Origin of the sequence: Rhodococcus sp. NPDC060084, from assembly GCF_042730335.1 — a bacterium.
GTDB lineage: Bacteria > Actinomycetota > Actinomycetes > Mycobacteriales > Mycobacteriaceae > Rhodococcus.
On sequence record NZ_JBHWWX010000003.1, the window covers coordinates 113,372 to 171,042 of the forward strand.

General features: G+C 67.5%; 50 protein-coding genes (2 of these 50 running past the window's edge). 11 read left to right on the forward strand and 39 right to left on the reverse strand.

Annotation, left to right across the window (positions count from 1 at the left end):
• The 3 genes in view from ACFWBU_RS03030 to treY are tightly spaced (at most 44 nt apart) and all read left to right on the forward strand, a layout consistent with a single transcriptional unit that may run on beyond the window.
• Positions 1 to 70, forward strand: the final stretch of a protein-coding gene (locus tag ACFWBU_RS03030) for an SGNH hydrolase domain-containing protein (protein ID WP_296550270.1). Its footprint begins 2,009 nt before the window's first position; the window shows 70 of its 2,079 coding nt (coding positions 2,010-2,079); its start codon lies beyond the left edge, outside the window; it ends in the stop codon at positions 68 to 70.
• A gap of 44 nt (positions 71 to 114) precedes the next feature.
• Positions 115 to 2,319, forward strand: coding sequence for a glycogen debranching protein GlgX (gene glgX, locus ACFWBU_RS03035; RefSeq protein ID WP_169620124.1), 2,205 nt, complete (start codon positions 115 to 117; stop codon positions 2,317 to 2,319).
• A complete protein-coding gene (treY, locus tag ACFWBU_RS03040) occupies positions 2,316 to 4,679 on the forward strand; it encodes a malto-oligosyltrehalose synthase (protein ID WP_378527432.1) in 2,364 nt (787 codons plus the stop codon). The genes glgX and treY overlap by 4 nt, the downstream gene beginning before the upstream one ends.
• 76 nt (positions 4,680 to 4,755) lie before the next feature.
• On the opposite strand, the gene ACFWBU_RS03045 is transcribed toward treY, so the two are convergent.
• The 5 genes from ACFWBU_RS03045 to ACFWBU_RS03065 form a co-directional block, all read right to left on the reverse strand.
• Positions 4,756 to 5,259, reverse strand: a complete 504-nt coding sequence (locus ACFWBU_RS03045; protein ID WP_169620126.1) for a DUF2029 domain-containing protein — start codon at positions 5,257 to 5,259, stop codon at positions 4,756 to 4,758.
• Positions 5,256 to 5,477: a helix-turn-helix transcriptional regulator gene (locus ACFWBU_RS03050; RefSeq protein ID WP_169620127.1), complete on the reverse strand. Its 222-nt coding sequence runs from the start codon at positions 5,475 to 5,477 to the stop codon at positions 5,256 to 5,258. Before ACFWBU_RS03050 ends, ACFWBU_RS03045 begins: the two co-directional genes overlap by 4 nt.
• Before the next feature lie 87 nt (positions 5,478 to 5,564).
• A complete protein-coding gene (locus tag ACFWBU_RS03055; protein WP_296550277.1) occupies positions 5,565 to 6,386 on the reverse strand; it encodes an SDR family oxidoreductase in 822 nt (273 codons plus the stop codon).
• Positions 6,387 to 6,414: 28 nt separating this feature from the next.
• Positions 6,415 to 7,992: an ABC transporter substrate-binding protein gene (locus ACFWBU_RS03060; protein WP_378527434.1), complete on the reverse strand. Its 1,578-nt coding sequence runs from the start codon at positions 7,990 to 7,992 to the stop codon at positions 6,415 to 6,417.
• A 464-nt stretch (positions 7,993 to 8,456) separates the two neighbouring features.
• On the reverse strand, positions 8,457 to 9,263 hold the full coding sequence (locus ACFWBU_RS03065; RefSeq protein ID WP_378527435.1) for a hypothetical protein: 807 nt from the start codon (positions 9,261 to 9,263) through the stop codon (positions 8,457 to 8,459).
• A gap of 573 nt (positions 9,264 to 9,836) precedes the next feature.
• Between ACFWBU_RS03065 and ACFWBU_RS03070 the strand changes: the two genes are divergently transcribed.
• Positions 9,837 to 11,108, forward strand: a complete 1,272-nt coding sequence (locus tag ACFWBU_RS03070) for an amidohydrolase family protein (RefSeq protein WP_169620131.1) — start codon at positions 9,837 to 9,839, stop codon at positions 11,106 to 11,108.
• A 92-nt stretch (positions 11,109 to 11,200) separates the two neighbouring features.
• Here the strand turns inward: ACFWBU_RS03070 and ACFWBU_RS03075 are convergent, their stop codons facing one another.
• Positions 11,201 to 11,686 (reverse strand): TIGR00725 family protein, encoded by a 486-nt coding sequence (locus tag ACFWBU_RS03075; protein ID WP_169620132.1) that lies wholly within the window; start codon positions 11,684 to 11,686, stop codon positions 11,201 to 11,203.
• A gap of 56 nt (positions 11,687 to 11,742) precedes the next feature.
• Here ACFWBU_RS03075 and ACFWBU_RS03080 point away from each other — a divergent pair, with 56 nt between their 5' ends.
• The gene (locus tag ACFWBU_RS03080; protein WP_169620133.1) at positions 11,743 to 12,156 is read left to right on the forward strand and encodes a YchJ family protein; all 414 of its coding nucleotides are present in this window, start codon (positions 11,743 to 11,745) and stop codon (positions 12,154 to 12,156) included.
• Between the two features lie 6 nt (positions 12,157 to 12,162).
• Here ACFWBU_RS03080 and ACFWBU_RS03085 read toward each other — a convergent pair whose 3' ends face one another.
• Complete coding sequence (locus tag ACFWBU_RS03085) at positions 12,163 to 12,813, reverse strand: TetR/AcrR family transcriptional regulator (protein ID WP_169653081.1); 651 nt, start codon at positions 12,811 to 12,813, stop codon at positions 12,163 to 12,165.
• A gap of 104 nt (positions 12,814 to 12,917) precedes the next feature.
• Here ACFWBU_RS03085 and treZ point away from each other — a divergent pair, with 104 nt between their 5' ends.
• Positions 12,918 to 14,681, forward strand: coding sequence for a malto-oligosyltrehalose trehalohydrolase (treZ, locus tag ACFWBU_RS03090; RefSeq protein WP_378527436.1), 1,764 nt, complete (start codon positions 12,918 to 12,920; stop codon positions 14,679 to 14,681).
• Positions 14,682 to 14,711: 30 nt separating this feature from the next.
• On the opposite strand, the gene ilvA is transcribed toward treZ, so the two are convergent.
• From ilvA to ACFWBU_RS03105, 3 genes are all read right to left on the reverse strand, one after another.
• Positions 14,712 to 16,022, reverse strand: coding sequence for a threonine ammonia-lyase IlvA (ilvA, locus tag ACFWBU_RS03095; protein WP_346765066.1), 1,311 nt, complete (start codon positions 16,020 to 16,022; stop codon positions 14,712 to 14,714).
• 127 nt (positions 16,023 to 16,149) lie between these two features.
• On the reverse strand, positions 16,150 to 17,916 hold the full coding sequence (locus ACFWBU_RS03100; RefSeq protein ID WP_378527438.1) for a pyruvate dehydrogenase: 1,767 nt from the start codon (positions 17,914 to 17,916) through the stop codon (positions 16,150 to 16,152).
• A 4-nt stretch (positions 17,917 to 17,920) separates the two neighbouring features.
• Positions 17,921 to 18,355: a nitroreductase family deazaflavin-dependent oxidoreductase gene (locus ACFWBU_RS03105; RefSeq protein ID WP_169620138.1), complete on the reverse strand. Its 435-nt coding sequence runs from the start codon at positions 18,353 to 18,355 to the stop codon at positions 17,921 to 17,923.
• Between the two features lie 115 nt (positions 18,356 to 18,470).
• On the opposite strand from ACFWBU_RS03105, the gene ACFWBU_RS03110 reads away from it, so the two are divergent.
• Positions 18,471 to 18,695 (forward strand): hypothetical protein, encoded by a 225-nt coding sequence (locus ACFWBU_RS03110; protein ID WP_169620139.1) that lies wholly within the window; start codon positions 18,471 to 18,473, stop codon positions 18,693 to 18,695.
• A 294-nt stretch (positions 18,696 to 18,989) separates the two neighbouring features.
• On the opposite strand, the gene ACFWBU_RS03115 is transcribed toward ACFWBU_RS03110, so the two are convergent.
• On the reverse strand, positions 18,990 to 19,895 hold the full coding sequence (locus ACFWBU_RS03115; RefSeq protein WP_378527439.1) for an alpha/beta fold hydrolase: 906 nt from the start codon (positions 19,893 to 19,895) through the stop codon (positions 18,990 to 18,992).
• 98 nt (positions 19,896 to 19,993) lie between these two features.
• Between ACFWBU_RS03115 and ACFWBU_RS03120 the strand changes: the two genes are divergently transcribed.
• Complete coding sequence (locus tag ACFWBU_RS03120) at positions 19,994 to 20,680, forward strand: TetR family transcriptional regulator (RefSeq protein WP_169620141.1); 687 nt, start codon at positions 19,994 to 19,996, stop codon at positions 20,678 to 20,680.
• Positions 20,681 to 20,778: 98 nt separating this feature from the next.
• On the opposite strand, the gene ACFWBU_RS03125 is transcribed toward ACFWBU_RS03120, so the two are convergent.
• From ACFWBU_RS03125 to ACFWBU_RS03135, 3 genes are all read right to left on the reverse strand, one after another.
• On the reverse strand, positions 20,779 to 22,017 hold the full coding sequence (locus tag ACFWBU_RS03125) for an RNA polymerase sigma factor (protein WP_169653075.1): 1,239 nt from the start codon (positions 22,015 to 22,017) through the stop codon (positions 20,779 to 20,781).
• Positions 22,014 to 22,409 (reverse strand): YciI family protein, encoded by a 396-nt coding sequence (locus tag ACFWBU_RS03130; RefSeq protein ID WP_169620143.1) that lies wholly within the window; start codon positions 22,407 to 22,409, stop codon positions 22,014 to 22,016. The genes ACFWBU_RS03125 and ACFWBU_RS03130 overlap by 4 nt, the downstream gene beginning before the upstream one ends.
• A gap of 636 nt (positions 22,410 to 23,045) precedes the next feature.
• Positions 23,046 to 23,225 (reverse strand): hypothetical protein, encoded by a 180-nt coding sequence (locus ACFWBU_RS03135; RefSeq protein WP_378527440.1) that lies wholly within the window; start codon positions 23,223 to 23,225, stop codon positions 23,046 to 23,048.
• A gap of 400 nt (positions 23,226 to 23,625) precedes the next feature.
• Here ACFWBU_RS03135 and ACFWBU_RS03140 point away from each other — a divergent pair, with 400 nt between their 5' ends.
• Both ACFWBU_RS03140 and ACFWBU_RS03145 read left to right on the forward strand, forming a co-directional pair.
• Complete coding sequence (locus ACFWBU_RS03140) at positions 23,626 to 24,618, forward strand: hypothetical protein (protein WP_378527441.1); 993 nt, start codon at positions 23,626 to 23,628, stop codon at positions 24,616 to 24,618.
• A complete protein-coding gene (locus ACFWBU_RS03145) occupies positions 24,615 to 25,607 on the forward strand; it encodes a hypothetical protein (protein ID WP_378527442.1) in 993 nt (330 codons plus the stop codon). Before ACFWBU_RS03140 ends, ACFWBU_RS03145 begins: the two co-directional genes overlap by 4 nt.
• A 511-nt stretch (positions 25,608 to 26,118) precedes the next feature.
• On the opposite strand, the gene dnaE is transcribed toward ACFWBU_RS03145, so the two are convergent.
• Genes dnaE through lspA form a run of 5 tightly spaced genes read right to left on the reverse strand, consistent with a single transcriptional unit; the run spans position 26,119 to position 32,855 of the window.
• Positions 26,119 to 29,655, reverse strand: coding sequence for a DNA polymerase III subunit alpha (dnaE, locus tag ACFWBU_RS03150; RefSeq protein WP_378527443.1), 3,537 nt, complete (start codon positions 29,653 to 29,655; stop codon positions 26,119 to 26,121).
• A gap of 38 nt (positions 29,656 to 29,693) precedes the next feature.
• On the reverse strand, positions 29,694 to 30,614 hold the full coding sequence (gene rarD / locus ACFWBU_RS03155) for an EamA family transporter RarD (protein ID WP_296549082.1): 921 nt from the start codon (positions 30,612 to 30,614) through the stop codon (positions 29,694 to 29,696).
• Between the two features lie 52 nt (positions 30,615 to 30,666).
• Positions 30,667 to 31,314: a hypothetical protein gene (locus ACFWBU_RS03160; protein WP_169620149.1), complete on the reverse strand. Its 648-nt coding sequence runs from the start codon at positions 31,312 to 31,314 to the stop codon at positions 30,667 to 30,669.
• A gap of 3 nt (positions 31,315 to 31,317) precedes the next feature.
• Positions 31,318 to 32,226 carry an RluA family pseudouridine synthase gene (locus ACFWBU_RS03165; RefSeq protein ID WP_206036640.1) on the reverse strand — a complete coding sequence of 303 codons (909 nt, stop codon included), beginning with the start codon at positions 32,224 to 32,226 and terminating at the stop codon, positions 31,318 to 31,320.
• Positions 32,227 to 32,240: 14 nt separating this feature from the next.
• A complete protein-coding gene (gene lspA / locus ACFWBU_RS03170; RefSeq protein WP_206038928.1) occupies positions 32,241 to 32,855 on the reverse strand; it encodes a signal peptidase II in 615 nt (204 codons plus the stop codon).
• Positions 32,856 to 33,013: 158 nt separating this feature from the next.
• Between lspA and ACFWBU_RS03175 the strand changes: the two genes are divergently transcribed.
• On the forward strand, positions 33,014 to 33,970 hold the full coding sequence (locus tag ACFWBU_RS03175) for a hypothetical protein (protein WP_378527444.1): 957 nt from the start codon (positions 33,014 to 33,016) through the stop codon (positions 33,968 to 33,970).
• A gap of 94 nt (positions 33,971 to 34,064) precedes the next feature.
• Here ACFWBU_RS03175 and ACFWBU_RS03180 read toward each other — a convergent pair whose 3' ends face one another.
• From ACFWBU_RS03180 to ACFWBU_RS03275, 20 genes are all read right to left on the reverse strand, one after another.
• Positions 34,065 to 34,559, reverse strand: coding sequence for a hypothetical protein (locus tag ACFWBU_RS03180; RefSeq protein WP_169620152.1), 495 nt, complete (start codon positions 34,557 to 34,559; stop codon positions 34,065 to 34,067).
• 121 nt (positions 34,560 to 34,680) lie between these two features.
• A complete protein-coding gene (locus ACFWBU_RS03185; protein WP_378527445.1) occupies positions 34,681 to 36,018 on the reverse strand; it encodes a DNA polymerase IV in 1,338 nt (445 codons plus the stop codon).
• 53 nt (positions 36,019 to 36,071) lie between these two features.
• Positions 36,072 to 39,248, reverse strand: a complete 3,177-nt coding sequence (gene ileS, locus ACFWBU_RS03190) for an isoleucine--tRNA ligase (protein WP_169620153.1) — start codon at positions 39,246 to 39,248, stop codon at positions 36,072 to 36,074.
• 284 nt (positions 39,249 to 39,532) lie between these two features.
• Positions 39,533 to 39,778: a hypothetical protein gene (locus tag ACFWBU_RS03195; protein ID WP_169620154.1), complete on the reverse strand. Its 246-nt coding sequence runs from the start codon at positions 39,776 to 39,778 to the stop codon at positions 39,533 to 39,535.
• Positions 39,779 to 39,823: 45 nt separating this feature from the next.
• Positions 39,824 to 40,663 carry a DivIVA domain-containing protein gene (locus ACFWBU_RS03200; protein WP_169620155.1) on the reverse strand — a complete coding sequence of 280 codons (840 nt, stop codon included), beginning with the start codon at positions 40,661 to 40,663 and terminating at the stop codon, positions 39,824 to 39,826.
• Positions 40,664 to 40,814: 151 nt separating this feature from the next.
• A complete protein-coding gene (locus tag ACFWBU_RS03205; RefSeq protein ID WP_169620156.1) occupies positions 40,815 to 41,105 on the reverse strand; it encodes a YggT family protein in 291 nt (96 codons plus the stop codon).
• Between the two features lie 113 nt (positions 41,106 to 41,218).
• The gene (locus ACFWBU_RS03210) at positions 41,219 to 41,878 is read right to left on the reverse strand and encodes a cell division protein SepF (RefSeq protein WP_169620157.1); all 660 of its coding nucleotides are present in this window, start codon (positions 41,876 to 41,878) and stop codon (positions 41,219 to 41,221) included.
• A gap of 31 nt (positions 41,879 to 41,909) precedes the next feature.
• The gene (locus tag ACFWBU_RS03215; protein ID WP_378527447.1) at positions 41,910 to 42,650 is read right to left on the reverse strand and encodes a YggS family pyridoxal phosphate-dependent enzyme; all 741 of its coding nucleotides are present in this window, start codon (positions 42,648 to 42,650) and stop codon (positions 41,910 to 41,912) included.
• The gene (pgeF, locus tag ACFWBU_RS03220; RefSeq protein ID WP_378527480.1) at positions 42,647 to 43,384 is read right to left on the reverse strand and encodes a peptidoglycan editing factor PgeF; all 738 of its coding nucleotides are present in this window, start codon (positions 43,382 to 43,384) and stop codon (positions 42,647 to 42,649) included. The genes ACFWBU_RS03215 and pgeF overlap by 4 nt, the downstream gene beginning before the upstream one ends.
• A 17-nt stretch (positions 43,385 to 43,401) precedes the next feature.
• A complete protein-coding gene (gene ftsZ, locus ACFWBU_RS03225) occupies positions 43,402 to 44,601 on the reverse strand; it encodes a cell division protein FtsZ (protein WP_169620160.1) in 1,200 nt (399 codons plus the stop codon).
• Between the two features lie 187 nt (positions 44,602 to 44,788).
• Positions 44,789 to 45,448 (reverse strand): FtsQ-type POTRA domain-containing protein, encoded by a 660-nt coding sequence (locus tag ACFWBU_RS03230; RefSeq protein ID WP_169620161.1) that lies wholly within the window; start codon positions 45,446 to 45,448, stop codon positions 44,789 to 44,791.
• A gap of 68 nt (positions 45,449 to 45,516) precedes the next feature.
• Entirely contained in the window at positions 45,517 to 47,046 is a 1,530-nt protein-coding gene (murC, locus tag ACFWBU_RS03235) for a UDP-N-acetylmuramate--L-alanine ligase (protein ID WP_169620162.1), read from the reverse strand.
• Positions 47,043 to 48,197, reverse strand: coding sequence for an undecaprenyldiphospho-muramoylpentapeptide beta-N-acetylglucosaminyltransferase (gene murG, locus ACFWBU_RS03240; RefSeq protein WP_169620163.1), 1,155 nt, complete (start codon positions 48,195 to 48,197; stop codon positions 47,043 to 47,045). Before murG ends, murC begins: the two co-directional genes overlap by 4 nt.
• Complete coding sequence (ftsW, locus tag ACFWBU_RS03245; protein ID WP_169620379.1) at positions 48,194 to 49,624, reverse strand: putative lipid II flippase FtsW; 1,431 nt, start codon at positions 49,622 to 49,624, stop codon at positions 48,194 to 48,196. The genes murG and ftsW overlap by 4 nt, the downstream gene beginning before the upstream one ends.
• Positions 49,625 to 49,692: 68 nt before the next feature.
• Positions 49,693 to 51,189, reverse strand: a complete 1,497-nt coding sequence (gene murD / locus ACFWBU_RS03250) for a UDP-N-acetylmuramoyl-L-alanine--D-glutamate ligase (RefSeq protein ID WP_378527448.1) — start codon at positions 51,187 to 51,189, stop codon at positions 49,693 to 49,695.
• Between the two features lie 4 nt (positions 51,190 to 51,193).
• On the reverse strand, positions 51,194 to 52,273 hold the full coding sequence (gene mraY / locus ACFWBU_RS03255; protein ID WP_169620165.1) for a phospho-N-acetylmuramoyl-pentapeptide-transferase: 1,080 nt from the start codon (positions 52,271 to 52,273) through the stop codon (positions 51,194 to 51,196).
• Positions 52,270 to 53,799, reverse strand: coding sequence for a UDP-N-acetylmuramoyl-tripeptide--D-alanyl-D-alanine ligase (murF, locus tag ACFWBU_RS03260; protein ID WP_169653068.1), 1,530 nt, complete (start codon positions 53,797 to 53,799; stop codon positions 52,270 to 52,272). Before murF ends, mraY begins: the two co-directional genes overlap by 4 nt.
• Positions 53,796 to 55,457 (reverse strand): UDP-N-acetylmuramoyl-L-alanyl-D-glutamate--2,6-diaminopimelate ligase, encoded by a 1,662-nt coding sequence (locus ACFWBU_RS03265; RefSeq protein ID WP_378527450.1) that lies wholly within the window; start codon positions 55,455 to 55,457, stop codon positions 53,796 to 53,798. Before ACFWBU_RS03265 ends, murF begins: the two co-directional genes overlap by 4 nt.
• A gap of 119 nt (positions 55,458 to 55,576) precedes the next feature.
• Positions 55,577 to 57,349 (reverse strand): penicillin-binding protein 2, encoded by a 1,773-nt coding sequence (locus tag ACFWBU_RS03270; protein ID WP_296549103.1) that lies wholly within the window; start codon positions 57,347 to 57,349, stop codon positions 55,577 to 55,579.
• 125 nt (positions 57,350 to 57,474) lie between these two features.
• On the reverse strand, positions 57,475 to 57,671 hold the 3' portion of the coding sequence (locus ACFWBU_RS03275) for a hypothetical protein (RefSeq protein WP_240952031.1). 604 nt of this gene lie beyond the right edge of the window; 197 of the gene's 801 nt are visible here — the last part of the coding sequence; its start codon lies off the right edge, out of view — the gene reads right to left on this strand; the stop codon is at positions 57,475 to 57,477.

The following is a 57,671-nucleotide window of genomic DNA, read 5'->3' on the forward strand; positions in this document are numbered from 1 at the left end:
GACGACGTACGTGCGCACGATGACACCCGATCTCGAGGCGCAACTGGGTCCCGCTACCGGCTGGTGGTGAACGCCCGGCGAGTTCATGTGCCCGGGTGCGGCTACTGTGCAGTCATGCAGCCCAGCCCCACGGATACCAGCGAAGAAACACCGGAGCCGATCCCTGTGTGGCCCGGTAGTGCCTACCCCCTCGGTGCGACGTACGACGGCGCCGGAACGAACTTCGCACTGTTCTCCGAAATCGCCGAAAAAGTCGAACTGTGCCTGATCTCGCGTGAGGGCACCGAGACCCGCATTCCGCTCGAAGAGGTCGACGGCTACGTGTGGCACGCATATCTGCCCACGGTCTCGCCGGGCCAGCGGTACGGATACCGGGTCCACGGCCCCTACGACCCCGAGAACGGCCACCGGTGCGATCCGAGCAAGCTGCTGCTCGACCCGTACGGCAAGGCCTTCGACGGTGACTTCGACGGGGACGCGTCGTTGTTCTCGTACGCGCTGCCCTCGGACACGGACGCAGAGTCCGACAGCGACGAGAGCGCGGAATCGGGCGCGCCGGACGCCGACTTCCCCCAGCTCGACTCCCTCGGCCACACCATGACGACGGTGGTGATCAACCCGTTCTTCGACTGGGCGAACGACCGGCATCCCCGGCGCCCCTACAACGAGACGGTGATCTACGAGGCACACGTCAAGGGGATGACGGCCACGCATCCCGACGTCCCCGAATACCTGCGCGGCACCTACGCGGGTCTCGCCCATCCCGCCGTCATCGACCACCTGCTCGACCTCGGGGTCACCGCGATCGAACTGATGCCCGTGCACCAGTTCATGCACGACCAGGTGCTCCTGGACCAGGGTCTGCGCAACTACTGGGGCTACAACACCTTCGGGTTCTTCGCCCCGCACACGGAGTACTCGTCGTCGTCGAAGCCGAGCGAGGCGGTTGCCGAGTTCAAGGCTATGGTCCGCGCGTTCCACGAAGCGGGAATCGAGGTGATCCTCGATGTCGTGTACAACCACACCGCCGAGGGCAACCACCTCGGGCCGACCATCAGCTTCCGGGGAATCGACAATGCCGCGTACTACCGTCTCGTGGACGACGACAAGACCCATTACATGGACTACACCGGGACCGGCAACAGCCTCAACGCCCGGCATCCCCACACTCTCCAGCTGATCATGGATTCGTTGCGGTACTGGGTCACGGAGATGCACGTCGACGGTTTCCGGTTCGACCTCGCATCCACGCTCGCCCGCGAACTGCACGATGTGGACCGGCTGTCGGCGTTCTTCGATCTGGTACAACAGGATCCGGTGGTCTCGCAGGTAAAGCTCATCGCCGAGCCGTGGGACATCGGCGAAGGCGGTTACCAGGTGGGCAACTTCCCCAGCCTGTGGACCGAGTGGAACGGCAAGTACCGCGACACGGTGCGCGATTACTGGCGCAGCGAGCCGTCGACCCTCGGGGAATTCGCCTCCCGCCTGACCGGCTCGTCCGACCTGTACGAGGACACCGGCCGGCGTCCCGGCGCGTCCATCAACTTCGTGACCGCGCACGACGGCTTCACACTCGCGGATCTGGTGTCCTACAACGACAAGCACAACGACGCCAACGGTGAGGACAACCGGGACGGCGAGTCGCACAATCGGTCGTGGAACTGCGGCGTCGAAGGTCCGACCGACGATCCCGAGGTCCTGACTCTGCGGGCGCGACAGCAGCGCAACATCCTCGCCACGCTGGTGCTGTCGCAGGGCACCCCGATGCTCGCGCACGGCGACGAGATGGGGCGCAGCCAGCGCGGCAACAACAACGTGTACTGCCAGGACAACGAATTGTCGTGGATGGATTGGTCTCTCGCGGAGGCCAATGCCGATCTGGTGGCGTTCACCCGCAATGTCATCGCGCTGCGAACCGAGCATCCGGTGTTCCGGCGTCGTCGCTTCTTCGAGGGCCGGCCGATCCGCAGCGGCGACCAGTCCCGCGACATCGCGTGGCTCACTCCCTCCGGGGAAGAGATGACCCCAGAGCACTGGGACAGCGGTTTCGGCAAGTCGCTCGCGGTGTTCCTCAACGGAGAGGGCATCCCCGAACCGGACCAGCGCGGGCAACGCGTCGTCGACACTTCGTTCCTGTTGTGCTTCAACGCCCACCACGAACCGATCGAGTTCGTGACTCCCGACGGCGCGCACGCGGACGAATGGTCCGTGGCAATCGATACCGATGTCGCGGACGGCGTGCGGGAGTTCAGCGTCACCGCAGGAAAGCCGATCCTGGTCGAAGCACGTTCGATGGTGGTGCTGCGGAGGACCGCATGACCTCACTCCCGTTGCTGTCCACCTACCGGCTGCAGATGCGAGGTGACGCGTTCACCTTCGCCGACGCCGTCTCCGTCGTCGACTACCTCGACGGCCTCGGGATCTCGCACGTGTACCTGTCTCCCCTGCTCACTGCCACCACCGGATCGAATCACGGATACGACGTCGTCGATCCGTCCACGGTGTCGCCGGCACTCGGGGGGCGTGCGGGTTTCGAACACCTCGTACGAGAGGTGCGCTCGCGCGGAATGGGCGTGATCGTCGACATCGTCCCCAACCATGTGGGCGTAGGCGACCTGCGCCAGAACGCCTGGTGGTGGGACGTGCTGCGGCGCGGCCGCGACTCGGCGTACGCGTCGTTCTTCGACATCGACTGGTCGGAGGACAACGGTGCCGACGGCCGGATCGCCCTTCCGGTGCTGGGTTCCGCCGACGCGGTGCAGGAACTGACGGTGGATCGCACGGGTGACGAACCCGTGCTCGCCTACTACGACAAGCGATTCCCGATCGCACCGGGAACCGACGACGGAACCCCGGCCGAAATCCACGCACGCCAGGCGTACCGGCTGGTGCCCTGGGATTCGGGGTTGATCGGATACCGGCGCTTTTTCACCGTGGACGATCTGGCCGCAGTGCGGGTCGAGGACCCGCGGGTGTTCGACGCGGTGCACGCCCAGGTCGCGTCGTGGATCGACGACGACCTCGTCGACGGCCTGCGGGTCGACCATCCCGACGGTCTCGCCGATCCGTCGGCGTACCTCGAGCGCCTGCGCTCCTTGATCGGACCGCAGCGCTGGCTGGTGATCGAAAAGATCCTCGCCGAGGGTGAGCCCCTCGACATGACGTTGCCGGTCGACGGCACCACGGGGTACGACGCACTCGACGAACTCGCCGCGGTGTTCGTCGACCCCCGCGGCGACAAGGCGCTCACCGCGGTGTCCCGGACCTACACCGGCTCCGACGGGGACGCCGCGTGGTTGCATTCCCAGGAACGCGACCTCAAGTGCTCGGTGCTGCGGTCCGGACTTGCTCCGGAGGTGGCCCGGCTCGTCCGCGCGATCCGGAAGGACACCGCCGGATACGGCGCGGCCGGCTCCGCACAGGAACTCTCGGACGCAGTCCTGCGCGATGCGGTGACCACGGTCGCGGCGCGGGTGCCCGTCTACCGCGCCGACTATGCTCCGCTCGCCACGATGCTCCCCCGCATCGTCGGCGAGGTCGCCCGGGAGAAGCCGGACCTCGAGCCCGCCCTCCGGATGCTCACAACGGCGCTCGCGACCGGAGGCGAAGCAGCCGCACGCTTCGGCCAGGTCTGTGGCGCGGCAACCGCGAAAGCGGTGGAGGACTGCCTGTTCTACCGGGCTGCCCGGCTCGTGTCCCTGCAGGAAGTCGGCGGGCAGCCGGGCCGCTTCTCCCTCGGCGCAGCCGAATTCCACCTTTCCTGGACCCAACGTGCACGTCGTCTTCCCCGCGCGATGACGACGTTGTCGACACATGACACCAAACGCAGCGAGGACGTGCGCGCTCGTATCGGAGTGCTGTCCCAGGTCTCCGACCTGTGGTCACAGCGGCTCGGCGAATGGAATGCGATCGCGCCGCCGCCCGACGCCGCCATCGGGCTGTTCCTCTGGCAGACACTGTTCGGGGTGTGGCCGGCCGACGGTGTTGTCACCGGGGAACTGCGCGAGCGGCTCCACAATTACGCCACGAAAGCGCTGCGCGAGAACGGCACCCGCTCCACGTGGACAGAGGTCGACGCGGAGTTCGAGGGCGCCGTCACGGACTGGCTCGATGCCGTGTGCGGCGGACCCGTCGGTGTGGCTCTCACCGGACTGGTCGCCGAACTCGAGCAGCATGTCGCCGCGGCATCCCTCGGGCAGAAGCTCCTGCAGCTTCTCGGGCCGGGCGTTCCCGATGTCTACCAGGGGACGGAACTGTGGGACGACTCCCTCGTCGACCCAGACAACCGGCGTCCGGTCGATTTCGCGATCCGCAAGGGCTTGCTCGGCGAATCCGGTTCGGTGCCCGCGAAGTTCACGGTCGTGAAGAGTGCGCTGCGGCTGCGCCGGGAGAAGTCGGAGAGTTTCGTGGACGGCGCGTACGTCCCGTTGTTCGCGGCGGGGCCCGGAGCCGAGCACGTCCTGGCATTCGGCCGTGGCCCGACGGCCGACGACGTCGATGTGCTCGCCTTGTCGATGCGGCATACCGCGGCTCTCGCTGCGACGGGCTGGGGCGACACGGTGTTCCACCTCCCGCCCGGATCCTGGACAGATGCGCTCTCGGGACGGCAATTCTCCGGAACCGTCCGGCCCGCAGATCTTTTCGCAGCGCTGCCGGTGGCGGCGCTGGTGCGCGACTGAGATGATGTCTGTTGACCTTGGTGGTTAAATGCCCGCACAGCGGGCAAAAACTAACCGAAACTTGCGGGCTCCGTGCTCACACCTCGGTTTCGTCCCGCGCTGCTTCCTCGGCTTCGCGGCGCCGGTCGCGGCGGCGGACCCACACCAGAACAGCCGCCACCGCACCGGCGCCGACGAACGCCCCCACGGCCATACCTGCCCAGGTCGCGCTGTCGTAGCCGACGGGGTTCGCGAGTTCCACGTAGATGCCGGCGACACCGGCCAGGTAGAGCACGACCGCGAAAACGGTTCGCGGACGTAGCGTTTTCGCGGTGGCGTAGACGTCGACATCTCGAGCGCGGGCATAGGCGATGGTCACCATCGAGAGGACGAACCACGTGGCCAGAACACCGATCGCGATGTGGGCACCGGCCCGGCCCGCGACCCACGGCAGGACGGCCCCGACCACAAGGGCACACCACTGGAACAGCTGGAACCCCACCGCGGAGGCCTCGTTCCAGACATCGCGTTGCCGTTCGTCGTGGTAGAAGTCGTCGTCGAGGTCGGCGACGACACGAGCAGCCTTGAGAAACGCGGTCATGGGAGCCCCTCCGGGTTGAGTGGGAACAGTTCTTCGACAGTGGTACCGAGGGTGCGAGCGAGTCGCAGAGCGAGGTAGACACTCGGTGCGTAATCACCCTTCTCGGTCGAGACGATGCTCTGACGGCTTACCCCGACTGCCGTACCGAGTTCGGCCTGCGTGAGGCGCGCCTGCTTGCGCAGCTCGCGGACCTTGTTGCCTCTCGGTGTCTCCGGCATGCCAGAAGTAAAGCCTGCTTGTCATTTCATGTCAAGAATACTTGTCTTTCGAACTGTTCCCACTCAGCAGCGCACCGGCCGGCCAGGTCAGGCCACCGGCCCTGCTCCGCTCCCGATCTCCACCGCGGCCACTGCCTCCACCGCGGCTCTGATGGCGTCCATTCGCTTCTCGATGTACCCGAGATATTCCGGGTGCGTGACGATGTAGGGCAGATCCTCGGCGATCCCCCGCACTACGCAGGCCCCTGCCGCGGCCGGTGTCATCCCTACATCTCCCGCGCCTTTGATGTGTGAAGCATCCTCCACATGCCCTCCCAACCGGGTGGTGTTCGCATCGAGGTTCGACCTCACGAGTCCCGGGCACAGCACGGACACGCCCACGCCGTGTGACGCCATCTCGGCACGGAGCGCCTCCGACAGGGAGACGACGGCACTCTTCACCGCGCTGTAGGCACCGCGGCCCGGAGCACCCGCCGTGAGCCCCATGACCGACGCCGTGTTGACGATGTGCCCGTGCCCCGCATCCCGCATCTGTGCACCGAATGCGGTGACGCCGTGGAACACTCCCGCCAGATCGATCGCAACGAGCAGGTCGAAAACGTCCGCGTCCGTATCCACCACGTCGCGGCCGTTGAACCCGATCCCGGCGTTGTTGACGAGAATGTCCACCGGTCCGAACACCGATTCGGCGTCGGCCTTCGCCTGCGCCCAGGAATCGCGATCGCGAACATCCAGACCGACTCCGCAGATCTCGGGCCCCCGCTCGGCCGTCACCGCCTCGACAGCCTGCCGATCGATATCGGCGATCGTCACGGAGATCCCGTGCTGCGTCAGCGCGTCGACGATTCCGAGCCCGATCCCGCTGGCCCCGCCGGTGACGAATGCATGCCGCGCCGAAGACAGTTCCATCGCTTCACCTTTCCCGTGACGAACCGGATCAGTTCGTCATCCACATTTCTTCGGGCATCGGTGAGCCGAGGGTGAACATCCGGACGCCGTGGACGTTCTCGCTGTAGACCACCGCGGGCGCGGCCTTGGTGTACCAGATACCGGGCACCAGGTCGACGAGCCGCTTCTGTGCTGTCTCGTACGCTGCCTTGCGCTCGTCCGCCCCTTCGGCGACGCGGCCGGCATCCAAGGCGTCGTTGAGTTCCGGGTCGTCGAGACCCGAGAAGTTTCCGGGAGAGTCACCGTGGAATGCGGTCCACAGCGCGTAGTCCGGATCCTGAGTGATCGCAGAGGAGATCACCATGTCGAAGTCGCGCGAGCCGGCGCGGGCCGTCGCCGCGGCGTAGTCCACCACCTCGACCTTGACCTCGACGTTGTCGAACGCACCGAGTTGCGCCTGCAGCGACTCGGCGGCCGCCTTCGTTTCCTGCGTGGGGTAGGACATGAAGGTGAACGAAACCGGCTTGCCTTCTGCTGCCAGTTCGTCGAACAGTTGCTGCGCGGTCTCCTTGTCGCTCGTCGCGAGCGGGATGTCGGCGAAGTACGGGGAGCCCTCGGGGAACAGGGTCTCGGGGATCTCACCCTCGCCGTTGAAGACGACGCTGTTGAGGGCGTCGAGGTCTGCCGCCAGGGATACCGCCCGGCGGGCCCGCACATCGTCGAAGGGCGCGCGCGCCGAGTTCATGATCATGATCTGACCGCCACCTGCGGGTACGACCTCGGCGGGGATACCCGCTGCGTCCGCCTTGGCCAGAGTTCCCCAGCTCGCTTCGAGAGACAGATCGGCGCCGCCGGTGGAGATCATGTTGAACCGCTGGGAGTTGTCGGCCACGGTGCGGACGGTGAGCTTGTCGAGGTACGGCTTGGGTGCGTCCCAGAAGTCCGGGTTCTTCACCAGATCGATCGAGTCACCCCGCACCCAGTTCTCCAAGGAGAACGGCCCGGCGCCCACAGGCTCACGGTCGAACTCCGCCGCGCCCTTCTGCAATGCGGCCGGCGAGGCGATCCAGTTCATCGAGGTAGTGAGCATGCCCTGCGGAAAATGCGGATTGGGTGCCGCCAAAGCAACCCTCAGTGTGGTCGGATCGACGACCTCCGAAGACGCCACCTGTGCGGCCTGCCGGATCGCGGTCGATCCGAGCGCGGGGTCGCGCAGCCGGTCCCAGTTGAACTTGACCGCAGCCGCGTCGAGCGGTGTGCCGTCCGTGAACGTCAGCCCGGGGCGCAGGACGAGGTCGAAGGTCGCTCCCCCGTCCGTGGTGGCGAAGTCGGTCGCCATCTTGTACTCGATGTCGAGGGTGTCGAGATTGTTGATCATCAGCGTTCCGTAGAGCGCGTTGCCGAGCACGGGCTGGTGCGCCCAGGTATTGGAGAGTGCGGCCGGATCCAGGCTGCGCGGCTCGCCCATCTGGATGGTGCGGAGGGTGCCGCCCGCCACGGGGTCGCCGGCATCGGCGCCTGCCGCGGAGGCGACGTTGCCGGATTCGGCGCCGCCACAGGAGGTCAGCAGAAGGGCAGCGGCGCAGGCCGCCGCGATCGCGGGTAGGAAGCGGTGGGGTCGGAACATGGGGACCTCTCGACGTGCGGAACAAGGGGCGAGCCGAACCACACGCGCACACATCCACCCATGCGCAGTGCAACGGATCGACAGAACTCGATTCGAGCGCTGCGCGCCCGACAGAACAGATGACATCTCACCGGATTCGAGGAGCAAAGCCGCCCGGTGCACGCCCACTGTCACGGAGCATCGGCCATTTGTCAACGGCACCAAGCAATTCGGCGACTCGGAAAGTAATTCCCCGGAAATCCTTGCGGATACGTGGGCGTAATACTAATGTTCTCTCATTGCAGAACGTCATTCTTCACGAAGGGATAGTGAATCTACCGGAGGAATCCTACTGCGGCGCAGTGCAATCCGGTTCGCGCAAGCACTGCCGTGCCCGTGCCTGCGATTGGTGAAAGCCCCTCTTCTTCAACCACTTCCGCGATCGCGTTGCGATTCGTCGTTCCGGACCTAATCGGTAACCCCGGTCATGAGGTGGGATCAGCCTGGGCGTAGGGGCGGTAGACGCGCTCGATCCAGTCCGGGACCGGCTTGTCGCGTGCCTCGAGTATCGCGCCGGTCGCTACGCGAGCATTGTGGCCGCATTGTGTGAACGAGGCACCGCCGTCGAGCGTGTAGTCCCATCCGAGGACCGGGAAGTAGCGGAGCTCGGACTCCACATGGTCGATCAAGCGCAACGCACAGTATCCACCGGCATCGGTGAACAATGCGGAGGTATCCGGCGCCTCGAGTGCAGGCAGATTCGGGATGATGTTCCCGCGCAGCTCGGCAGCCAGACGCGCACGCGGAATGTCCGAGGTCGCATCGACCAGATCGGGGCGTTCTTCGGCGACGTCGGGGCCGAACATGAACAGGGGTCCTGCGAGCCGGTCCCTGATCTGCGCCTGCGGGATGTTGCCGGCCAGCAACGAGGCGATCAGGTCGTAGGCCTGGCCACGGGTGCTGGTCGACCCAGCCGGAAACGTCGCATCCGTCTCGGCTTCGAGCCGTTCGAGGATCTGCACTTGACGGGCGGTGACGGGGTGCTCCCTCCAGGAAGGTCGGGCCGTTGCGATGTCACGCACCGCCCGCTTCGGCACAACCTCCGGCTCGATGCCCGAGGCGTGTAATTCGCTGCGGAGTCGAGCTTCCAGGTCGTGCAGCTCACGCCACTGCACGCGGAGGCCGGTCAGGCGCTCGCCGAGGGAGACGAGATCCGCGGCGTCAGGCCGGTCGTCACCGTCGAGACCACAGACCTTCTCGGTCGCCGAGGCGTTCTCAGCAACGCACCGCAAGCGGGTTCGGCCGGACGTTCTGCGTCCGCCACCGATCCGGGTCCCGCGCCGTCCGAGCCGTTTCCCACCTCTGCTCCGCTGTCCGGTCGGCCCACCGCTCGGCCTCCGTCGCCGGATCGCTGTCCTCGACCGGCAGGGGGAACTCTCCGCTCTGCGCCACCACTACGTCCTCCCTGACCCCCGGAACCGGCTGCCTCTCGCTGGGTGTCCTCGTCTGCCACACGACCTCCTTGCCGCACCGCGGAACATCCCTCGTCGACGGTGCCGGACCATGAGGCCGATCCTAGCGTCTTCGGCCCCGAAAAACTGTCGCTGAACTGGCATTTCAGCGAATTCATCGAAGGGGAACCTATCGGCACGGGACAGCGCGGTGAGCGGGCGCCGGACATTCCCTCGGCCCCACCTCCCCTACCGGAACGACGGCCAACCCGACCTCCGGCGGCCGAGGATTCCCAAGAAGCACCATTTTCAGTAGTGTTGAACCTGATTCTCGTGCATGGAAGCGATATTCTCTTGTGTGACCGGGATCGCTGCGAGCGCTCACCGCGCAGGACAGGAGAGGAACGGACCCAAATGAACATTGATGACATGGTGATGATCAGCATCGACGACCACGTCGTGGAGCCAGCTGACATCTTCGAAAAGTATTTCCCCAAGAGCCTGATGGACCAGGCACCGCGCCTGACCGCCCATCCGCGCAATCCCAACGTGCAGGCCTGGCTGTTCCAGGACAAGGTCGTGGGAAGCTCCGGCCTCAACGCCGTCGTCTCCTGGCCCAAGAGCGAATGGGGCATGGACCCCACCGGATACGCCGAAATGCGTCCCGGCGTCTACGACATGGACATGCGCGTGCGTGACATGGATGCCAACGGCACCCTCGCCGCAACGCTGTTCGCCACCTTCCCCGGCTTCGCCGGCACCCACCTGGCAAGCCTTCCCGACAAGAAGCTGTCCCTCGCCGCCTGTAAGGCGTTCAACGACTGGGTGGTCGGCGAGGTCCCCAACGCCCACCCGGGACGATTCATTCCGCTCGGGATCATCCCGTTCTTCGACGTCGACGAATCCGTCAAGGAGATCGCGCGACTCGCCGCCATGGGCTGCCGCTCGATCAGCATCCCCGAAACTCCCTACGGTGTCGGCGAAGGTTACCCGGACTTCAAGTCCGGCTACTGGGACCCGATCTTCAAGGCCTGCGTCGACCACAACATCGTGCTCAGCCTGCACATCGGTGGCGGCTTCAGCCTGGTCAAGCGGCCCGAAGGCTTCAACATCGACGACATGATGGTGCTGACGCCGCTCATCTCCACGATCGCCGCGAACGACGTCATGCTCAGCGGGGTCTTCCGGAAGTTCCCGGACCTCAAATTCGCCATGAGCGAGGGCGGCGTGGGCTGGGTGGCTCCGTGGCTCGACCGTCTCGAGCGGCACATCGTCAACCAGTCGTGGACGGGAGTGAGCTTCCTGCCCACGGGTATGACCCCGACGGACGTGTGGCGCAAGAACTTCCTGGCGTGCTACATCACCGAGCCGAGCGGCCTGAACAACCGCAACCACTTGGGCATCGACACCATCGCGTGGGAGTGCGACTACCCGCACTCGGATTCGACGTGGCCGAACTCCCCCGAGATGCTCATGGAGGAACTGGTCGCCTCCGAGTGCACCGACGAGGAGATCGACAAGATCACCTTCGGTAACGCCGCGCGGTTCTTCGATTGGGACCCGTTCGCCCACATCCCTCGTGAGCAGGCGACGGTCGGTGCTCTGCGCGCCCGGGCCACGGACGTCGACATCAGCGAGACGTCCAAGAGCGAGTACCGCCGGCGTTACGAACTCGCGAACTCGTAGACGTCCGTACCGGACCAGGAAACACGGCGCCGTCTCCTCTCGGCATCCGTTGCAGCACCGGCCATCCCATCGGATGGCCGGTGTTGCGCGCCTTACCGGGGTTCTTGGCGCCACAGCAGCGCGTGCACGCACTCCACCGCCTCGGCCGGAGATTCGACGTCGAGCACGCCACCAGCGGGCATCTTCCATCCGCCGACGGAGAAGACAGGCACACCCGTTCGCACCGCGAGCGCGATTTCACTCATCGTCCCCCAACTGCCGCCGACGACCACGAGAGCGTCACAACTGCGGACGAGAAGCGCGTTACGCATCTCGCCCAGTCCGGTGGGGATCGCCACCGTCAGATACGGATTGCCGTCGGCACGATCGTCACCGGGGAGGAATCCGACGGTGGTGCCGCCCGCCTCGATCGCTCCCCGGGACGCCGCGGCCATGACCCCGCCCAATCCCCCGGTCACCACGATCGCGCGGCGCCCCGCGAGCAGACCGCCCAGCGTGCGGGCGATCCGTCGCTGCTCGGGCGTGGCCTCACCCGGTCCGACCACCCCGACGTATCGCTGAGCGTGCATGGTCGGCATTCTGCACCACCACACGCCCCTCGGTGAGGGATCTGCGGCAGTGGGACAATGGCGCGATGGTCCGACGCCGTCAGAATTCTGTGCATTCCGCCGACACCGCGTGCCCGTGCGGGCGCGGTATCCCCCTGGGCGAATGCTGCGGAGTATTTCTCGCCGGGCGCAGCGCACCGACCGCCGAACAACTGATGCGGTCGCGGTACACCGCGTTCGTCCTCGGCGATGTCGACTATCTCCGTCGCACCTGGCACCCGTCCACCCGGCCCGCACGCCTCGACCTGGATCCCGAACAACACTGGACCGGTCTGGAAATCCTGCACACTACCGGCGGGGGTTTCCTCCACGCGGAAGGCACCGTCGAGTTCCGCGCCCACTGGACGCACGCAGGAGTGTCCGACTCGATGCACGAGCACAGCCGGTTCGTGCGGGAGAACGGCGACTGGCTCTACCTCGACGCCGACGGTGGCCGGTAGATCCGGTCAGCGGAGAAGTGTCGCACGGAGCGTCGACGCGAGCCACGAGCGGTAATGCGCGATGTCCCACCCACAATCACGGCGTAACAGCGAGTGCACCTGCGGCGAGATGAGCGTGTACAGCACGTCGGCGGCGTGCTCGGCGGTGATGTCGGGACGCAGCCAGCCGCCCTCGTACAGGCCTTCCGCGATGGTGCGCGCGTTGTCGGCGGTCGCACGTGCGTCTTCTTCCGCGAACCGGCGCATATCGGGGTCGGCGCCCGACGACTCGACGGAAGTCATGAGGAGCCCGCCGGCACGTTCGAGCATCTCGGCGCCGTAGTCGACGACCCGCTCGACGATCAGGTCGGCCTCGGTCATCGGACGGTCACCGGGTCGCCGCACCGTGGGACGCCCCTGAGTTGCCGACGTGTCGCCGGGACCTGCGACGGCTTCGTCGAGGGCTTCGCGAAACAGATCTGCCTTTCCACCGGGATAGGCCGTGAAGACGGTCCGCACCGCGACACCTGCCTCTTCGGCGATATGCCGCACCGTGGTGCTCACGTATCCGTCGCGAACGAAGAGGCGCGCCGCTGCCCCACGGATCGCGGCCCTGGTCCGGCGCGCCGCTTCTTCCCTGAGCGGCGAGCTGTAGGTTCTTCGGACGGGCTCGGACATCGAGATCACCCTAGCAGCACCGGGTGCAGCACCGACGCGCCGAAATCGGTCCCCGGCGTAGGTGAGCCGCTGCACCGCAGGCGAACACACGGCATGCTGGTGTGGTGCATACCTTCGAGGTCTGGGCCCCGATCCCATCATCAGTGCAGTTGTACGCCCACGAGGCTCTTCATCCCATGGAACGTGACAGGCGAGGGTGGTGGCGTGCCGAAGTCGACGTCCCCCCCGACGCCCGATACGGCTTCGTCCTCGACGGCGACACCGACACGGTGCTCCCGGACCCCCGCTCTCCGAGGCAACCCGACGGGGTACACGGACTGTCACAACTCCATGCCGTCGACCCCGACGGGTGGACCGACCGGTTGTGGACCGGCCGGCAACTCCCGGGCAGCGTCCTCTACGAACTTCACATCGGCACGTTCACCGAGGAGGGCACGCTCGACGCGGCGATCGACCGGCTCGACGAACTCGCCGATCTCGGCGTCGGCTTCGTCGAACTCATGCCGGTCAACGCCTTCAACGGTCCCCATGGATGGGGCTACGACGGTGTGTTGTGGTACGCGGTGCACGAGCCCTACGGCGGCCCCGCCGCACTGCAACGTTTCGTCGACGCTGCGCACGCGCGAGGTATCGCGGTGGCACTGGACGTGGTCTACAACCACCTCGGCCCGTCGGGCAACTATCTCGGCAGGTTCGGCCCGTATGTGGCGCCCGCCCCGGGCATCTGGGGCGACAGCATCAATCTGGACGGCACGGACTCCGGCGAGGTCCGCCGGTACATCCTCGACAACGCGCTCCGCTGGTTCCGGGACTTCCACATCGACGCGCTCCGGCTCGACGCGGTTCACGCCCTCCTCGACCACACCGCGACCCATCTACTCGAGGAACTGGCAGTCGAAACATTCCGTCTCTCCACGCATCTCGGACGCCCCCTGAGCCTCATCGCCGAGAGCGACCTCAACGATCCCCGCATGATCACCCCGCGCTCCGGTGGTGGGTACGGGTTGCAAGCACAGTGGGCCGACGACATCCACCATGCGATCCACACCGCCGTGTCGGGGGAACGTCAGGGCTACTACGGCGATTTCGGGTCTCTCGAATGCCTGGCGCAGACACTGGGACACGGGTTCTTCCATGCCGGAACGTATTCGACGTTCCGCGGGCGGATACACGGTCGGCCCCTCGATATCCGCCGCACGCCCGCGAGTTCACTGGTCGCCTACACGTGCACCCACGACCAGATCGGCAACCGGGCGCTCGGCGACCGGCCCGGTGCCTATCTCGACGCCGGGCAGCTTGCCGTTCGGGCTGCTCTCGTCCTCACCTCGCCATATACGCCGATGCTGTTCATGGGCGAAGAATGGGGTGCCGGTACACCGTTCCGCTACTTCACCTCGCATCCCGAACCGGAACTCGCCGCGGCGGTCGTGGAGGGCCGCCGCCGGGAGTTCGGTGAACACGGGTGGAACACCGAGGACGTTCCCAATCCGCAGGATCCGGCCACCTTCGAGGTCTCGAAACTGAACTGGGACGAGCGCACCGCACCCGAGCACGCACGACTGCTGGACTGTTACCGGGAGCTGATCGCGCTGCGCCGCGCGCGGGCAGAAGTCAGCGATCCGTGGCTCGAGCATCTCCACGTCACCTACGACGAAGAGGAACGCTGGATCACCTTGTACCGTGGGGCATTACGAGTGGTGTGCAATCTCGGACCGGATCCGGTGACGGTACCGGTCGGAGGGCGCCCCATCCTGTGGTGGGACGAACCGACCGTCAATCGCACCGAATCCGCAGTGCTCGTGCCGGGACATTCCTTCGTGATTCTCGAATCCCGTACCGGCGCGACCCGATCGGAACCGCTCGTCTGACGAGAAATCTCCGTCGGCGGGGACGCCGGCCTACGTCAGATAACGGTAGGCCGGCGACCCGGGCTCGAGCCGCTGCGCCTCGACAGGCGACGCGTCCATCCGATGAAGAAGCGACGAAAGATTCTCTGCCGCACCGAGTTCGATGCCGACCAGCGCCGCACCCGTCTCACGGTTGTTGCGCTTGACGTACTCGAACAGAGTGATGTCGTCGTCGGGGCCGAGCACCTCGTCGAGGAACCTGCGCAACGATCCGGGCTCCTGCGGGAAATCCACCAGGAAGTAGTGCTTGAGACCACGGTGCACGAGCGACCTCTCGATGATCTCGCCGTAGCGCGAGACGTCGTTGTTGCCACCGGACACCAGGCACACGACATTGGCTCCCGGCTGCACCGCGAGTGACTCGAGCGCGGTCACTGCCAGCGCGCCGGCAGGCTCCGCGATGACGCCTTCGTTCTGGTACAGCTCGAGCATGGCGGTGCAGATTGCTCCCTCGTCGACCTGCGCCAACCCGAACGGCCCGCTGCCGAGACCCTCCCGGCGCAGCGCGGCCACGAGCGGAAGGTTCGAGTGGGTGACGACCTCCGCGCCGAGACGGGAGACCACGGCGTACGGAAGATCACCGATCCGTTTGACCGCGGCGCCGTCCACGAACGGTTCGACCTCCGGCAACGTCACCGGACCACCCGCGACCAGCGCAGCGGTCATCGACGCCGCACCGGCAGGCTCGACACCGACGATGGATGTGTGCGGCGATCGTTCGCGCAGGTACGCCGCGAGTCCGGCGATGAGTCCGCCTCCGCCGACCGGCACGATCAGCACGTCGAGGTCTCCGTGCAACTGTTCCAGGATCTCCCGGGCGATGGTGCCCTGGCCGGCGGCGGTACGCGCGTCGTCGAACGGCGGGATCATCGTGGCGCCGGTCCGCGCGACGTCTGCGACGGCCGCGGCGGCCGCCGCGTCGAAGGTGTCGCCGACACCGATGAGCTCGACGAAATCACCACCGTGCGCGCGGATACGGTCGCGCTTCTGCTTCGGGGTGCGCGTCGGAACGTAGATACGGCCGGTGATTCCCATCGCGCGGCAGGCGTATGCCACACCCTGCGCATGGTTGCCGGCGCTCGCGGTGACCACCCCGGCCGCACGCTCGCTGGCGTCGAGTTGAGCCATTGCGTTGTAGGCGCCGCGCAACTTGAACGACCGCACCCGCGTGAGGTCCTCGCGTTTGAGGTAGACGTGGGCGCCGGTCAGCGCGGACAGCCGGGGGTTCGGTTCGAGGGGGGTCGGGGCGACGACCGCGGAAATTCGCTCGGCAGCCGCATCGATGTCAGCCGCGCTGGGCACGGTCGTCTCGTGTGTCGGTTCTGCTGTTCGCGCGGTGGAGGTCACCGGTCAATGCTGCCACTACCTGTGGTTGCGCGACAACGCGGGACCCCCACCCGCGCCTCTCGGACGCCACGGGACGCCCCGGTCAGGAGCCGAACTGCGACGGCCTCGGCACGTTGCGAAGGTTCGACTTCGCCATCTGCACGGCTTCGCCCACTCCCCCGTTCATGACGACTTTCGACATGGCCAGGGCGAAGCCCTTGACCTGTTCTCCGGTGATCGTCGGCGGGAGCGACAACGCTCGTGGGTCGGTGACCACATCGATCAGCGCCGGTCCCGGCTGGGCGAACGCATCCCGCAGCGCGTGCTCCACGTCGCCCGGATCTTCCACGCGGCGGGTGAAGAACCCCAGCGCGTCGGCCACCTTCGCATAGTCCACCGCCGGGACGTCGACCCCGAAGTCCGCGAGACCGTCGACCAGCATTTCGAGTTTGACCATCCCGAGGGTCGAATTGTCGAACAAGACGATCTTGATGGGAAGCCGGTGCATCGCCACCGTGATCAGTTCCCCGAGCAGCATCGCCAGTCCGCCGTCGCCGCTCACGGACACGACCTGCCGTCCGGGTGCGGCGATCTGTGCGCCGATCGCGTGCGGCAATGCGTTGGCCATCGAACCGTGCAGGGCCGACGCCAGAAATCGCCGTCGGCCGTTCGGGTTCAGGTACCGGGCGGACCACACGTTGCACATCCCGGTGTCCGCTGTGAACACCGCGTCGTCCGCTGCGACGTCGTCGAGGATCGAGGCCGCATACTCGGGATGGATGGGCTTTCGCTGGCCCACCGGTGTCGTGTACGCCCCGACGACCTTCTCCATCAGGTCGCGATGCCGCTGGAGGGTGTGTTCCAGAAATCCCCGGTCGGTCTTGCGCTGGAGCAGGGGTTGCAGGGCACGCAAGGTTGCGGCCGCGTCCCCGTGCACCGCGAGGGAAAGCTCGGTGCGGCGGCCCAGCCTCGCGGCATCGACGTCGATCTGGGCGGTCCGGACATCGGGAAGGAACTGGTCGTACGGGAAATCGGTGCCGATGAGCAGCAGCAGATCCGCACCGTGCATACCGTCGTGTGCGGCGCCGTATCCGAGCAGGCCGGTCATTCCCACGTCGAACGGGTTCTCGTACTGAATCCATTCCTTACCGCGCAGGCTGTGCCCGATCGGCGCCGCGACCGTATCGGCAAGCGCGAGCAACTCCTCGCGCGCTCCCCGCACCCCTTCGCCGGCAAAGATCGCGATCTTGTCCGCTGCGTTGACGGCCTCGGCGAGCGCATGGACGTCGGCGGGATCGGGAACGAGCGTGGGTGCGCCCGTGCGGACGAGGCGCGGTGCCGTACCAGCCACAGGCAGCGCGGCGATGTCGCCGGGCAGGATCGCCACCGCCACGCCCGGGGCTGCCAGGGCATGCGCCATCGCGCTGTGCACGACGCGCGGCGCTTGCGCGGCCGCGCCGATCAATTCGGTGTAGGCCGAGCATTCGACGAACAACCGGTCAGGGTGGGTCTCCTGGAAATAGGCCGTTCCGATCTGCGTCGACGGGATGTGGGACGCGATCGCCAGGACAGGGGCGCCCGACCGGTGGGCGTCGTACAGCCCGTTGATCAGGTGGAGGTTTCCCGGACCGCAGGAACCTGCGCACACAGCCAGTTCACCGGTGATCTGCGCGTCGGCCGACGCCGCGAACGCGGCCGCCTCCTCGTGGCGCACGTGGATCCAGTCGATGCCACCCCGGGCGGCGCCGCCGGTGCGGCGCACCGCATCGACGACCGGATTGAGGCTGTCGCCCACAATGCCGTAGATCCGGCGGACGCCGGCATCGACGAGCTGAGCCACAAGCTGGTCCGCGACGGTGCGCCCGGCCATCGTGCTAGGTCCGCTCGAGGACGAAAACGGGGATGGCACGCTCCGTCTTGGTCTGATAGTCGGCGTAGTCGGGGTACGCCTCGACCGCCCGCTCCCACCACAGCGCCTTCTCGTCACCGTGCACTTCGCGAGCGATCATGTCGTAGACCTCGGTGCCGTCGCGCAATTCGACGTGCGGATCTGCGACGACGTTGTAGTACCACACCGGATTCTTGGGAGCGCCCCCGAGCGAGGCGACGACGGCATACGTGCCGTCGTGTTCGACCCGCATCAACGGGGTCTTGCGCAGCTTGCCGGTCTTGGCACCGCGAGTTGTCAGGATCACCACAGGCCTGCCGCCGAGGGTGGTGCCCTCGGTGCCGCCCGACGACTCGTAGGTCGCGACCTGATCGGCCGCCCAGGACGAGGGGCTGGGTTCATATTCTCCGGTAAGGGGCATGCACCCAGTGAACACGTTCCCGTGATCCGCCACACGTCCGTCCGAAAGTTCGTTGACCCGAATTCTCGGATGCGACTACCCTGACAGAAGGCTTTCCCGACCCGCAGGAGGTGCGATGACGACACTCGAGTCGCCGACCCGTGACGCTGCGCGCGACAGCCACATCGACATCGCCGGTTCCGCATGGCCGATGTACAAACTCGAGGCCCTCGCAGTCGGGTTCCTGGTACTCGTGGCGCTGCTCGTCCTCACCGGCACCGCACAGACCGCGGTGCTCACTGCCGCAGCAGCCACCACGCTCGTGTGGTGGGTCCGCCGGGCGTATTACCGGCGGTCGTAACCGCCCGGACGGGACGGCTCCGAGGCGTGAACGGTGGCTGGTTGATGCGGGCAGCGTGACCTGGTACTGCGGCAACTCGAGGACGACTCCTACCTCTCCGGTCTGGTTGATGCGGCCGGAACGCACTGTGCCGATACCGAGTCAAGGACGGCTGGACCATGGCAACACTCGAGGGCATCGAGTACCGCGTGAGTATCGATGGCCTGTCCCCTCCGTGATGGCGTGCCGCTGATCATGGGTGAACAGATGCGACCGGTCGAGCCGATCTGTGCTCGAAAGAGTTCGTGGCCTCGCTCAGGTAGTGGTGTCTGCAAGTTCGCGGATTGCGGCAGCGAGTGGTTTCCATGCGTGCGCAGGCAGCTCGTGCCCGACTTCCGGGAGGATGAGCATGCGTGAGCCGGGAATCCGGGCCGTGATGGTATGCGCGGCTTCGGGTTTGATCAGAGGATCGTCCTCGCCGTGCACCACCAGTGTGGGCTGCGTGATCGCGGTGATCGGTGGCCCGCTCCACCGAGCGCCGACTTGTCGGCTCTGTGCCTGTTGGTCGTGCACGCCAGGGTCGGGATTACTTTCCAATCGTGCGCGCATTGCGGCTTCGTCGAACTCGCGCCGAGGGGACGCCACCAGTCGTGCTACCGCGAGGCCGGCCTCGATCGCGCCCTCTCGGGTATCGGGAAACCTGAGGCGCGCAAACTGAGAAAGCGTGCGCAAACGGATGTAGCGGAATGTGCGCAACCCGGCGACATCGCCCGGGACGGCCGCCACCGACGTGAGGGAACGCACTCGGTCGGGATGCCGAAGGGCGACGCGTTGCGCGAGAGCGCCACCGAGCGAGACTCCGAGCACATGCGCCGAACTCCAGCCGAGCTCGTCGATCACCGCAATTGCGTCGTCCGCCATGTCTTCGGCGGTGTAGGTCTCCCCGCGTTTGGCCAGCAGCGCGGCGATCGGGTTTCGTACGGCCGTCGGCGGCAGATGTGTCGACTCGCCGCCGTCACGCTGGTCGTACCGCACGACAGCGAAACCGTGGTCGGCCAGTTGCTCACAGAACCCGTCGGGAACCGCATGCCGATCGACACCCAGCCCCGTCGCGATCAGTAGCGGTTCTCCGCCGAGTTCCGGCCGGAATTGATCGAACGCGAGACGTACCGATCCGTTCTGTGCCCATCGCCGCGGTCCCCATTGATTGTCGAGTGCCATCCTGAACCTCCATTTATTGCGTTCACCGAACGCAGTTTTAGTATAGGTCAAGACAGGCAGCAACGAGTGGAGAGTGGCGTCGAGTGACACAGTCCGGAATGAAGCAACCGCACACGACAGTGTGGGAACGCTCGTACGGCACACGCGGTCCGGCGCCGGCGCACAGCCGCGACGATGTCGCTACCGCGGCGATGGAACTTGCAAACGAGGGGGGATTGCCGGCCGTCTCCACTCGCCGGATCGCGCAGAAACTCGGAGTGAGTCAGTCGGCTCTGTACCGCTACGTGGCGGGGCACGACGAAGTATTCGACCTCATGGTGGATGCCGCTGCCGGGGAGATCGACCTCGATGTGGCGCTGCGCGGCGAGGCGATCGACGACCTCACCGCCCTCGCGGCTCGCGCGAAGGGCGTTCACGTGAAATACCCGTGGCTGCTTGATATTCCGGTCGAGTCGATGCGCGTCGGCCCTCGCGGAATCGACTTTCTCGAGTATGCGCTCCGGGCCATGGCGGCGGTCGACGCGACGGGGGCGGTGAAGCTTCAGGTGGTGGCCGTTCTGAACACCCTTGTCCAGCAGTTCGCTCGTGCCGAGGTCGGTGGTGGAACGGCAAGTCGGGAGCGTCGATCCTCTCAGGTGATGTACTTGCACAAAACGGCCGCGGTTGGCGATCATCCGTATCTTGCAGCTGCGCTCCATATTTCGGATCCCGGCGCCGACCAGCCCGGTGACATGTTCGAGCCTGTGGTGCGCCGAGTCCTCGGCGGCATGCTGATGCCGGAGTGACTGCGACGTGGTGGTGTGGCCTCTAATAGAGGCAGGCCGCGTCGGAGCAGTTGCCCGTCGCAGGTGGATGCGTGCCGGCAGCAGAACGCAGGGGGTTGTTACTCGATCGCGTCAGCCTGTACACGGGTGATCTGGCTGTTGAGGAAGCGCTGTTCGGGAATGTTTGTGCACAGCCTGCTCGCGGTCCTGAACGCCTCCAGCGCATCTTCCCGGCGACCGCAGGCTTCAAGGAGGGGAGCCCGTACTGCGTGCAGGCGGTGACTTCCGCTCATACGCGGATCGTCGAGGAGCGGTTCCACCATGCTCAACGCGCTCACCGGCCCCTGTGTTTCGCTGACGGCCACCGCGTAGTTCAAGGTGACGGCCGGCGACGGGGCGACATGGGCGAGCATGGCGTACAGCTCTGCGATCTGCTCCCAATCGGTGTCCTCCCAGCCGGGAGCCTCCGCGTGCACCGCCGAGATCGCGGCCTGTAGCTGGTAGGCGCCCACCGGACCGGTGGGCAGTGCATGTTCGATGAGGTCGATCCCCTCGGCTATCACTTCCCGATCCCACAGGGAGCGGTCTTGATCCCTGAGTGGTATCAGGTCGCCGCGTACCGTGATGCGCGCAGGCCGACGCGCTTCGCTGAGCAGCATCAGTGCGAGCAGCCCCGCCGTCTCCGGCTCATCGCGGAACCCCTTGTACAGGAGGCGCGCCAAGCGGATCGCCTCGGTCGTGACCGCAGCGTCGAGCAGTTGTTTCCCGTCAGCGCGGCTGTGTCCGGCGGTGTACATCAGGTACAGCGCGTGCATCAGAGCTGGAAGTCGCTCTTTCGGCGATGCGGGTGGCGGGAATCGTCTGCGGTGCAGATCGATGGCCGCCTTGGCTCGACTGATTCGCTGACCGGCGGTGGAGGACGGAATAATGTGTACGGCGGCGATCTGCTTGGTGGTGAGCCCGAGCACCGTCCTCAAGGCGAGCGTCACCTGTGACTCCGGCGTCAGCGCTGGATGGCAGCACAGGGTCAGGACTTCCAGGGAAGCATCCTGGTTCTCGACCATCGATTCAGCCTCGACCGCGTGATAGGGCTGGTCCGACGTAAAGACGTGTCGTTCGCGATCTCGTCGCGCAGCGTCCTGGCGTCGGGCATCGATGAGGCGTCGCGATGCCACGCGCAGCAGCCAGCCTCGGGGTTTCTCCGGCACGCCTCTCGCGGGCCACTGACGGGATGCCTCGATCAGGGCCTCCTGCACGGCGTCCTCGCAGGCGGCGAAGTCGCCATACCTCCTGACGAGCGCAGCGAGGATGTGTGGCGTCTCGCGCCGCCACACATCCTCGCCGACCGTGGCAGTCATTCGCTGCTATCGCCTCCGGGCCACATGACGGGCCGCAGTTCGACGGTCTCACCCGGCCCGGCGAACCTTGCGACAATCTCCTCGGCGCGACTCGGTGAGTCGACGTCGATCATGAAAAAGCCGGCCAGGTGCTCCTTGCTCTCCGCGTAAGGTCCGTCGCTGGAGGTGGGTTCCCCGGCCTGCCAACGGTACAGCTTCGATGCGGCTGGATCTCCGAGCGCTTCGCCGCCGAGCAACTCGCCACTCTCCTGCATCTGACCGAGCAGGGACTCGAAGTCGGCGTTCATCCTCTCGCGCTGTGCCTGCGGCAGCGCCTGGTGCTCTGCCAGGTAGTCACCGGTCGGGTGGCCCCAGGGCTGGGGATTCGAGTGGATAAGGATCACGTACTTCATCGGTCTGCCTTCCGTCGAGAGCCGCCTCCCGGCCCTTCTAGTGTGACATCGGAGCCGGTCGATCATCTTCGACACGATCCGAAAATCGAGTCGCATCAGACGGTCTCTGCAGATGAGTGCACTTGTCAGCAGACCCCAGGGCGAACCCATGACGGGCAACCGTCCGCTGCTTCGCGCGCTGTCGAGGCAGGTGGAGCGAGTTCCCCACAATGCTCGTCGGACTGTCGGAGAGCGAGCTCCGCCAATCCGCCGTGCAGTCGGGGTGGTCTCCACTCGGCATGAGCGTCCATGTACGAGAGGGAGTGCGCTTCTTTCTGGACGAGATCATGCTCGGCAACTCTCCCAACTACTCCGTACCTGGCGACTTCGAAGTCGATCCCGGCCTCAACGGCACTGAGGTGCTGGCGGTTCGAGCGCGTCACCACATCCGCGCTCAAGGGGTGTTGTGCATCTCCTCGGGGAGACCAGCTGTCATCTCGGACACCTCAACATTGCCCGCGAAGTCATCGATGGGGCAACTTGGGATTTGGAGATAGGAACCGATGACCTCGACACAAGTGCCGTCGACGAGATGGCGTTGGTGTCGGCTCGCGTGACAGGCCACCGCGAGAGCAACCCATAGCGACTCCTTGCTGGTCACGCCGCTTCAGGACTGGCAGCCGGTGGCACCCAACCCTTGGCGTAGGTGTCGACGTATTCCTGTCCTGTTCGGGACCGGATCGCGGCCATCACGGCGTCAGTGGCTGCGCGTACGTCGTCGACGCCGGCTCTCCGATAGACGGACAGATCCAGCGGTTCGAGGGCCTCGACCACCATCCGACGACGCCACCACGGCACGCTGCGATCGGGCGTGGTTCCAGTGATCGCGACCGGAACGAGAGGTGCTCCGGTTGGTTCAACAGTCGACGACCACGCCGGACCCGGCAGAGGTGGCCGCCGCCCTGTGGGTGGGCATCCACGGAATCGCAGTCCTGTCATCGACAGGGTCACTCGAGCTAGCCACGTCTGGGGTGAGTACCAACGAACCGATCGACCGCGTCGTGCACAACAACCTCCGCTGATCCGGCAATGCATCTGGCGTCTAAACGCAGCGTCGGAGCCAGCGCCTACTAACCCCTGCGTCACCGCTCCGTCCCTAGGGATTTGCTGAGCGATACAAGCTAAGACAGGTATTTTCATCTATGCTTGTATCCTCAGGCAGAGGGGGTGAACCAGCATGAAAGAGACAGCACAGCTCCTCACCAACGCGGTAGAACTGCTGCGCCGAGCCGGCATCCGCATCGCGTCGGGCTCCCTGCACGAGCTGGACCTGACGCTTCCCGACGGCCGTACGCGGTCCACCATCGTGCGAGTGCGGCGGCGTCCCCCCACCCCACACACGCTCACCGCCCTTCGCAAAACTCCGATCCCGGCTCGCCACCTGCTGATCGTCACACCACACGCCACCTCGCACCTGCGCACTCTCGCCTTGGATGGCGAAGTCGACGTGATCGCCCCCGGTGAGAATCTGATCGTGCTCGGTGGCACCCGCTACCCGGTGGCACCCGAATCCGCCCCCCGGCCCGCGTCCGCCGGGCACCCGGCCCGCGGCCGCAAACCGTGGACCCGCTGGGCGATCGAACGGTTGCTCCTGTTGACCGACCAGCCGATGCCCCAACGAGAACTCGCAGCGACTTTGGACGTCACCCAGCAGGCGGTGTCGCTGGCGCTGCAACAGTGCCCTCACGTGCACCGGACCCCCGCGGGCTGGGTCGCCGACTCCCGCGAGGCACTGCTCGAGGACTATCTTGCCGACTATCCCGGCCCGGGCGGTGCGACGACGTACTGGTACGGCGCGGACCCGGTTCTCGCCCAAGCGGCCACCGCGGTGGAGTTCTGCACCGACCGGGGTGTCACCGCCCTCCTCAGTGGGGATGCGGCCGCGGACGTGTACGCACCGTGGCGTCTACCGGCCCAGGCCGTGCTCTATGTCCCGGAGTTCGTCGACGTGGCCACGGCCGGGTTCGGTCCCGCCTCCGCAGAGGCCCATACGCTGGCGGTCACCGTGCCGGCGGATCCGACACTGTGGCGCACCGCCGCCGCAGCGGGCGAACCGGCACTGCTGGCCGATCCGCTGATCGCCGTGCACGATGTGCTCCACAGTTCCGGTGCCGACGCACACGAGGCCGCCGAGCACCTGCTCGCCGCGATCAAGAAGGGTGCACTGTGATAGAGGTCGAAGTCCTTGCCGCATCGAACGCGGCCGATCGCGGGCTGCGCGCCCTCGCCGATCTCGCGGCGGCGGCCTACGGCAGCAACTATCGGGTGATCGGCGGGCACATGGTGCACCTGCTCAACCGGATCTATCCGACGACCGATTCGCTCGCTCGGGTGACCGCCGACGCGGACGCCGGCATGGAGACCGTCGCGGCTGCCGACAGCGCTCTGCACGACGCGCTCGTCGAGCGCGGATACCGGCTGGTGACGGGAAATCACTACGAAGCGCCCTCCGGCTCGGCGACTCCACTGTCGGTGGACCTGCTGGTCCCCGGCACCAGCGGACGCCCGTTGGCGAAGATCGAGTACGGCGGCCGAGGATTCGACGCGATTCCCGGCCTGAATCTCGCGCTCGCCACCGACGCGCTCGACGTGCGGGTCCGCGCACGCCTGACCACCTCCGAGACGTTGCTGTTCGAGGTGCCGGTCCCCGACGTCGAGCAGGCGGTCGTGCTCAAAGCGCTTGCCTGGCGCAGCCGCCTCGCACCGAAGGACGTCACGGATCTGTGCGCCCTGTTGGTCATCGCCCACGAGTATCGGGATCGGCTCCCCGAGTGGAAGCTCGACACTCCACACAAGGGTGCCCGTGGCGATGCGGCCAAGGCACTGTTCGCTCTGGTGTCGATGATCGACCGACGCCGCCCGGTCGACGGCCTCACGATCGCGCCGGGCCGTCTCGCCGCTCTCATCCGCACACACGTCGCCGACCCCGATGTGAACCCAAACCGACCGGGTAGCCGCAACGAGGCCGGGGTCGAGGTCGCACCCGATCGCAGCGGACGCGACGCCCTGCTGTCCGCACTGGCTGCCGCTGCGGCAGCGCATGCGCAGCAGCCGCGGTCTGCCCGAACCAGCGAGCCACGCATGGGCGGTCACTCATCTTCTGGTCTCGAATCCGCACCCGATCCTGCACGCAGAGTCAATCCAGAACCGGGCGCGTAAGCAGTCGAGAAGGGCTGCAACGCTATCCGGTTTTCGGGGTCGGCGGGCTCGCCTGATATGGCTGCACTCGACGATGCTGTCGTTGACCGCGGCCGGCACCGTGTCGTCGGTTCGTACAGGTCGATGCGGTCGAGGGCATCGGCGACGCCGCTGGGAGCAGCGATGATCCCGATCAGGAATCGGGTGTTGACGCGCAGTCTCACGTACGGCGAGCTTTCGCCGGGTCGGTGGGTGGCGCACACGAGACCCCGCAGTGCGGCTGCGCGGCGATCTTCTGTGGCAGCGGTGCCGGATTCGGCGGGGGCTGCCGAATCGCCCACTGTCGACAACTACCCCGCTACCGGGGCCTTCGAGCGCGAGGGCCTTCTCGTCTATCCCGAGCCACCAGCGCATCGCGCAGCTCGGTGTAGGGGTTGCGCGGCTCGGGCCCGACTCCGGCTTTGCGGTGTGCCGCGGTCGCGGAACAACAGCTGGAACACCCCGACCCCGGAGCCCGGTGCCGAGTCCCCGGTCAGGTCGCCAGACAGCTGGGACCGAGCAGCGCCTTCAGGTCACCCATCAGCGCGGACGAGGGTTCGACGCGCAGGCTGTCGTCGAGTCGGAGCACCGTGACCTTGCTCCCCGTGATCAGTCGCACGTTCACATCGGCCGTCCCCGGATGCCTCGTGAGCACATTCTTCAGCGCCCCGACCTTGTCGGGAGTGCACAGCCGTGTCGGCATCGACACCGACACCGGTTTCGCGACCCCGATCTGGGACAGGTCGGGTACGGCGAGGTCGTTGGCGATCAACGAGATGCGGTCGTCGCGGACGGAGACCCGCGCCTTGACGAGCACCACCGAGTCCTCGACGACGTCCATGCCGTAGACGGCGTAGGCCTGCGGGAAGAAGAGCACCTCGATGCCGCCGGTGAGGTCTTCGAGCTGAGCCGACGCCCACGCGAGACCGTTCTTGTTGATGCGCCGGTTCACCGACGCGAGGATGCCGCCGACGGTGACCTGCGTACCGTCCTTGAACCCGCCCTCGAGGATCGCCGGAATGTGCGTGTCGGATTGGGCGGCGAGTACGTGCTCGACACCGTTGAGGGGATGCCCCGAGACGTAGAGACCGAGCATCTCGCGTTCGAGCGCGAGACGATGCTTGCTGTCCCACTCCTCGTCGGGGATCTTCACGTTGAACACCGACGCGACCGACTCGTCGGCGTCGGCGCCGCCGAACAGGTCGAACTGGCCGATGGCCTCGGCCTTCTTGGTGCTCATCACCGCGTCGATCGCGTCGGCGTGCACGAGCATCAATCCCTTACGGGGATGCCCGAGCGAATCGAAACCGCCTGCCTTGATGAGAGATTCGGTGACCTTCTTCGAGCAGGCGACCGTGTCGATCTTGTCGAGGTAGTCGGAGAAGTCGGTGAACCTCCCCTTCTCCTCACGGGCCTTGATGATCGATGCCACGACGTTGGTGCCCACGTTGCGCACCGCGCCGAGCCCGAACCGGATGTCCTCACCCACCGACATGAAGTTGGTGTGCGACTCGTTGACGTCGGGGGGCAGCACGGTGATGCCCATCTTGCGGCAGTCGGACAGGTAGATCGCGGCCTTGTCCTTGTCGTCGCCGACCGAGGTGAGCAGACCCGCCATGTACTCGGCGGGGTAGTTCGCCTTCAGGTACGCCGTCCAGAAGGAGACGAGACCGTAGCCGGCTGCGTGCGACTTGTTGAACGCGTAACCCGCGAACGGGAGGATCGTGTCCCACAGGGCCTTGATCGCCGGCTCGGAGAAGCCGTTCTTCAGCATGCCTTCCCGGAAGCCCGCATACGCTTCCTCGAGCACCGAGAGCTTCTTCTTACCCATGGCGCGCCGGAGGATGTCGGCCTGCCCGAGCGAATAACCGGCCACCTTCTGAGCGATCTGCATGATCTGCTCCTGGTAGACGATCAGACCGTAGGTGTCGGAGAGGATCTCCTTGAGCGGTTCCTCGAGCTCGGGATGAATCGGGGTGACCTGCTGCCGGCCGTTCTTACGGTCGGCGTAGTCGTTGTGGGCGTTCATGCCCATCGGGCCGGGGCGATACAACGCCAGGACGGCGACGATGTCCTCGAAGCCGGTGGGCTGCATGCGGCGCAGCAGATCGCGCATGGCGCTGCCGTCGAGCTGGAACACGCCGAGGGTGTCGCCGCGCGCGAGGAGTTCGTAGGTCGCCGGGTCTTCGAGCGGAAGAGTGTCGAGATCGAGATCGATCCCGCGGTTGACCTTGATGTTCTCGATCGCGTCACCGATCACGGTGAGGTTGCGCAGCCCGAGGAAGTCCATCTTCAGCAGGCCGATGGCCTCGCACGACGGGTAGTCCCAGCCGGTGATGATCGCGCCGTCCTGCGCACGCTTCCACAGCGGGATCGCGTCCATCAGCGGCTCGGACGACATGATCACCGCGCAGGCGTGCACGCCCGCGTTACGGATCAGGCCTTCGAGGCCTTTCGCGGTCTCGTAGATCTTCCGCACGTCGGGGTTCGAGTCGATCAGCGCGCGCACCTCGACGGCTTCCTTGTACCGCTCGTGGCTCGGATCGGTGATGCCGGACACCGAGATGTCCTTCGCCATGATCGGCGGCGGCAGCGCCTTGGTGATCTGGTCCGCGATGGCGAAGCCGGGCTGCCCGAACTGCACTCGGGCGGAGTCCTTGATCGCGGCTTTGGTCTTGATGGTGCCGAACGTGATGACCTGCGCCACCTTGTCGGTGCCCCACTTCTCCGAGGCGTACCGCACCATCTCGCCGCGGCGGCGGTCGTCGAAGTCGATATCGATATCGGGCATCGACACGCGCTCGGGGTTGAGGAATCGCTCGAAGAGCAGTCCGTGCGGGATGGGATCGATGTTGGTGATGCCCATCGCGTAGGCGACGAGCGAACCCGCGGCCGAACCACGACCGGGTCCGACCCGGATACCGACCTCCCGAGCGTGATTGATCAGGTCGCCGACGACGAGGAAGTAGGCCGGGAAGCCCATCTCGTTGATGACGCCGATCTCGTAGTCGGCGCGTGCGAGGTACTCCTGCGGCGGGCCGGACGGGAACCTGCGGTCGAGTCCGCGCATCACCTCGTGGCGCAGGAAGCTCTCCTGGGTGTGGCCTTCGGGCACCGGGAAGATCGGCATGCGGTCGCGGTGGGTCCACACGTCGTCGTACGGCTGCACGCGTTCGCCGATCAGCACCGAGTTGTCGCACGCGCCGGGCACCTCGGCGTCCCAGATGGCGCGCATCTCGTCGGCGGACTTGAGGTAGTAGCCGTCACCGTCGAACTTGAACCGGGTGGGATCGGAGAGCGTCTTGCCGGTCTGGATGCACAGCAGCGCTTCGTGGTTCTCCGCGGCGTCCTTGGTCACGTAGTGGCAGTCGTTGGTGGCCAGCGGCGGGATACCGAGCTTGTTGCCGATCTCGAGCAGGCCCTCACGGACCCGGCGTTCGATGGACAGACCGTGATCCATCAGTTCGAGGAAGAAGTTGTCCTTGCCCCAGATCTCCTGCCACTTCGCTGCGGCCTCGAGGGCCTCGCGGTCGTGGCCGAGCCGCAGGCGGGTCTGGATCTCGCCCGACGGACAGCCGGTGGTGGCGATGATGCCCTCGGCGTGCGACGCGATGAGTTCTTCGTCCATGCGCGCCCACTTGCCCAACTGGCCCTCGATCGAGGCCAGGGAGGACAACTTGAACAGGTTCCGCAGGCCGGTGGCGTTCTCCGCGACCATCGTCATGTGGGTATAGGCACCCGAGCCGGAGACGTCGTCGGACTTCTGGCTCGGGTCGCCCCACTTGACACGCTTGGTGTCGAAGCGGGAGCCGGGCGCGACGTATGCCTCGATACCGATGATGGGCTTGATGTCGTACTTCTTGGCGACGTTGTAGAACTCGCTGGCGCCGTACATGTTTCCGTGGTCGGTCATGCCGACGGCCGTCATCCCCAGCCGCTGCGCCTCGGCGAACAACGGGCCGACCTTGGCGGCGCCGTCGAGCATCGAGTACTCGGTGTGGTTGTGCAGATGAACGAACGAGTCAGCCACGCGTGCCTCTCCCGGGATGTCTGTGGGCACCGACGAGTCTAAGCCGAGCTACCGACAGCCTTGACCGCGGCGCGCCCACGACGCGACCGGATCAGCGCGTCGGTGCTGTACACCACAAGCGCCACCCAGATCAGGACGAAACCGATCCACCGCGACGCCGGCATGTCCTCGTGGAGCACGAGTACCCCCCACGCCATCTGCAGGCTGGGCGTCAGGTACTGCAACATCCCCAGCGTAGCCAGCGGAACGCGTTGGGCGGCAGCCCCGAACAACAGCAACGGCACGGCGGTGACCACCCCGGCGGACATCAGCAAAGCGGTGTGACCCGCGCCGAAACCGATGAAGGTGCCGGTCCCCGTCACAGCGAGAAAGATCACGTATCCCAGCGCGAACGGAGCCGCGACCACGCCCTCCCCCGCCAGCGATGTCCTCGGGTCGAGTGGCACGACCTTCTTGATCACTCCGTACAACGCGAACGACAGCGCCAGCGTCAGCGCCAGGACCGGGGGCCGCCCGTAGTCGACGGTGATGACCAGGACCGCACACACCGCGAGCACGAGCGCAGCGATCTGGGCCGGCCGCAGCCGCTCGCGGAAGAACAGCACGCCGAACAGCACGCTCACGAGCGGATTGATGAAGTACCCCAGTGCGGTTTCGACGACGCGCCCCGACGTGACCCCGTAGATGTAGGTGCCCCAGTTGACCGCGATCGCCGCCGAGGCCGCCGCGACGAGTGCCCAGGTGCGCAGGGACAGGCCGCGCAGCGAACCGAGCCTGCCCATCACGGCGAGCACGACGACCATGAGCACGAGCGTCCACAGCACCCGGTGCGCGAGGATCTCGATGGCACCGGCCGGCGCGAGAAGCCCGAAGAAGGCGGGAAAAAGCCCCCAGGACAGGTATGCGCCGAGGCCGCACAGCACGCCTGTGCGCAGAACGGGAGCGGTCGGGCGGTTCACGAGGACACCGTACGGCTGCGACGATCCCGGCTCACGCCGAGGGCGGACGATCTCAGGGTTCGGCGTCGTCCGGGCCGGGCACGACGGTCTCGGCATGCTCGGGCAGCAGCGGGATCAGGGAGAAACGTCCCGCGACGGCATCGGACGGGAGTACTTCCACCGCGCGTACTGCCGGGTCGTCGGCGGCGGCACGCAACTGTGCGGCGGTGCCCCGCACCGCGACGCCGACGACGCAGGCACAGCCCGCGGCCAGCCGGTCCGCTGACACCGCCGCGATCCGCGCGGCCCGGTCGGGACCGGACGACTGGAGACGCAACCGTCCCGCCGCCACGAGCGGAGCCTTGCGCAGCGCCTCCGGATGCGCCGACACGGCCACCGGGACGAGCGGCGTCTGCACTCGGTCGATCGGAACGCGAAACAACACCTGCGCGATCCGCAGTTGCCCGGGCAGAGCCGCGACGGCGGCCGTGTCGACCTCCCGCTCGAACGAGATCAGGCCCCAGTGCGGGGCGTCCGGTTCGCGTTCCGCGTCGGCAAGGCTCGCGTCGGCGCGTGCGAGATAGTCGGCGACGAGTTCACCGCTGTCCGGACCGAGGCCGTCGCTCCGTACCGAGGCGGGCCGCACGGGCGAGAGCCACCCTGCGACGAGCACGGCGAGAACGAGGACGGCGACAGCCGCCCACGGGAGCGCGCGCCTCATCGGTCAGGCGCTGCGGAGCACGTCGAGTGCGTGTTCCAGATCGGCCGGGTACTTGCTCTCGATCTCGATCCACTGCCCCTGGGTCGGGTGCGCGAACCCCAGCGACTTTGCGTGCAGCCACTGGCGCTCGAGACCGAGCCTGGCCGCGAGGCGCGGGTCGGCACCGTAGGTGAGGTCGCCGCAGCACGGGTGCCGCAACGCCGAGAAGTGCACCCGGATCTGGTGCGTGCGGCCGGTCTCGAGGTGGACGTCGAGCAGGCTCGCGGCCTGGAACGCTTCGATGGTGTCGTAGTGGGTGACGCTGGGCTTGCCGTCCGCGGCCACGGTGAATTTCCAGTCGCTGCTGCGGTGCCGGCCGATGGGTGCGTCGATGGTGCCGCTGCTCGGATCCGGGTGGCCCTGCACCAGCGCGTGGTACCGCTTGTCGATGGTGCGCTGCTTGAAGGCGCGTTTGAGCACGGTGTAGGCCCGCTCGGAGGTCGCCACGACCATCACCCCCGAAGTCCCGACGTCGAGACGGTGCACGATGCCCTGCCGTTCGTGCAGACCGGACGTGGAGATGCGGAACCCTGCGGCTGCGAGACCGCCGATGACGGTCGGCCCGGTCCACCCCACGCTCGCGTGCGCCGCCACCCCGACGGGCTTGTCGACCGCGACGATGTCGTCGTCGGCGTACAGGATTTCCATGCCCTCGACGGGCTGTGGCTCGATGGTCAGCGGACGCGGCGGCTCGGGGAGTTCGACCTCGAGCCACGACCCGGCCGAGAGACGATCGGACTTGCCGACGGGCGTCCCGTCCACGAGGACGGCGCCCTCCTCGGTGAGTGCGGCGACGGCGGTACGGGACAAACCGAGCAGGCGGGCGAGGCCGGCGTCGACACGCATCCCGTCGAGCCCGTCGGGTACAGGCATCGACCGGGTTTCCCTCACTGGCGGCTTTCCTTTCCGGTGGTGTCGGATTTCGTGGACCTGCTGCCGTTCGGCTCGATACCGAACACGGTCAGCGCGACGAGGAGGATCGCTCCGCACACGATCGCGGAGTCGGCGACGTTGAACACCGGCCACCATCCGACCGACACGAAGTCCACCACGTGACCCTGCAGCGGGCCGGGGGAACGGAAGAGGCGGTCGGTGAGGTTGCCCAGCGCCCCGCCGAGTACCAGGCCGAGGCCCAGCGCCCACCAGCGCGACTGCAGTGTCCTCCCGATCTTGATCACGCCGATGACCACGCCGATCGCGACGATGGTCAGCAGCCAGGTCATGCCCGTGGCCATGGAGAACGCGGCACCGGGATTACGGACGAGCGTGAGCGTCACCGTGTCGCCGACGATGGACACCGGATCGGCAGGATCGATGAAGCGGACGGCGAGCACCTTCGTCACGAGGTCCGCCACGTAGATCAGGAACGCGAGGACGAAGAGGGCGCGGGTCGCCCGACGACCGACCGGGGACTTCACCGCGCCGTGCAAGGGTTCCTCTGCCGCGTCGGGCAGGGGTGCCGCTACCGCCTCGGGCAGGGGGGCCGCTACCGCCTCGGGCAGGGGTGCCGCTACCGCGTCGGGCGTGGGCGTCTCCACCGCCCTCGGCACAGCGGGATCGCCCGCGGGATCGGGGCGGGAAGCTTCGTCAGTCACCTTTACATCATCCCCTACCCGCACGAGTGAGCGGTCACCCCTCCCGCCGTGGCTACCCTGGTGATGTGCCTGTGCTGTCCAGATTCCCTCACCCGAGGCCGTGTGCCCTCGCCGCCGTTCTCTCCCTCGCCGCGTTCGTCACCGGATGCGGCGATTCTTCGGAGGGCGCCCCTGCTACATCCGCGGCGACATCCTCCGAGGTGACGGTGCCCGTATCCGCGGTGACGACCACGGTGTTGGAGGCGGGCAGCGAGCCCCGCGCGGTGGTGCGGCTCGCACCTCCGGCCGACGTCGAGCAGAACGTCGTGCTGACCACCCGCTCGGAGGTGTTCCAGCAGATCGACAAAGAGCCACGTCAGGACTTCTCCACTCCCGAACTCAACCTTCCCCTCGCCGCGTCGGTGACGCAGGCGGTCTCCGACACCCAGCCGAGCACGCTCGTCGACATCGTTCTCGGCGAAGGGACGTCGCCCGATCCGATGCTCGCGTCGGCGCTCGCCGACGCTGCCGGCTCCCGGGCCGGGCTGACGGTCGCCCCGACCGGTGCGATCAGTGCACTCCGATTGGCGCCGACGGTGGAAACGGCGAACGTCGCCCGCTCCGCGATCGAGCAGGCGTTCTATCAGTCCGTGTACCGCATGGTCTCGTTCCCGGACGCCGAGATCGGCGTGGGCGCGGTGTGGCAGATCCGTCAGCAGGTGATGAGCGCCGGCGTCACGATCGACCAGGTGAGCACCGCCACGCTGGTCTCCGACGACGACGAGCGCGTCACCGTCGACGTCCGGGTCGAGCAGACACCGCAGGGCTCGGTGTGGATGCTGCCCAACGGACAGGGCCAACTCGACATCGAGCACTACACGATGGCCGGGGAAGGCAGCATGACATTCGATCCGATGCTTCCGTTGCCCGTCGAGGGGACACTCGTGCTGTCGGGCGACCAGGTCTACGTCGACCCCGACGTCACCACCCGGCTCGCGCAGTCGCAGGTCGACCGCGTGGAATGGCACTCCCCCGAGAACTGAGCGGGTCCGAACAGCGAAAAACGGTGCCCTACGCGGAAATCCGCGTAGGGCACCGTTCTGTGCCTAACCCTTGTATCAGGGTCGGGCAGGGATATCAGGGGCAGGCAGGGGTCTGCAGCTGCGCGGCCGCGACGATGCCGCAGGCGTTGTTCTTCGACAGCTTCCAGACACCGTCCTCCGCGACGAAATCGACGGTGCCGGTGGCGACCTGGTCGCCGAGCTGGGTTTCGATGCCGGCGGTGGCGGTGCCGTTCTCGTTGTCGTTGACGTCGATGATGGTGATCACCGCACCGGCCTGCTTCGCAGCGATGGCGACCTGGTCGATCAGGGTGGGATCGAGCTCGGCGCCCTGCACCAGGTCGGTCTTCTCCTCGGCGGGCACGGTCTCGTCGAACGCGCGGTCGAGCGAGGCCTGCAGTTCCTCCGGGGTCGGGACGGGCGGGTAGTCCGCAACGACCTCGGTCGTCGTGGTTGCCGTCGTGGTCTTCGCGGTGGTCTCGGTGCTACCTCCGTCATCCGAGCTGCAGGCGGACATCGTGAGGGCGGCGGCGAGCGCCACCGTGGCCACGGTGATCTTGCGAAGCTTCAACTTGTCGTCCTTCTCGTTTCTCGGTCGTGCACGAGTATTCGTGCCCGGTTCATCCGGTTGCGATCGTCCGCAACAGTACCCGGCGGTAGTAAGAACACCGTGAGGGTAGTGAGAACCCGTGTCAGTTCAAGCTCGCCAGCGGATCGGCCATCTCGAGACGCGAGTCGTCTTCAGGGAGTGTACGAGCAGGTCCCGGTCCCGTCGAGCGGGTCTCGAATCGCACGGTGACGACCCCGTGGCCCGCTCCCTGCACCCACCCGTGCCCGTATTCGGGATGGAACACATCCGTTCCCGGACGCCACCGGTCCGCGAGCACCGGCGCGATCGCCGGGAGATCCGCGTCGTCGGCGACGGTGTCCGGCGCATCGCCGTCCGACCGGTCCAGTTCCGGGAACAAGGTGTCCTGCACCGACGCCGACAATCCGGCGAAGCCGACCCCGACGAGGCGGATCGGGCCGATGTCGAGCGGGTCGAGGGAGAGCCGTTGCGCGGCCGCGGTGAGCACCTGCAGGTCTTCGGTGGCGTACGGCAGCGTCGAGGACCGGGTCAGCACCGACATGTCGGATTTCCGCAGCTTGAGCACCACCGTGCGCGCGGCACGACCGTCTTTGCACAGCCGGGTGTGCGCCGCGAGCGCACTCGCCGAGATGGCGCGTCGCAGGTCCGGGAGCGCGACGATGTCGGTGGCGTAGGTGGTTTCGGCGCTGATCTGTTTGGCTTCGGCCCGCTCCGCGACGGGCCGGTCGTCGTGCCCGCTGGCGAGCCGGTGCAGCCCCGGGCCCACGGTGGGCCCGAGGATGGACGCGGCTTCCGCGACCGGCATCGATGCGAGATCGCCGATGGTGTCGATTCCGAGCTTGCGCAGCCGCTCTTCCGAGACCGGTCCGATACCCCACAGCTTGCGGACCGGAAGACCGTGCAGCAGCGCCAATTCCTCGTCGGGTGGGACGACGAGAAGTCCGTCGGGCTTCGCGAGACCCGACCCGATCTTGGCGATCTGCTTTCCCGAACCCGCCCCGATGGAGGCAACCAGTCCGGTGCGCTCGAGCACGTGTGCGCGCAGTTCCGTGCAGAACCGCTCGACCTCGGCGGCGGACGCTCCCGCGAGCCCGGTCGGTTCGGCGAACGCTTCGTCGAGGGACAGGGTCTCGAGCACCGGCACGTGGGCACGCAAGGTCTCGAACACGACCGAACTCAGGTGGTGGTAGACCACCCCCCGCGGTGGCAGCACCACTGCCGACGCTCCGATGAGCCGGCGTGCGCGGCTCATCGGCATGGCGGAGCCTGCGCCGTACACACGAGCCTCGTAACTCGCGCCCGCGACGACCCCGCGCGCACCGAGCCCACCGACGAGCACCGGCCGACCCCGAAGGGTCGGCCGGGTCAGTTGCTCGGCGGACGCGAAGAACGCGTCGAGGTCCAGGTGCAGAACCCAGCGCCGACTCACGGAGGCGGGCACGTCTCCAGGTTAGAGCCCCACACCGACGCGCTCACGCCTGCCCGCCCGCGCCTTCACGCCTTGGTGATGGACGCGCGGACTCCTTCACCCAGCTCGATCGCGTCCGGTCCGGTGGGGCCGAGGTCGAACGTCGTCGCGAGGACTTCACCGGCGATCAGATCACGGTGCCGGGCCGCCCACTCGGCGCGGTCTGCGGGAACCTCGAACTGCACCGAGATCCGGTCGGACACATCCAGACCCAGGTTGCGGCGCGCGTCCTGCAGCTCCCGGATGCGGTCCTTGGCCCAGCCCTCCGCCTCGAGTTCCTCGGACACGGCCGTGTCGAGGACGACGAGCCCGTTGCCGTCGGGCAGTGCGGCGGTGGATTCCGGTTCCGCCGCGACGAGCCTGCTCGTGTACTCCTCCGGCAGCAACTCGATGCCGGCTGCGGTGACGACGCCGTCCTCGGACTCGGTCCAGTCCCCTGCCTTGACTGCCTTGATGACCTTCTGGACGTCCTTACCGAGGCGCGGTCCGGCGACCCGTGCGTTCACCGCGATCTCGAAGCGGCCGTGCGCTTCCACGTCGTCGGTGGTCACGACCTTCTTGACGTTGACCTCGTCCTTGATCAGGTCGACGAACGGTTCGAGGTGCGCCGAGCCCGGTGTCGCGACCGTGACGAGCGGCAACGGCAGCCGCACGCGGAGATGCTGTGCCTTGCGCAGCGACAGCACCGTCGAGCAGACACCGCGGACCTCGTCCATCGCGGTGACGAGCGCGGGATCGGCGGGCAGTTCCTCCGCGGTGGGCCAGTCGGCGAGATGCACCGAGCGCTCGCCGGTCAGCCCACGCCAGATCACTTCGGTGGCCAGCGGCAGGAGCGGCGCCGCGAGCCGCGTCACGACTTCGAGGACCGTGTGCAGGGTGTCGATCGCGTCGCGGTCCTCGTCCCAGAACCGCGAGCGGGACCGTCGCACGTACCAGTTGGTCAGTGCGTCACAGAATGTGCGCAACTCGTCGCAGGCACCGGCGATGTCCACGGCCTCGAGCGCGTCGGTGATGACGTCGCGGGTCTCGGCCAGCTTGGCCAGGATGTACCGGTCGAGGACGTTCGACGAGTCGGTGCGCCACGTTCCGGGGGTCGACGCGTACAGCTGCAGGAAGCTCCATGCGTTCCACAGCGGCAGCAGCGCCTGTCGCACGCCCTCGCGGATGCCCTGCTCGGTGACGACCAGGTTGCCGCCGCGCAGGATGGGCGACGACATGAGGAACCACCGCATGGCGTCGGAGCCGTCGCGGGAGAACACCTCGTTGACGTCGGGGTAGTTGCCCTTCGACTTGCTCATCTTGAGGCCGTCCTCGCCGAGGACGATGCCATGGGCAGCAACGGTTTTGAACGCCGGACGGTCGAACAGCGCGGTCGCGAGGACGTGCAGCGTGTAGAACCAGCCGCGCGTCTGCCCGTTGTACTCGACGATGAAATCGCCGGGGAAGTGCGAGTCGAACCAGTCGGTGTTCTCGAACGGGTAGTGCACCTGCGCGAACGGCATCGAGCCCGATTCGAACCAGCAGTCGAGCACCTCGGGAACCCGGCGCATCGTCGACGCCCCGGTGGGATCGTCGGGATTGGGCCGGGTGAGCAGGTCGATCATGGGCCGGTGCAGATCGTCGGGCCGCACGCCGAAGTCACGCTCGAGTTCGTCGAGCGAGCCGTAGACGTCCACTCGGGGATACTCCGGGTTGTCCGACACCCAGACCGGGATCGGGCTGCCCCAGTAGCGGTTCCGGCTGATGTTCCAGTCGCGTGCACCCTCGAGCCACTTACCGAACTGTCCGTCGCGGATGTGTTCGGGCACCCAGGTGATCTGCTTGTTCAGCTCGACCATGCGGTCGCGGAACTCGGTGACCGCGACGAACCACGACGGCACCGCCATGTAGATCAGTGGCTGGCCCGAACGCCAGGAATGCGGGTACGAGTGCTCGATCGTCTCGTGGCGCAAGAGTTTTCCGGCGGCCTTGAGGTCCTTGATGATGACCGGGTTGGCGTCGAAGACCTGGAGGCCCTCGTACGGCGGCACCATCGAGGTGAACTTGCCACCCGGGTCGAGCGGCTGCACCAGTTCGATGCCGTTGCGCTGGCAGTACTCCATGTCCTCTTCACCGAAAGCCGGTGCGAGGTGGACGATTCCGGTACCGGAGTCGGTGGTGACGTAGTCGGCGGCGATCACCTGGTGCGCGTTGTCCCGGCCGACGAAGAAATCGAACGGCGGCTCGTACGCGAGACCGACCAGATCCGCTCCGGTGTACTCGGCGAGCACCTCCGGCTCGTCTCCGAGCTCGCGGCTGTAATGGCCGAGCCGGTCCTTCGCGAGCAGATAGGTCTTGGCCTCGTCACCGCTGCCCGCCCGCACCGCGACATAGGTGATGTCGGGGTGTACCGCGATCGCGAGGTTGGACGGCAGCGTCCACGGCGTCGTGGTCCAGATCAGCGCGTTCGCCCCGTCGAGCTCGCTGCCCGGTGCCCGCAGCACCATGTCCACGGTGACGGCCGGGTCCTGACGCATCTTGTACGCGTCGTCGAGACGGGTCTCCTGGTTGGACAAGGGAGTCTGCTCGTACCAGCTGTAGGGCAGCACGCGGAAACCCTGGTAGATCAGGCCCTTGTCGTACAACGACTTGAACGCCCACATGACCGACTCCATGAAGTCCAGGTCCAGCGTCTTGTAGTCGTTGTCGAAGTCGACCCACCGGGCCTGCCGGGTGACATAGTCGCGCCACTCGCCCGTGTACCGCAGCACCGACTGCTTGCAGTACTCGTTGAACTCCGCCAGACCCATCGTGTCGATCTGCGACTTGTCGGTGATGCCGAGTTGCTTCTCCGCCTCGAGCTCGGCGGGAAGTCCGTGGCAGTCCCACCCGAATCGGCGATCGACCCTCTTGCCGCGCATGGTCTGGAACCGCGGCACGAGGTCCTTGACGTACCCGGTGAGGAGATGGCCGTAGTGCGGCAGACCGTTCGCGAACGGCGGGCCGTCGTAGAACACGTAGTCCTCGGCGCCGGCGCGGTGCTCGAGCGACGCCCGGAACGTGTCGTCCTTCGCCCAGTGTGCGAGGACCCGTTCCTCGAGGTCGGGAAAGTCGACGCCGGAATCGCGCGGGAGCCCGTAGTCCACTCGGGGATACCCGCTGCCTTCCGCCGGCGTCGCCGTGGGTTCCGGGGTGCGATCCGATGCAGCGTGATTGTCGGTCACAGCGTTGATACCTCCGTGCCTGTGTCTTCCGGCACGGGGACGATCACCGTGCCCTTCGCACGGTCACCGCGGTACCACCCCGCTTGCTCGCTCCTGCGGAACGAGCCACTCGTTCTTCGGGCTGTGACGGGCCCACCCGTTCGGTTCTACTGAGCGGTGCCCACACGAGCGGTGCATCGCTGTTCTTCCGAAGGCTCCCCGGTGATGGCCGGATCGACGCCGCCCCGCTGGGCGGGGGTACTGCTCATCTTCGACGATTGTGCGCTTCCCATTGTAGGGAGCGATCACTCGTCCGAGGAACCCTGGTCTTCCGGGGCCTTCTTCGGCGTGCGAGACGACGAGCGGCCCGTTCGGGCGGCGCGATCGCCTGCCGACGCGTTACGCGCGCCGAGTGCGCTGACCAGCAGGAGCACCGCCCCCACCACGCACACCGCGATGCAACCCCACGCCCACACCACCGAACCGGTCATCAGCGCAATGACGAGAAGACCGAATCCGATTGCTGCGAGCACCAGCGTCACGACCAGCACGACGCTCCTCCTCAACCGCGGGGCAACAGCGACCGTAGAGCTCGGTCAGTTGGTGCCCTTCGCGAAGGACGTGGAACCGAAGGACGAGGAATTGGACTGATTGAACGCATCCTGGCCGCCGTCGACGGGCACCGCGGAGCCACGCTGCTCGAGTTCCTCGAGCTGCGATTCGAGGTACGACTTCAGGCGGACGCGGTACTCGCGCTCGAACGTCTTGAGCTGCTCGATTCGTCCTTCCAGCACCGAACGCTGCTGGTTGATCGTCGCCATGATCTCGGTGTGCTTCTTCTCCGCGTCGGCCTGGAGGGCATCGGCCTTCTCCTTGGCCTGACGCAGTTGCGTCTCGGACCGGGTACGCGCATCCGACAGCATCGCGTCGGACTTCTGGCGTGCGTCGGCAATCATCGCTTCGCTGCGCGTCCGCGCGTCGGAGACGAGCTGCTCCGAGTTCGTCCGCGCGTTGCGTACGAGCTCTTCGGCCTCGGTCTTGGCGTCGCCGGTGAGCCGGTCGGCCATCTCCTGGGCAAGTCCGAGCACCTTGGCGGCCTGCATGCTGGCGTCACCGCTCGTCGGCGCGGCAGCCGCCACGGGCGCCGGCGTCGGTGCGGGTTCCGGCTTCGCAGTCTCGACCACCCGTGCCGGCTCGGGCTTGGCCTGGGCTGCCGGAGCGGAGGAGGCCGAGCGCGGGGCCTTCTTGGCCTCGGCCAGTTCCTGGTCGAGTTCGGCCACGCGCTGACGGAGGTCGGCGTTCTCCTCGATCAGGGAGGTCAATTCCTGCTCGACGAGATCGAGGAATGCGTCGACCTCGTCCTCGTTGTATCCGCGCTTCCCGATAGGGGGCTTGCTGAACGCGACATTGTGCACATCAGCTGGTGTCAGCGGCATGGAAGGGTCCCTTCACGCGTCAAATAAGCGGTCAAGCAGGCGTTCGGTGTTATCGACAGTGCGTCACGCGTATCAAAACTCACTGTATCCGGCTTCCCATTCTGGCACATCGCGGTCGTCACGAGCCTCGTGGCCGCGCCGGGACGGCGCGTCATACAACCCCGCCACGCGGCAGGAACGCCATGAGGAAGTACACGATGAACAGCAGGACCATGATCGAAAGGTCGAGCCGGACACCGCCGAGATTGAGCGGCGGAATCAACCGCCGCAACAACTTCACCGGCGGATCGGTGACGGTGAAGATTGCCTCGAGCACCACCACGACGAAACCCGAGGGCTTCCAGTCCCGAGCGAAAGTCCTGATGAACTCGACGATGATCCGCCCGATCAGCAGAAGCCAGAAGATGAAGAGCAGGAACCAGAGCACCTCGAATACGGCCACGTTTCCACAATGCCCGACGAACACAAGCTAGCCAAACCGAAACGCCCGGCCTGCAGTGATCTGCATCATGGCCGGGCGTGTTCGCGAGCCGTGAGGGTGACGGCGCGCGTCGGTTACTGCTGGTTGTAGAAGCCGGTCTCCGCGATGCGCTTGCGTTCTTCGGCGGAGACGTCGATATCTGCGGGCGAGAGAAGGAACACTTTCGTCGCGACCTTGTCGAAAGAACCCCGCAAGGCGAAGGCGAGGCCGGCCGCGAAGTCGACGAGTCGCTTGGCGTCGGCGTTGCTCATCTCCACCAGATCCATGATCACCGGCGTGCCATCGCGGAACCGCTCGCCGATGGTGCGTGCCTCCCCGTAATCCCGGGGTCGCAGGGTGGTGATCTTCGACAACGGTCCACCTTCGTCGAACAGAGCGCCGCGGCGGGGTTCCACGCGGTCGAGTCGAGCTTCGGCGCCGAGCGCCGAACGGGCCGGCACACGTGCCGGCGCTACGGATCGGGGTGCCCGCGCCGTGATCGGCTCGACCCGGGGAGCCCGGGCCGGCGGTTCGTAGCGATCGAAGTCGTCGTCCGCGAATTCACGGACGCTGTCGTCACGCCGGACGGGCGGGTACTCGTCGCGGTGCGACGGGGCGTACGAGGAGTACGGCGGTTCGCCGTAGTCGCGATCCCGCTCACGGCGCGCACTCGACGGATCATCGAGGTAATCGTCCTCGTAATCCTCGAGCGGCACCATTCCGAAGTAGGCCTTGAACTTGTGGAGCGTGCTCATCGATCGCCCTTCCCTCACGTGGCGGTTCCCATCAGGCTAATGGCCGTATACCCAGCACAGCCGTTCCGACACGCACACAAGTGGATCCCCATCGCACCGCGTGTTCAAGATCACCCGACATGCCCGCCGACAGCTCCGTCGCGCCGGGATATCGCTGGAGCAACCGCGCGTGCAGTTCCGCCAGGCGTTCGAAGGCCGCGTCCGGTTCCCACCCGAGTGGCGGGACACCCATCACTCCCCCGAGTTCGAGCTCACCGGAATCGGCGACGGCATCGGCAAGGGAGTCCAGTTCGTCGGCGACCACCCCACCGCGCTCGCGGTCGCCGTCGAGGCTGATCTGGAGCAGCACCCGGACCGGCGTGGAGCGTTCCCCTGAATCTTGCGCGGCGGCAGCACCTTTGGCGAGAGCGCCGGCGAGCCGAAGACTGTCGACCGAATGGACCGTGTGCGCCCAGCGTGCGACGGCACGCGCCTTGTTCCGTTGGAGTCGGCCGATCATGTGCCACTCGACCTCGTCCGGCACCCTCTCGCGGAACTGCGCGATCTTCGCCGCCGCCTCCTGCTCCCGGGACTCCCCGAAAGCGCGGCAACCCAGTTCGTGGAGCAAAACCGCATCGGTGACGGGAAAATATTTGGTCACCACCAACAGTGAGACCTCCGACGGATCGCGTCCTGCCGCGCGGGCTGCAGCAGCGAGACGCTCTCGCACCGCCTGCAATCGGCCGGAAAGCTCCACGCGGCGATCCTGCGGGGATTGTTCGGCCGAGTTCACGCCGGGTCCTCCTTCGCACCGCCCGCGGTGGTGTCCTCGAGCCAGATCACCGAGGCGAACCGGCCGGTGGGCGCACTGCGCCGGTGGCTGAACAACATCGGATCCTCGATCGTGCACCGCGGGTCCTCGGCGACCGAGGTGACACCGTGGTCGAGGAGTTGCCTCCTCAGTCCCGCGCGGAGGTCGAGACCGGGTGTGCCACGGGCTGTTCGGGTGGCGCTGCCGGGGAGATGCGCCTCCACGTCGTCACGCATCGCGGCCGGAACCTCGTAGTTGGCCCCACTGGCGGCCGGACCGAGCAGCGCGGCAATGCGTTCCGGTCGTGCGCCGAGATCGCGCATCACGTCGAGTACGCGCGGGAGGATCCCGATCCGGGCACCGACACGCCCCGCGTGCACCGCCGCGATGACCCCCGCCTCGTCGTCCGACAGCAGAATCGACACACAGTCGGCGCTGAGGGCAACGAGGGCAAGATCCGTCGCCCGTGTCACGAGGGCGTCGGTTGCGGGAACCTCCCCCTGCACCGGGCCGTCCACCACCGTCACGTTCCGGCTGTGGATCTGCTCCATCCAGACGAAGCGTTCTTCGGGCAAGCCGATCACCGATGCCAGCCGGCGACGATTGGCGGCCACAGCCGCGGGATCGTCGCCGACATGGCCGGCGAGGTTGAAACTGTCGTAGGGCGGGGCCGAGATCCCGCCGGCTCGTGTGGTCACGACCCGGCGAGAACGCAACCCGGTGTGCGAATCGGTCAACGGCGCATGAAGATCGGCACGTCCACGTCGTCGCCGTCGTCCTCGTCGTCGACGGGACGCGGCTGAGCGCCACCGGTCGTCGGCGGAAGACCGCCGCCCACCGGCGTGGAAGCGGGTTCCCGGGACGAGACCGCGTCCGCGTTCTCACGCTCGGAACGGCCGAGTTCACCGGCCCGACCGGCCCCGATGCCCGCGGAGCGGGTGGTGGTCTGTGCCGGCTGAGCGGATTCCACCGGTCGGCGGGCGGGAGTGCCGGCATCGAAGCCGGCGGCGATTACGGTGACCCGCACCTCGTCTCCGAGCGAGTCGTCGATGACCGTGCCGAAGATGATGTTGGCGTCGATGTGCGCGGCTTCCTGCACGAGCGATGCCGCTTCGTTGATCTCGAAAAGGCCGAGATCCGAACCGCCGGCGATGGAGAGCAGCACGCCCCGTGCGCCTTCCATCGACGCTTCGAGCAGCGGCGAATTGATCGCGGCCTCGGCGGCCTTGATCGCGCGACCCTCACCCCGCGACGAGCCGATACCCATGAGTGCGGATCCCGCGCCGGACATCACGCCCTTCACGTCGGCGAAGTCGACGTTGATCAGACCCGGGGTGGTGATGAGGTCGGTGATGCCCTGAACGCCGTTGAGGAGCACCTCGTCGGCGGAACGGAAGGCGTCCATGAGGCTCACCGCGGCGTCCCCGAGCTGGAGCAGCCGGTCGTTGGGGATCACGATGAGCGTGTCGCAGGATTCGCGCAGCGACTGGATGCCGTTGTCTGCCTGGCTCCCGCGCCGCTTGCCTTCGAACGAGAACGGACGCGTGACGACGCCGACGGTGAGGGCGCCGAGTTTGCGGGCGATGCTCGCGACGACGGGTGCGCCACCGGTGCCGGTTCCGCCGCCCTCGCCGGCAGTCACGAAGACCATGTCGGCGCCCTTGAGCACCTCTTCGATCTCGTCCTTGTGGTCCTCGGCGGCCTTGCGGCCCACCTCGGGGTCGGCGCCGGCGCCGAGTCCGCGGGTCAGTTCACGGCCGACGTCGAGTTTGACGTCGGCGTCGGACATCAGCAGAGCCTGCGCGTCGGTGTTGACGGCAATGAACTCGACTCCTTTGAGTCCCTGCTCGATCATGCGGTTGACCGCGTTCACGCCGCCACCGCCGATACCGACGACCTTGATTACGGCGAGGTAGTTGTGCGGGGGCGTCATGGGCTCTCGCCTTCCTGGGTTTTCGGGTCACGCTTCGATCAATCGATGTCGCCGCCACCGTGAAAACCCTCAACCATAGCTTGAAGGTGATGTCAAGTGCGCGACTGGTTCGAAACGCTATGGCACCACAACGGGGATTTGCTAGTGGACTCGCCGGAGAGAGCGCACGAATTTCGCGGCGATCTCCTCAGCGGACCGTCGGGAGGTCCGGGCTGGCGACATCGAACTGCTGACCTGGCTGGGTGAGCAACGGAAGAATCACCGCTGCCTTGCGTTCCGATCTTTCCACACTCCCCCACACCACCACCCGGCCGTCCGCCAGAACGAGCGAGATATCCGTCTCCGAGCGGGCTTCCACGGCGTCGACCTGCACACCGAGTTCCGGTGGCAGCACGTCGAGCACGCGCACCGCGGCCACCGTCGCGGGATCGCCGGTGCCCGGTGTCGCGGTGACGAGACGGGGAGTCAGGAGCGGCGGTGGTTCGACCGCGAAATCGACGCCCTCGGCGTCGACCGAGTGGGTGCCGTCGGACGCCTCGAAATACAGGACCGCTTGACGCTCGGTGACTGTCACCCGCACCGACGACGGGTACTCACGCTGCACCCGGACGGACGCCGCACGCGGGAGAGTCGCGACGCGCTGCGCTGCCGCGGCGGTATCGACCTGGAGCAGCGGTGTGCCTTCTGCGACCGCGAGCGCGTCGAGCACCTCTTCCCGTGTCACGACGCCGATTCCTTCGACGTCGATGGTGCGCACCGACAACAGCGGCGAGAACCAGGCGACGGCGATCGCGGCGAGCAATGCCACCACGACACCGGCGCCGAGGAACACCGTTCGCACCCGCACGGAACGACCCGACGGGCGCCGGGCGGTGTTGCGGTCGCGTCGATCCCGCGTTCGGGTGGAGGAGGGCGTCACGAGCCTGCCGACTCCGGTCCGGAAGCGGTGGACCGGAACCGGCTGGGCCGGCTGTGCAGGGCGTCGAGAATCTGCCGGCCGAGCATCGTGACATCGCCCGCGCCCATGGTGATCACGATGTCACCGGGTCGGCTGAGGTTCGCCACCTGACGGGGCACCGCGGACAGATCCGGTTGATAGTGCACCGGTTTGGTCACCGCCCGCGCGACCAGTGCGCCGCTCACCCCCGGAATCGGTTCCTCACGGGCTCCGTACACGTCGAGGACGACCACCTCGTCCGCGAGATCGAGCGCGGCACCGAACTCGGTGGCGAACGTCTCTGTCCGCGAATACAGATGGGGCTGGAACACCACGATCACCCGGGGACGTTCCGTCCCGGATTCGGTGTACCGCAGCGGTTCCCCCGCGACCAGTTCGGCGGCTGCGGCCAGAACGGCCCGGACCTCGGTGGGATGGTGCGCGTAGTCGTCGAACACCCGCACGCCGTGTTCGCGGCCGGTGTACTGGAAACGGCGGTGTACCCCACCGAATCCCGCGAGACCCTCGATCGCTTCGTCGACCTGGGCACCGGCGTCGAGTGCCCCGAGCAACGCCGCGAGAGCGTTGAGCGCCATGTGCCGGCCGGGCACCGACAGGCGCACCGTGCGCGGACCCTCTTCACCGGTGAGATGGAACTCGGCGACACCGCCGATGTCCTTGGCTTCCCAGTCCAGCAGTCGCACGCCCACAGGCACGCCACGGTATTCGGGATCCGTGCCGATGACATCGGACGTGCCGTACCCGAGGATCCGCAGGTCGCGGCGGCCCGACGCGACGACACGCTCGGCGAGCGCGGCCGAACCCGGGTCGTCGAGACACACCACGAGCAGCCCACCTTCGGGCAGGCGCGCGACGAAGTCGTCGAACACGCGGGTGTAGGCCTCGGGAGTGCCGAAGTAGTCCAGATGGTCGGGCTCGATGTTCGTGACGATGATGGTGTCGGGGTCGTACTGCAGGAGCGAGCCGTCGCTCTCGTCGGCCTCGGCGACGAAGACGTCCCCACTGCCGTGATGGGCGTTGGTGCCGGATTCGTTGAGTTCACCGCCGACCGCGAAGGACGGGTCGAACCCGCAGTGCTGCAGCGCGACCACCAGCATCGACGTGGTCGAGGTCTTGCCGTGCGTACCGGAGACGAGGAAGGTCCGGTGCCCGCGCATCAACGATGCGAGGACCGTAGGCCGCAGCAGGATCGGGATACCGCGCTGCCGTGCCGCGACCAGTTCGGGATTGTTCTGTGGGATCGCGGCGAACGTGGTCACCACCGCGGTCGGACCGCCCTCGAGCAGGTCGAGGGCACCGGCGTCGTGCCCGATGCGAACCTGGGCGCCGCGCGCTCGCAGTGCGAGCACGCCGCGGCTCTCCTTCGCATCCGACCCGGATACCTGTCCGCCGCGAGCCAGGAGGATGCGTGCGATACCGGACATTCCGGCGCCGCCGATCCCGACCATGTGCACCCGCTGGAGTTCTGCGGGCAACTGCGCACTCATCGTTCGCTCCTGTTCGGTTCCGTACCGGCCACGTCCAGCACGATTCGTGCCACTTCGTCGGCGGCACTGCGGTGTCCGGCCGCGCCCGCACGCCGGCCCATCTCGTCGATTCGCTGCCGGTCGCGCAGGAGCGGGACCACAGTGCCGGCGATGTACTCGGGCGTCAGATCGCCGTCCGCGACAATCATCGCACCCCCGGCGGCGGCGACGGGACGGGCGTTGAGTGCCTGTTCCCCGTTTCCGTGTGGAAGCGGCACGTATACCGCGGGCAGTCCCACGGCCGACACCTCCGCGACGGTCATCGCACCCGAACGGCACACGACGGCGTCGGCCGCCGAGTAGGCGAGGTCCATGCGCTCGAGGTACGGCACCGCGACGTACGGCGCGGTCGCATGGCCGGGATGGGAAGGAACGCTCACGGTGTTCTTCGGACCGTGCGCATGCAGCACGGCGATCCCCGCCTCGGCCAGCGCGCCGGATGCCCCGACGACTGCCTCGTTGATCGAGCGTGCGCCCTGGGATCCGCCGAAGACGAGCAGTACCGGCACGTCGTCGGGCAGCCCGAAGTGGCGGCGCGCCTCAGCCCGCAGCGCACGACGGTCGAGACGGGTGATGGACGAGCGCACCGGAATACCGACGATCTGCGCGTCACCGCGGCGGAGGATCCCCGATCCCGGCACTGCCGCGAGTACCCGTTCGGCGCGCAGCGCGCCGATCCGATTCGCAATACCGGCGCTCGCGTTGGCCTCGTGCACGATCACGGGGATGCGCCGCCGCCTCCGGAGCGGTCCGGCGCCGGCGGCGAGATAGGCGGGCAACGCGACGTATCCACCGAACCCGACGACGATGTCGGCATCGACCTCGTCGAGGATTTCGCGGGTGCGGCGCACCGAGGCCACCACACGGGCGGGCAGCTTCGCCAGGTCGAGGGTCGGCTTGCGGGGCAGGGGCACCGGCGGGATCAGCTCGAGGGGATACCCGCGCCGCGGCACGAGCGTCGTCTCCAATCCGCGCGCGGTGCCGAGCGCGGTGATCCTCGCATCGGGCACGAGTTCCCGGACGGCATCGGCCACGGCGAGTGCCGGTTCGATGTGGCCGGCGGTCCCACCTCCGGCCACCACCACGGACAGGGCAGACTTCTCCCCACTCACCTACGATTCCCTCGCTCTCCGGTTCGTCCATTCGCACCGCGTGTGGTGCGGGCGGTCTTCTGACGGGCGGCACGGGCCGATTCCCGTGCGGGTTCGGCTCTGCGCGTGGGTGCGCCGTCCACCCGGGCGGGCGCGCGGCGCGTCCGGGTACCGGCACCGGCAGAACGGCCACGGTCGTCGCGGCCGGCGGCCCGCGGGTCTCCACGGCGCTGGGCTGCCCGTGCTGTGACGGTACGCGTTCCGCCCCGGGGCGGCAGGTACGGTTCCGGTTGCCGCAACCGGATCAGCCGCGCGAACCGGCCGTCCTGGCCCGCCTGGAGTGCGGCGATGGCCTCCGGTTCGTGGCGGGCAGCATTGGCGATCAGCCCGAACATGAGAAGTGTCGTCGCGGTCGAGGTGCCACCGGCGGACACCAGCGGCAACTGGAGACCCGTCACGGGGAGCACACCGACGACGTAGCCGATGTTGATGAAGGCCTGGCCGATGATCCAGGTGGTCGCCGTGGCGGTGAACAGACGCAGGAACGGGTCGACCGACCGCATCGCGATGCGGAGACCGACGAAGGCGAACAGGCCGAACAGGCCGATGACCGCGGCGCCGCCGAGAAAACCGAGTTCTTCGCCGATGATCGCGAAGATGAAGTCGTTGTGCGCGTTCGGAAGGTAGCTCCACTTCGCGCGGCTCTGGCCGAGGCCGCGGCCCCACAGCCCCCCGTCCGCCAGCGAGAACTTGGCCTGGCGTGCCTGATATCCGATGCCCTGGGGGTCGTCGCCCGGATTGAAGAAGGCGCGCACGCGCTGTGAGCGGTAACCGGCGGTGACCGCGAGGATCGCCGCGAGCGCGACCGCGGTCCCGAGCATCCCGAGGTACACCTTGAGCGGCAACCCGGCGAACCACAGCAGCGCCAGCACGATGATGACCAGCGACACCGTGGTACCGAGGTCGGGCTGCAACACGATCAGCCCCGTCACGACCAGCGCGGCGGGGAGGAGCGGGACGAGCATCTCCTTGAGCGTGGAGTTCTCTGCGCGTCGCGATGCCAGCAGGTGGGCGCCCCACAATGCGAGCGTGATCTTGGCGACCTCGGACGGCTGCAGGGACACTCCGAAGACGACGAACCAGCCTCGTGTGCCCTGCGAGAGGGTGCCGATGCCGGGGATGAGCACCAGGACGAGCGCGGCGACCGACGCTGCGAATGCGACGAACGAGTACTTGCGCAGCAACCGGACCGGTATCTGCAACGCGATATAGAAGATGACCATGCCGATCGCGGCGAAGACCAGCTGGGAGGTGAACAGCCCGTAGGCGGACCCCACCGACACCACGGCCCCGACGCTGGACGACGACAGCACCATCACCAGGCCGAGCACGGTGAGCAGCACGGCGATCGTCACCACGAGGTGGAACGATGCGAGTGGCCGGGCCATCCACGCGCCGAGCCGCCCGCCACGGGCCTCCACGGCCGGACGTCGGGACGCTCGGCCTGGCTTCGAGATCACCGCTCGGTCCCGCCCCGGCGGAGTTCTTCCACAGCGGCGACGAAACTGCGACCGCGTTGCGCGTAGTCGGCGAACATGTCGAGCGACGCGGCGGCCGGTGCCAGCAACACCGCCTCACCGGGCCGGGCGAGCGCGGCGGCCTCCTGCACGGCGACACGCATCGCCGTGGGGGCGTCGGCGCCGGGCACGGCGACTCGTCTCGGTCCGGCCTGCCCACGCGCCTCTCCGGCGAGCTCACTGGTCATCGCACCATCGTCGCGCGTGTCCACCAGCACCACGGGGACCTCGGGTGCGTGTCGCGTGAGTGCGTCGGCAATCTCCCCGGCGTCACGTCCGAGCAGCACCACCGCGGAGAGCCGCGGTGCCACTTCGACCACGAGATCGTCGACGCGGGCGCCTTTGAGGAGGCCTCCAGCGATCCACACCACGCGATCGTGGGCGAGAAGTGAACTGCGCGCGGCGTGCGGGTTGGTGGCCTTCGAGTCGTCGATGTAGTGGACCTGGTCGACGACCCCGACGGGTGCGGCGCGATGCGGCCCGACCCGGTGCCGCAGCAGTCCGTCGTGCACGGCCGATTCCGGGACGTCGATGGCACGGGCGAGCGCCGCTGCCGCCAGCGCATCGGACAGGCCCGCGGGCCCCGGCGGTGTGACGTCGTCGACGGACGCGAGCACCGCGGAGTCCGCGAATGCGCGGTCGACGAGAACGTCGCCGCTGATCCCGAGTTCGCCGGCATCGGGATAGCCGAGCGTGAATCCGACGGTGAAGACGGCGCGCGATCGGTCGCGCAGCGACCCTGCGATGGGGTCGTCGAGTCCGAGCACCCCGACGGTCCCGGTCAGCGCGCGAAGCTTCGCCTCGATGTAGTTCTCGATGCCGCCGTGCCAGTCGAGATGGTCTTCGGCGATGTTGAGGATCACGCCGGCGTCGGGCCGCACCGACGGAGCCCAATGCAGCTGGAACGACGACAGTTCGACAGCCAGCACATCCGCGCGGGGCTCACTGCGGCGAAGCACGTCGAGCACCGGCAGACCGATGTTGCCGCAGGCCGCGCTGGGGATCCCGGCAGCCTCGAGGATCGCGTGCAGCATCGTCGTCGTGGTGGTCTTGCCGTTGGTGCCCGTCACCACCAGCCACCTGCGGGCAGGACCGTAGATCTCCGCCCGGTCGATGCGCCACGACAACTCGATATCGCCCCAGATGGGAAGGGCGGCACCGGCCGCCCGCGACAACAGCGGTGCGCTCGGCGGAAAACCGGGGCTCGTGACGACCACGGCGAAATCACGCAGCGACGAGTTGTCTTCGAGCAGGCGGTCCAGCTCGACCGTGTCGGCTCCCAGTTCGGCGCACCGTGCCAGCGCATCGGCGTTGCGGTCCGTGACGGTGACGTGGGCGCCGAGATGGGACAGCGGCGCGATCGTCGCCCGGCCCGACACCCCGGCACCCGCGACGAGGACGCGGGCTCCGCGCAGTCGCTCGAGATCGTAGGTCATGGCGTCAGTCCCCGATCGCCGCGAGGTACTCGCTGTAGAACAGGGCGAGGCCGATCGCCGAGGCGATGGCGGCGAGCAACCAGAACCGGATGATGACCGTGGTTTCCGCCCATCCGCCGAGTTCGAAGTGGTGGTGGAACGGCGCCATGCGGAACACGCGCCGTCGGCTGGAGCGGAACACCGCCACCTGGATGACCACCGATGCGGCTTCGGCGACGAACAGCGCGCCGATGACGACCATGAGCAGTTCGGTACGGGTGGTGACCGACAGACCGGCGAGCATCCCGCCGAGGGCGAGCGAACCGGTGTCGCCCATGAAGATCTTCGCGGGAGCGGCGTTCCACCACAGGAAGCCGATGCACGCGGCCGCTGCGGCCGCGCACAGCAGCGCGAGGTCGAGCGGGTCGCGGACGTCGTAACACCCGGCGGTCGGTTCGACCACGCACGCGTTGCGGTACTGCCAGAACGTGATGATCACGTACGCACCGAGCACGAGCGCCATCGATCCCGCGGCGAGCCCGTCGAGCCCGTCCGTGAGGTTCACCGCGTTCGACCACGCGCTGACCAGCAGATAGACGAAGAGGATGAACACGATCGAACCCATCGACACCGTGGCGATGTCGCGCACGTACGACAGGTCGGTGCTGGCGGGCGTCAGTCCGTCACTGTTGCGGAACTGCAGCGCGAGGATGCCGAAGGCCACGGCTGCGACCAGCTGGCCGACGAGCTTGGCCGTCTTGTTCAGACCCAGGTTGCGCTGCTTGCGGATCTTGATGAAGTCGTCGAGGAAACCGACGCCGCCCAATGCGGTGGTCAGGCCGAGGACGAGCAGGCCCGACGCCGTGGGTCCCTGAGCGTCGTAGCCCAGGCCGATCAGGTGCGACCCCCAGTATCCGGCCCACAGGCCGGCGAGAATCGCGACGCCGCCCATCGTGGGCGTGCCGCGCTTGGCCTGATGGCTCTGCGGGCCCTCCACCCGGATCTCCTGGCCGAAGCCCTGCCGGGAGAAGGCTTTGATGAGGACCGGGGTGAGCAGGATCGACACCGCAAGTGCGATACCTGCGGCAAAGAGAATCTGTCTCACCGGGCGTCCTCCGTCCCCGTAGCAGCGGTGTTGTCGGCGGGGTCGCCGAGCAGGGCATCGGCCACCGCCCACAGTCCGACCGATTGTGACGCCTTGACGAGAACGATGTCGCCCGGCTCCAGTTCTTCACGGAGAAGAGCGATCGCCGCGTCCGCGTCGGGCACATGGCAGGCTTCCTCGCCCCAGGATCCTTCCATCACAGCGCCCTGGTAGAGGCCACGGACCTGTCTCGTGGGTCCGACCGCGATGACGCGGCTGACGTCGAGCCGGACCGCGAGGCGGCCGATCGCGTCGTGCTGGACGACGGAGTCGTCGCCGAGTTCTGCCATCTCGCCGAGCACCGCGAAGGTGCGGCGACGGGTGTTTCCGGCTCGCGCCATCGTCACCAGTGCTTTGATACCCGCCCGCATCGAATCCGGGTTGGCGTTGTAGGCGTCGTCGATGATCGTGACGCCGTCGGCGCGCGTGCGCACCGCCATACGGTGCGCCGATACGGGCGATGCGGCGGCGAGAGCGCCGGCGGCCTGCTCGGGGGTCGCACCGCACTCGACCGCGACGGCGAGGGCCGACAGGGCGTTGGAGACCTGGTGCTCACCGTGCACCGCGAGGGTCACCGGTACGCGGCGCTCCCCCGCGTCCTCGCGGAAGACGGCGGTGAACGACGCCCGCGCCTCGTCGTCGAGGCGCACGTCCTCGGCGCGGATATGAGCAGTGTCTCCGCTGCCGACCCACACCACGCGTGCCGTTGTCCGCGCTGCCATCTGCGCCACGAGGAGATCGTCTGCGTTGAGCACCGCGACGCCACCCTCCGAGGCGTCGGGCAGTGCCTCGACCAGTTCGCCCTTAGTTTGGGCGATGACTTCCTGCGACCCGAACTCGCCGAGGTGCGCGGTGCCGACGTTGAGCACCACGCCGATCTTCGGCGGTGCGATGGCGGCGAGTGTCGCGATGTGCCCGCGACCACGCGCGGACATCTCCAGCACGAGGAACCGGGTGTCCTCGGTGGCGCGCAACGCCGTCCACGGATGACCCAGTTCATTGTTGAACGATCCGGGCGGCGCGATCACCGGGCCGAGGGGTGAGAGCACCGCCGCGAGCAGATCCTTGGTCGACGTCTTGCCGGCAGATCCGGTGACGCCGACGACCGTCAGCCCGCGTGCGGTGAGGGCGTCGACGACCGACCGTGCCAGAGCGGCCAGCGCCGCGAGGACCGCAGCGCCCGAACCGTCGGCGTCGTGCTCGAGGGCGAGCGCGTTGGTGTCGGTGGGGGCGAGCGCCGGCACCACGATCGCGGGAACACCGACCGGTCGCGCCGCAAGCACCGCGACCGCCCCAGCCTCGATCGCTGCGGCCGCGTGGTCGTGGCCGTCCGACCGGGCGCCGGGCAGCGCGAGGAACAGGCCCCCGGGGCCGATCTTCCGGGAATCGAACTCCACCGTGCCGGTCACCTCGGCGGACGGATCATCGGTGTCGTAGAGCGTTCCCCCGACCACCTCCGCGATGCGTTCGAGTGTCATCGGGATCATGCAGTGCCTCCGTGATGCGGACCGCCCACAGCGGGCGGGATGTGACCGTCGTACCCGGAGGTGCTGCGGCGGTCGATGGACGCGGCCAGCACCTCTCGGTCGTCGAAAGGATGCTTCGTGCCGTCTATTTCCTGACCGGTCTCGTGGCCTTTACCGGCGACGAGGACGACATCCCCCGGGCGGGCCCACTGCACGGCGGCATCGATGGCGGCCGCACGGTCGCCGATCTCGAGGATGTCACCGCGTTCGGTGCCGGGGACGGCCCATGCCCCGTCGAGCACCGCCGCGCGGATCGCGGCGGCGTTCTCGCTGCGGGGGTTGTCGTCGGTGACGATGAGCAGATCGGCTCCGCGAGCGGCGACCTCGCCCATGAGCGGTCGCTTACCGCGGTCGCGGTCTCCTCCGGCCCCGACGACGACCGCGATCCGGCCGGTGGCGCTGCCGCGCAGAGTGTCCACCACCGCCGAGAGAGCCGCGGGTTTGTGGGCGTAGTCCACGATCGCGAGAAAGTCCTGTCCTCGCTCGACACGTTCGACCCGTCCGGGAACCGAGACGGTGGCGATGCCGCGGATCGCGGCGTCGAGGTCGGCGCCCACGGCAGCGCAGATCGCCGCCGCCAGGGCGGCGTTGGTAACGTTGTACCGCCCGGGCAGAGCGACCGACATGCGGTGCCCGTCGCCGGCGGGTCCGGTCAGCGTGAAGTCCTGCGCTCCGTCGGGGTCGGTGGTCGGGTCGGAAACCGTCCAATCGGCCGGGGTCCCCGGTGCGGTGCCGAGCGTCCACACCGCGTCCTCGCCGGCGCGGCCGGTCGCGGCGACCTCGGCCATCCGCTCGCCCCAGGAATCGTCCACGCATACCACCGCGCGTGCGGCTCGCACCGGGGAGTCGTGCGCGAACAGTCGCGCTTTCGCGCCGAAGTAATCCTCGAAGTCCTTGTGGAAGTCGAGGTGATCCTGCGACAGATTGGTGAACGCACCGACGTCGAAGTCCGTGGCGTCGACGCGTCCGAGCGCCAGCGCATGGCTCGACACCTCCATCACCACGGTGTCGACACCGCGTTCGAGCATGACGGCGAACAGAGCGTGGAGTTGTGGAGCTTCCGGCGTCGTCAGGGCGCTGGGTATCCGGATGCCGTCGATGCGGGTCTCGACGGTGCCCACCAGACCGGCGACATGCCCGGCCGCGGACAGCCCCGCTTCGACGAGATAGGCGGTGGTCGTCTTGCCGGAGGTGCCGGTGATGCCGACGACGCGCATCCGGCGGGACGGATGTCCGTACACCGTCGCCGAGGCAGCGCCCAGTACCGAACGAGGATCAGGATGCACCAGGACCGCGACGGGGCCGGACGCGACCGCAGCGACGAGGTCGCATCCCTCCGCATCGGTGAGGACGGCGACGGCACCCCGGTCGAGGGCCTCGGCTGCGAAGGACGCGCCGTGCGCGCGTGCACCGGGCAGGGCCGCGAAGATATCGCCGGGTCGGATGCCCTGTGCCCGGAGATCGATGCCGGTCACCGAGGTGTCCCCGGCCGGCGCTTCGTTCCCCACCGCGGTCAGCTCGGCGCCGATCGCGGCGGCGAGATCCTCGATCCGCGTCACCGGTGGATGTTCGGGCCGACGGCCCTCCTCCGGAGGCGTCGGATCCGGACTCGATGACACAGGCACCAGGTTCCTCTCACTATCGCCGCAGCGTCTCGCTGCCGGGCTCAACGGTTGCGTTCGTTCCGGCGTATCACGTTACCGACGTGCCGGGGCAAGGGCAGCAGGCGGTCGGACGATCAGTCGATCTGCAGGATCAACTTGCTCCCCGGATCGGTGGACAGCGGCACTCCGGTGCGCTGCAGCAACCACGACGCGATGTCGCGGAACAGCGGCGCGGCCGATTGACCGCCGGACCCGTCGGCACTGCGCGTCGGTGCGTCGAGCATGATCCCGACGACGTACCGAGGATCGTCCGCCGGGGCGATACCGGCGAAGGTGATCCAGTAGTCCGAATTCGAGTAGCACTTGCAGTTCTGGTCGATCTGCTGGGCGGTGCCCGTCTTACCCGAAATCTGGTAACCCTCGATCGCGGCTCCGGTGCCCGTCCCGCGCTGGTTACCGGTGTCGTCCTGCACCACCGACCGGAACATGTCGCGCACGGTCGCGGCGGTCTGCGGGCTCACGACACGCACCGGGTCCGGCCGGGGTGTCTCCTCCCGGGACCCGTCCGGTCCGATCGTCGCCCGGACGATCCGCGGAGGTACGCGTTCGCCGTCGTTCGCAATCGCCTGGTAGATGCTCGTCATCTGCAACAACGTCATCGACAGGCCCTGCCCGATGGGCAGGTTCGCGAAGGTGCCACCGGACCACTGCTCGCGGCTGGGTACCAGGCCGGCGGATTCGCCCGGCAGGCCCACCTCGGTGCGCTGCCCGAGTCCGAACAGGTTCAGCATTTCGGCGTAGCGGTCCTCACCGACCCGCTCCGCGAGCATCAGTGTGCCCACGTTCGAGGACTTTCCGAACACGCCGGTCGTGGTGTACGGGACCACCCCGTGGTCCCACGCGTCCTTGACCGTGGCACCGGACATGGTGATGGTGCCGGGCACCTGGAGTACCTCGGCGGGGGTGGTGAGGCCGTCCTCGATGGCCGCGGCAGCAGTGATGATCTTGTTCACCGACCCGGGCTCGAACGGGGAACTCACCGCGAGGTTGCCCTGCTCCGCGTCGGGCGGGTTGTTGGCCACGCCGATCGACGGGTCGAACGTGTTGTCGTTGGACATCGCGAGCACCTGGCCGGTGTGCGCGTCCAGGACGACGGCCGACGCGTTCTTCGCACCCGACAGGTCGCGGGCACGTTGCACCTGCTGCTGGACGTAGTACTGGATGTCGTTGTCGATGGTGAGTTCGACGGACGATCCGTTCACGGCGGGTTGCCGGTCACGCCAACTGCCCGGGATCACCGCACCGTCGGAACCCCGGTCGTACGTCGACGAACCGTCCGTACCGGCCAGCATCGAATCCATCGAGGCTTCGAGGCCGATGAGACCGTGTCCGTCCCAGCCCGTCGCGCCCACGATGTTCGCGGCGAGGGAACCGCCCGGATACAGCCGGATGTCCTGCCGTTCGAGACCGACCATGTCGTATTCCTCGACGATCTCGGCTGCGACACCCGGGTCGACCCCGCGCGCGAGATAGACGAAACTCTCGTCGCTTTCGAGTTTCTCCAGCACGTCCTTCTCGGGTGCCGCCGTACCGAGTGCCTTGTGCACGGCCTTGGCGACGCCCTCGAGGTATTCGTCGGTCGCAGGCGCCGACGGGTCCTTCTCGCGTGCTTCTTCCAGTTCTTTTCGGACGCGGACCGGTTGAAAAGTCAGCGCTTTCGCTTCCATCGTGTAGGCGATCGGGTTCCCGTTGCGGTCGCCGATCGTCCCCCGGGTCGCAGGTTCGACGAGACGGGTGGTCCGCTGGCTCGCAGCCTCGGCCGACAGCGTCGGCGCTTGGAACACCTGGACCACCAGCAACTGCACGGCGACGGCGGCCAACGCCAAGAACATGACCCCGCGCCCGATCCGGTTCCGGAACTCGAAGCCGGTGGAGCCGCCACGGGCCGGAGCCTGTCGAGCGCGTCGGGCGCCGCCGCGTGCTGCCGGTGTCGCACGACCCGGCGGTACACGGCGAGAGGTGGAGCCTCGCGTCACCGGCGCCCGTCCTCGGGCTCCGCCGGTTGCCCGGCGCCCAGAGCCTCGGCGGCCTGCGGCGCGGCGTCCTCGGGTCGGGGCATCTCGCTCACGGGAACCAATTGTTCCGCTTCCACCCCGGGGGCCCCGGCATTCGGGAGCTCCGGCGTGGCGGTCTGCGGGTTCGCCGGGCGGGGCGCAGCGTTCTCGGCCA

Bases quoted from the DNA above. Each gene is read 5' to 3' on its own strand.
- glgX (WP_169620124.1), top strand. From the start codon at position 115: ATGCAGCCCAGCCCCACGGATACCAGCGAAGAAACACCGGAGCCGATC.
- treY (WP_378527432.1), top strand. From the start codon at position 2,316: ATGACCTCACTCCCGTTGCTGTCCACCTACCGGCTGCAGATGCGAGGT.
- ACFWBU_RS03045 (WP_169620126.1), bottom strand. From the start codon at position 5,259: ATGACCGCGTTTCTCAAGGCTGCTCGTGTCGTCGCCGACCTCGACGAC.
- ACFWBU_RS03050 (WP_169620127.1), bottom strand. From the start codon at position 5,477: ATGCCGGAGACACCGAGAGGCAACAAGGTCCGCGAGCTGCGCAAGCAG.
- ACFWBU_RS03055 (WP_296550277.1), bottom strand. From the start codon at position 6,386: ATGGAACTGTCTTCGGCGCGGCATGCATTCGTCACCGGCGGGGCCAGC.
- ACFWBU_RS03060 (WP_378527434.1), bottom strand. From the start codon at position 7,992: ATGTTCCGACCCCACCGCTTCCTACCCGCGATCGCGGCGGCCTGCGCC.
- ACFWBU_RS03070 (WP_169620131.1), top strand. From the start codon at position 9,837: ATGAACATTGATGACATGGTGATGATCAGCATCGACGACCACGTCGTG.
- ACFWBU_RS03075 (WP_169620132.1), bottom strand. From the start codon at position 11,686: ATGCCGACCATGCACGCTCAGCGATACGTCGGGGTGGTCGGACCGGGT.
- ACFWBU_RS03080 (WP_169620133.1), top strand. From the start codon at position 11,743: ATGGTCCGACGCCGTCAGAATTCTGTGCATTCCGCCGACACCGCGTGC.
- ACFWBU_RS03085 (WP_169653081.1), bottom strand. From the start codon at position 12,813: ATGTCCGAGCCCGTCCGAAGAACCTACAGCTCGCCGCTCAGGGAAGAA.
- ACFWBU_RS03100 (WP_378527438.1), bottom strand. From the start codon at position 17,916: ATGGCCGGGCGCACCGTCGCGGACCAGCTTGTGGCTCAGCTCGTCGAT.
- ACFWBU_RS03105 (WP_169620138.1), bottom strand. From the start codon at position 18,355: ATGCCCCTTACCGGAGAATATGAACCCAGCCCCTCGTCCTGGGCGGCC.
- ACFWBU_RS03110 (WP_169620139.1), top strand. From the start codon at position 18,471: ATGACGACACTCGAGTCGCCGACCCGTGACGCTGCGCGCGACAGCCAC.
- ACFWBU_RS03115 (WP_378527439.1), bottom strand. From the start codon at position 19,895: ATGGCACTCGACAATCAATGGGGACCGCGGCGATGGGCACAGAACGGA.
- ACFWBU_RS03120 (WP_169620141.1), top strand. From the start codon at position 19,994: ATGAAGCAACCGCACACGACAGTGTGGGAACGCTCGTACGGCACACGC.
- ACFWBU_RS03125 (WP_169653075.1), bottom strand. From the start codon at position 22,017: ATGACTGCCACGGTCGGCGAGGATGTGTGGCGGCGCGAGACGCCACAC.
- ACFWBU_RS03130 (WP_169620143.1), bottom strand. From the start codon at position 22,409: ATGAAGTACGTGATCCTTATCCACTCGAATCCCCAGCCCTGGGGCCAC.
- ACFWBU_RS03135 (WP_378527440.1), bottom strand. From the start codon at position 23,225: ATGGTGGTCGAGGCCCTCGAACCGCTGGATCTGTCCGTCTATCGGAGA.
- ACFWBU_RS03140 (WP_378527441.1), top strand. From the start codon at position 23,626: ATGAAAGAGACAGCACAGCTCCTCACCAACGCGGTAGAACTGCTGCGC.
- ACFWBU_RS03160 (WP_169620149.1), bottom strand. From the start codon at position 31,314: ATGAGGCGCGCGCTCCCGTGGGCGGCTGTCGCCGTCCTCGTTCTCGCC.
- ACFWBU_RS03165 (WP_206036640.1), bottom strand. From the start codon at position 32,226: ATGCCTGTACCCGACGGGCTCGACGGGATGCGTGTCGACGCCGGCCTC.
- ACFWBU_RS03200 (WP_169620155.1), bottom strand. From the start codon at position 40,663: ATGCCGCTGACACCAGCTGATGTGCACAATGTCGCGTTCAGCAAGCCC.
- ACFWBU_RS03210 (WP_169620157.1), bottom strand. From the start codon at position 41,878: ATGAGCACGCTCCACAAGTTCAAGGCCTACTTCGGAATGGTGCCGCTC.
- ftsZ (WP_169620160.1), bottom strand. From the start codon at position 44,601: ATGACGCCCCCGCACAACTACCTCGCCGTAATCAAGGTCGTCGGTATC.
- murC (WP_169620162.1), bottom strand. From the start codon at position 47,046: ATGAGTGCGCAGTTGCCCGCAGAACTCCAGCGGGTGCACATGGTCGGG.
- ftsW (WP_169620379.1), bottom strand. From the start codon at position 49,624: ATGGCCCGGCCACTCGCATCGTTCCACCTCGTGGTGACGATCGCCGTG.
- murD (WP_378527448.1), bottom strand. From the start codon at position 51,189: ATGACCTACGATCTCGAGCGACTGCGCGGAGCCCGCGTCCTCGTCGCG.
- murF (WP_169653068.1), bottom strand. From the start codon at position 53,799: ATGATCCCGATGACACTCGAACGCATCGCGGAGGTGGTCGGGGGAACG.